Raw genomic sequence first — 57,671 nt, forward strand, 5'->3', positions numbered from 1 at the left:
TGCCAGATTGCTCCGATTAACGATAATTTCAATACAGGCAGTGTTACCGGCTTTCAGCCTGAGTATGAGCTGCTGAAGCAGCTTCATTCGCTCTTTCCCGACTGGGAAGCCGCCCGCGCAAGATACAGGGTCAGCCTGGGATATTTCATGGAGAAGAAGCTGAGGATACTCCGCAAAGCTATTTTTGATACAGACGATGAGCACTACTATTTCGATTTATCCGGCTGCAGTGCTTCGAGGCTTCATAATCTCGTATTCGGTGCAGACGGGCTGCTGTATCCATGCGTCGAAACCGTGGGATTCCCGGATTATTCGATCGGGAGCTATCTTCAAGGGCTGCAGTTAAATGAAGAAAAGTGGCAGAGATGGCACCGGGATATCGCAGTGAATGACAAATGCAGCCAGTGTAATCTTGCTCCTCTGTGCGGGGGCGGTTGTGTTCTCAAAGGAAGCAGTGAGGGTGAATTGAGAGAATTTGAAGCGAGCTGCAGCTTCACAAGGCAGTACTTGAAGACCTATCTGGACCTTCACCGGGACCGTCTGCTTGAGAGCTACTACAAGTGAAGAGTGAGCATCATTCCCTTGATGTCAAGGCATTTGCCTTGTCATATATATTCTCTTAGGAGAGGAGGTAATGTACATGAAATCACTGACGAAGAGCAAGGATCTCTGGACGAATCTCTCAGCCAAAGACCTTGAAGAAGTTACGGTTCCAATGGCCTGCTGCCAAAAAGCATCCATTCAAATCAACAACCCGACCAAAAAAGCCATCTAACAGCATCCTTATTATTGGACAATAGCGGGAAGCGCATGATTATGCCTTCCCGCTGTTCTTACCAGGGGGATAAATTATGTATATTTCCGATTATATTTTAACCTGCCGCTTAAGCAATGGCCGGCATCTGATCTTCAATTCGCTCTCAGGTGCGATGGATCTTGTGGAAGAGCATATCAGCCAATTCCTTCAAAAACAACCGTATACTACCTGCACGCTCTCTGCTCAAGAAGAGCAGTTTCTGATGGACAGAGGCTATCTTTATGAAGACCGGGCCGGGGAGCAAACCCTGATCAGCCGATACAAAGAATACCTGGATCATCATCACTCCGCTGAAATCTCATTTGTTTTCTGCCCGTCGATGACCTGTAATTTGAAATGTGTCTACTGCTTTGAACCCCAAGAGATCCGCTCCAGCAATGAACGAATGACCGAAGATCAGGTCCGCGCTGCCTTCCTGGCTATGGATCAAATGATGGACAAGCACCATTCGACTAAGCATCATTTTATTATTTTTGGCGGAGAACCGCTCCTTCCTCTGAATGATTCTGTTGTCGGGCTTATTCTCAGCCTGGCCCAGGAACGGGGGATTACAGGAACGATCATTTCAAATGGGGTCTTCCTGTCTCACTACCAGAACCTCCTGGAGCCTTATAAGGACATGATCAAGATCCAGCTTACGATTGACGGCCCCGAGGCCATTCATGACAAACGGCGGATCACTCACGCCAACCAGGGAACCTTCCGGAAAATAACAGAACAGATTGACGCCTTTCTGGAGCATCAATTCGACATTACGATTCGCGTCAATCTGGATGGTGAGAATATAGAGCATCTGAATGAGCTGCTGGATTTTTTCGGAGACAGGCATTGGAACACTCACTCTAACTTCTCGGTTACACTGTCTCCTGTGGAGAATTATGCCGGGAATTCCGCCCCAGGTCTGCTGCCCAATTACCAGCTTACTGAATCTATCAAAACGCATGTGCCAAACGACAAGCTCAAAAGGCTGAATACGACATTAAACAGTGACCTAACCAGACTCGCCTTGCCGTTTGAGAAGGTCCTGGATACCGGCATCGTTACGGATAACTATTTCCCTAATGTTTACTTTTGTGAGGCAGCCGGAGGGAAAACCTTCACCTTCTCACCGGATGATCAGGTCTACCCGTGCACCAGCATCATCGGCGACAGGAAATGGAGTCTCGGAACCTATTATCCGAAGCTTGAGCTGGATGAACAGAAGCTGGCGTTATGGCAAGGCCGTCATGTCTTGAATCAGCCAGCGTGCACAGCATGCAATATCGCTTTTCTCTGCTCCGGGAATTGCCCTGTGCAAGCTGAACGGACCACCGGTTCGATCATGGGTTCCTACTGCGGAAATGTGAAGCGTGATCTTAAGGATCATCTGGAACTGCTGAATTCTTCGTTCGTGAGCTTAAGCTAATTCTTCTCTTACGGGAGGTGATTTGAACATGATCCAACTGATATGTCCGCCCTACAATGCAACCGTGGATACCGTTGACCCTCCGCTCAACCTGCTGGTGCTGGGTGCTGCTCTTATTGACGCGGGCTATGCGGTCTGCCTCACAGACCTGGCTCTGCGTTATTCAGGCACCAGCCATTTTGATGAAGCCGCTCTTCACGATATTGCACAACTCATCATCCATAAGCCATCCAGAGTTCTCGGGTTCACGGCGATGTGCGGCAATTATTCTATCGCACTGAGGATTGCAGAGGAATGCAAGCGGCTGGACCCGGACAGAATCATCATTTTTGGCGGCCCCCATGCAAGCTTTGTAGCCGAAGAGACATTAACCTGGTTCCCGTCTATAGACTATATCGTGATTGGAGAAGGTGAACTGACGTTGCCGGAGCTAATTACCGCCCTGGAGTCCGGCCAGCCTCTTCATGGAGTAGATGGCTTGTGTTATCGCGCAGAGGGAACCGTCCACACCAATCCGCCGCGGGCGATCCTGAGGAATCTGGATGATACGCCTTTTCCTGCTTTCCACTTAATAGAGGATCTTACCGCCTATTTCACTACCGCTGAGACCCGGTTTTTCCCGATTGAGGCAGGACGCGGCTGTCCCTTTCATTGCAGCTTTTGCAGCACTTCAACCTTTTTCTCGCGAAAATACAGAACTAAAAGTCCGGCGCGGATCATTGCAGAAATGCGGTACATCCGGGAGCAGTGGGGAATTACCCATTTCAGCTTAACGCATGATAATTTCACGGTGAATCAGAAGTTTGTCAGACAATTCTGCCAGGAGCTGCTGGATTGCAGCGAGTCCTTCACCTGGAGCTGTTCCTCCCGTACCGACCATGTCAATCAAGAACTCTTCGAGGTTATGATGCAGGCCGGATGTAACGGTGTATTCTTCGGAATTGAGAGCGGCAGCCAATCCATCCAGCAGACAATCGGCAAAAAACTTAATTTGAATCAGGCCTATGAGCTGCTCCGGGAGCTGCACCAGTCGGGTCTGTCATGTACCGTCTCCTTTATTACGGGATTTCCGGAAGAAACGGAAGAGGATCTCAATCAGACTCTGGATATGATCATCCGGCTGCTCTCTATTGGAATAGCGGATGTGCAGCTGCATCAATTATCTCTTTTTCCCGGAACCCAATTGTATGAGGCGGAGAAGGACAGGCTAATTCTGGATGACCAGCTCTGGGGCGGCAATGATATGAACAGTGACTTCCAGATATCCGCCATTGAGAAAAAATGGATTGCCAGCTACCCGCAAATTTTCAGCAACTACTACACCTTACATGCTGTGGATACACCCGCCCTGCACAGAATTAGAAAACTCTATTATCCGCTGGCCCATTCTTTCTTCCGCACCTTGTACTACCTGAACCATCTGGCTGGAGTCTCCTACACCCGTACGATCGAGTTCATCTCTGCCAGGCTGGTTATGCCTGATGCCATGCCGCAAGAAGCAGAACTCGCGGTCATGCTCGATGAGCTGATCCAAGGACTTGCACCGGAAGCCGGGCTGATTCTCAAGGACTTCCTGTCTTATGAGCAGGCGGTAATGGAGCTTATGCGGCAGAATACAGCTACTGCGGACAAGGCTGATATGAAGCCTGTGAGAATGATGCAGCCGCATTACTCCATCCCTGAGCTGAAGCTGCACAGCCCTCTGCCTGCTGATCTTCAGCTGGTGGAAGGACAGGAGGACTGGATTGTACTGGTGCTGGAGCATGCATCCGCTCTGGAAGGCCACGGGCGCTATGTCCGGATTATGAGCATGGATCATTTAAGTATTGCGATTCTTCAGCAAATGGAGAGTGGATACAACTTCGAGACGGTTGTCCATCACCTGTCCTTGGAGAACCCCTTTGCCGCAAGCGAGAAAGAACGGGAAGAATGGATCGGCCGGGTGTACGACCATTTCTATAGGCATCAATTGCTGATTTCCTAGGGTGAAAATACCGGAAGAGAGGGGGCCTTTCCTTGTGGAGCATGCTGAAGAACGGCGTATTTCGCCGCTTATGGTGCACGCAGACTTTATCCTCTGTAGGCGATGAGATCCGCAATTGGGCCATCCTGTTTTGGGTATTTGCAGAGGCGGATCAAGCCGTCTTTTACCGGACGGCTCTTCTGTTTGCCCAGATGCTTCCTGTCTTCATCATGGCCCCTCTGGCCGGAACATGGGTAGACCGGCGGGATCCTAAGAAAGTGCTGCACGCGACGCTCGTCATCCGGGCCTTAATGTCGTTTGTGCTAGCCGGATTAATATGGTTCGAGCAGGTTCCTCTGTTACTGGTAATGCTGGCCTTTACCTGCACGGTCCAACAATTTTTCCAGCCCGCCATCAGTAAATTGACGGTCACAGCCGTGGATCATGAAGATTACGGAACAGCCAGTTCTTCGGTGAAGACGATAGATACGTTAATCAGCCTTGCCGGGCCTGCTATTGGAGCGTTTGTCTACCAATGGTGGGGAGCCTCCACTTCGTTGGTTGCGGACGGCTTTTGCTTTATCCTGGGCAGCCTGTGCATTCTGAATTTAAAGACTAGACGTACCCCCTTGGCGGATCTCTCAGATCCCGCTCCTGCAACCTCTTTTTGGATGGATGTAATGGAGGGCTTCCGGTATATTCTCTCTTCTCCGCTCACCAAACGGTTATTTATTATGCTGTCAGTTATGGGGGTGTGCACCGGGGCTATCAATCTGTTGAACATTTATTTTGTGGTGAACGAGCTGCATTTAGACCAGAATTACTTGGCCTGGGCCAGCACCGCCGGCGGCATTGGCATGTTCGGGGGAGCGCTCGGCCTGAACCTGCTCGGGGCAAGATTCAAGAATTACATTCACATCAACATTTGGGGAGCAGGGGTCATGACCGTTGGACTACTGCTGCTTACGCTGTCCTTCGGCTCTTGGTCTATGCTGCTCAGCCGCGTCGTTATCGGGATCGGAATATCCCTGCTGAGCATCACGCTGTCAACCTTGTTAATGACCTATGTTCCAGAGCACCTGCTAGGCCGTGTCGGTTCCGTATTTGAAGGGGGGCCGCTGGCGACCAATATGGTGTCTTATGTTTTTTTCGGATGGCTGTATCTGTATACCGGCGCCAGACTGATCTTTGGCATCTCCTTTATGCTGTTCTGTATGGCGTTCCTGCTGGCCCTCAGCCTACAGTCTCTAATCTCTCCGTCCCGCAGAGTCCATGCCGAGCAGCAAGAGTTCATCGGCCATTCTCAGTAACAGCCTAACCCGGGATGTACCGGCGGGATGAGCGAATGAGGGGCATTAGTGCACCTGATTTCGTGGAAAGTGGGCGGGATGAGCGAATGAGGGGCATAAGTGCACCTGATTTCGGGAGAAATGGGCAAGATGAGCGAATGAGGGGTATAAGTGCACCTGATTTCGGGAGAAATGGGCAAGATGAGCGAATGAGGGGCATTAGTGCACTTGATTTCGTGGAAAGTGGGCGGGATGAGTGAATGAGGGGTATAAGTACACCTGATTTCGTACTAATAGTAACTGGATTTATATGTTGAGCGCCGCTCTTTACTACTCACGTTAGCCTACATAATAATTTAGCTTCTGTAAACGTTCCCCGTAATCCATTTCACCACAAAAGCCTCCCATGTTGCCGCTTCCAGGCAGTCCGGGAGGCACTATAATTCTAACCGTCAGTCACCACCACCGCCGCCACCAGAATCTCCACCGCCGGAATCCCCGCCGCCTCCGAAATCGCCGCCTCCATGGCTGCCGTGGCCTCCGCTGTCCCAGCCCCCGTGGCTGCCGTGATGATGATCATGTGAATGATTCCCGTGGTGATGACCCTGATGATGGCTGGCGCCGCTGTGCCCGTCCGTGCCTGGATGGATTTTGTGCGGGCTGTTTTCGTTGTAGCTGCCCGCATCGGCTCCGGTACCTGTGATGAAATAATGATCCCCCGAGTGAGAGCGGGTTCTATTGCCATAATTTTTATACCGGGCATTACGATTGCTGCGATTAATACCCATCACCGCAACGAATATAACTGCTCCTGCGAATAGTAAGCTTCCCATCATGCAGAACCTCTCCTTTAACCAAATGTAGGATTGCCCTCATAGCAGAATCATACCATAATTATGGAAACTATTTGGAATGCTGCTTGAATTGTCTCGGGGTGAGACCGGTATACTTCTTGAATACCTTGGTAAAATAGCTCTGGTCGTTAAAATGCAGACGGGTAGCGATGTCCGACAGCGTAATGCCGGGCAGCTCGATTAGACGCTTGGCTTCTTCAATCCGCTGCTGCTGAATGTAGTCGCTGATGGCGGTGCCGGTTTCTTTTTTGAACAGCTGGGACAGATAACTGGCATTCAGTCCGGCGTATTGAGCCAGCCTGCTGAGCGGAAGTTCTTCATACAGATGATTGTATATATAATTCCGGCACCGGTCGGAGATTCGGGAATGTCTTGCGCTGCGGCTGCCCGCTACCTGATCGGCGAAGTCGCAGAGCGCGGCCAGCATGGCCCGGTCCACCGCCGGAATATCGCGAAGCTCTTCAATATGCTGGATATGGAAGTCGCTGAGCGTATAGGCGATCTCCCAGAACAGCCCGCCTTCAATTGCTGCGCGGGTAGCCAGGGTGATGGAGGAGACGGCCAGGTTTTTTTTGCTGCGCAGCTCGCTTTTCCGGGACAACCTTCCGTAGCTCTCCTCGGCAAAAGAAGCATGGGTCCGCAGCAGCCCCGCCTTGTCCCCGTTCGTAATATGGCGGAACATTTCGCGTTCCTGCATGGGGTCGTGGTGCAGCCACGTATGCTCGCGGCGGTAGGACAAATCCAGATCCGGGCTGTCGTCTGCCGGATGCAGCGGTTCCGTCAGCGTATCCGCCGCCAGCAGCAGCTTCGTTACGGACAACGCCTGCCCGGTGACTAGCGTGTAGAGCAGCAGCGCCGCATGATACCAGCGCTTCCGGCTGATCACAGGCAGGCTGCCGTAGTACTCCAGCCAGCTTGCCTGCTGCCCGGGCGGGATGTTGTGGTCGCGCAGCAGGCTAGCTGCGTTATCACCGGTAACAGGTGCGTTCAGCGCCGGGCCGGTGACGATGGCCCCGCCTGTACCGGGAAGCCGGAGAATAATGAAACTCTCCAGGAAGCCGGTTGTGTGCAGATGCGGTAACGATGGCGCGGCCGGAGCAGCCGTTCCGTCCGCCGCCTCTCTAAGCGGCCCGTCCGAATCCAAGCTGATAGAACCGCCCTGCGCTCCTCGACGCACATGGACAAGCTCCATCACCTCAACCGGCAGGCCGCCCGTTCCCTGAATGGAAGGGCGTTCCAAGGCAGCCTGTGCCAGGGCTAGACGGGGCACAGCCCCTTCATTCAGCCACAAGACCGGGACCCGGTAAGCTTCGTAGATCAGCTTGCAGATGTACTGTATATTATCGTCATTCCCAGTTAGCTTCGCCATGGGCCGCCCCCTTAATTAGTATACTTAGAATACCAAAGATCGAAAGAGAGTACCATAATTAGCCGGAACAGTCGTATAGAATGGAGTCAAGAAACCGTATTCATAGGAGGCTATATAATGGCAAAGGACATAACCGGGATTCGGAAGCTCATCTCACAAATGACACTGGAAGAGAAGGCCGGACTCTGCTCCGGGCTGGATTTCTGGAACACCAAAGGCATTGAGCGTCTGGGCATTCCCTCAGTCATGGTAACGGACGGACCCCACGGGCTCCGCAAGCAGCAGGGTGACGCAGATCATCTGGGATTGAATAACAGTGTGCCGGCAACCTGTTTTCCGTCAGCGGCCGGACTGGCCTCCTCGTGGGACCGCGATCTGATCTTCCGTGTAGGCGAGGCGCTGGGAACGGAATGCCAGGTGGAGAATGTCGCCGTTTTGCTCGGACCGGGCAATAATATCAAGCGCTCTCCGCTGAATGGCCGGAATTTTGAATATTTCTCGGAGGACCCGTTCCTGGCCTCAGAGATGGCTGCGAATCATGTGAAGGGGGTGCAGAGCCAGGGCGTCGGCACTTCTCTGAAGCATTATGCTGCCAATAATCAGGAGCACCGCCGCATGTCTGTAGATGCTGTTATTGACGAACGGACGCTGCGTGAGATTTATCTTGCCAGCTTCGAAGGCACGGTGAAGCAGAGCCAGCCGTGGAGTGTGATGTGCTCATATAATCAGGTGAACGGGGAGTATGCTTCCGAGAGCTACGAGCTGCTGACCAAGGTGCTGCGGGAGGACTGGGGCTTCGAAGGCTTCGTCGTGTCGGACTGGGGAGCGGTCAATGAGCGGGTGAAGGCGCTGGCGGCAGGGCTGGAGCTGGAAATGCCGTCAAGCGCTGGAATCGGAGATGCCAAGATTGTAGCGGCTGTGAACAGCGGCGAATTGGCTATGGAGACGCTGGATCTCGCGGTAGAACGGATGCTGGCCTTTATTTTCAAAAGTGTAGAAAACCGCAACCCGCAAGCAGTCTTCGATGCAGATAAGCATCATCAGCTTGCACGCGAAGTAGCCCGGGAGAGCATGGTGCTGCTGAAGAACGAAGGCGGGATTCTGCCCCTTGCTAAGAGCGGCCGGATTGCCGTGATCGGCGAATTCGCCAAGCAGCCGCGCTATCAGGGCGGGGGCAGCTCGCATGTGAATCCATCCCGGATGGATGATGCCTTCGCCGAATTGCAGGCCGTTGCCGGGGATGCAGCCAGCTTCCTGTACGCACAGGGCTATGAGCTGGAGAGCGATGACATCAATGCTGATCTGCTGCGCGAAGCCTGCGATACAGCAGCCAAGGCGGATGCAGCGGTGCTGTTCCTCGGCCTGCCGGACCGCTACGAATCGGAGGGCTATGACCGTAGCCATTTGCTGCTGCCTGCGAGCCATAAGGCGCTGATTGAAGCGGTGGCCGAGGTGCAGAGCGAGATTATTGTAGTGCTGAGCAACGGCGCACCGGTCGAGATGCCTTGGCTGCATAGGGCGAAGGCGGTGCTTGAAGGCTACCTGGGCGGTCAAGCTTTTGGCGGTGCGGTTGCGGACCTGCTCTTCGGCGAAGTGAGCCCGAGCGGCAAGCTGGCGGAGACCTTCCCGATGAAGCTGAGCGACAATCCGTCATTCCTGAACTTCCCCGGTGAAGGCGATACGGTGGAGTACAAGGAAGGCTTGTTCGTAGGCTACCGTTATTATGATAAAAAAGAAATAGAGCCGCTGTTCCCCTTCGGCTTCGGCCTTAGCTACACGCAGTTCGAATACAGCGGTCTGCTGCTGGATCAGACCCGCATTCAGGACACAGATACCGTTCAGGTGTCGGTCACGGTCAAGAACACCGGCAGCAGAGCAGGCAAGGAAGTCGTGCAGCTCTATGTCAGCGATGTGGAGAGCAGCGTGATCCGTCCGCTGCAGGAGCTGAAGGGCTTCGCTAAGATTGAGCTGCAGCCCGGGGAAGAAGGCATCGTAACCTTCACTTTGGATAAGCGTTCCTTTGCCTACTACAATGTGAAGCTGGCTGACTGGCATGTAGAGAGCGGGCTGTTCACAATCTCTGCCGGATCTTCCTCACGCGACATCCGTCTGAGCACACAGCTTGAGGTAGAATCCACCGTGAAGCTGTCCGGCCGCTTCCACCGCAACACCACAGTCGGTGATCTGCTCGCCAATCCGCTGACCGAGGAGAAGGCGAAGAGCTTCAGCAGCGTGTTCGGGCTGGAGGATGTGCTTGGCGACAATCCGGAGATGCTGCTGGCCATGATGAAGTATATGCCGCTGCGCGCCATGATCGGCTTCGGCCAGGGCAAGTATACCGAGGCGGATCTGGAGGCGGATCTGCAGGAGCTGAACAGACTGGCGGGGCAGGCGTAGAACTTATCAGCCAAGCGGGGAGGCAGGAGTATCAGGCTTCTGCCTCGGGTGTTTCGGCGGAGCAAGGGTTGCTTTTAGCGGCGTGATTTGCTAACATACGATGTAAATTCATAAGTAGTTAATAGTTCTCTAGGGTTCCGCAGCAGGTTCACCGCTGGCCTGGTCCGAGAGAGAACACACGGATGAAGCTACTCCGTGTAACACGGAGGGACAAAAGCCCGGGAGGTATCGTCAGGTAATGACGATAACCTTCCGGGCTTATTTTATGAAACAGGAGGACGGAGAAATGAAGAAGAACACTAAGAGCTGGATCATGATTGCAGGCGCTGCCTGCTTTGAAGTGATATGGGTCATCGGGCTGAAGCACGCCTCCGCACCATGGGAATGGGCCGTTACGGTAGTTGCAATTCTCATCAGTTTCTACGCGCTCATCTGGGCTAGCGGCAGGCTGCCGGTTGGGACAGTCTATGCTGTATTTGTCGGACTTGGAACAGCAGGCACCGTGCTGGCGGGCGGAATTCTGTTCGGTGAACCGCTGCGGCCGCTGAAGCTGCTGCTGATTGGCCTGCTGCTGGCGGGTGTTGTCGGCTTGAAGCTGGTTACCCCGGCTCAGGCTGAACCGGAACAGGCAAAGGGGATGAACTGAGATGGCATGGGTGATGCTGATTGCTGCCGGAATATGTGAAATGTTCGGGGTCGCCATGATTGGCAAGCTGTACAAGAACCGCAACTGGCAGTCCTTCTGCCTTTTGATACTAGGCTTCGGGGCAAGCTTCCTGCTGCTGTCTCTGGCGATGGAGAGTCTGCCTATGGGGATTGCTTATGCGATCTGGACAGGGATTGGAGCATCTGGGGCGGCGATTATGGGCATGTTGTTCTACGGCGAAGCGCGTGATCTGCGGCGGATACTTTGCATTGTACTGATTCTGGGAGCCGTAACGGGCCTTAAGCTTATCGGCTGAGGCTGCTGAAACGTTCCCGGTATGGACACTTAACGGATGTTTCGTTGCCCCGGATATGGTAAGTATAGTAACTAAGAACATTATTCTTATAAGGAGACTTATCACTTATGAGCAAACCTGTATCTGAGAGTATCCGTCTGAATGACGGAGCAGTGCTGCCCAGACTGGGGCAGGGAACCTGGCAGATTGGCGACCAGCCTGCGAAGAGGGCAGAAGAGATTGCTGCACTTCGCCTGGGCGTGGAGCTGGGCATGAATCTGATTGACACGGCTGAGATGTATGGGGACGGCCGCTCTGAGGAGTTAGTTGGTGAAGCGCTGCGGGGTATCCGCGACCGCGTATTTCTGGTCTCCAAGGTGTACCCGCATAATGCAGGCGGTACTAAGTTGATCGGCAGCTGCGAAGCCAGCCTGAAGCGGCTCGGCACGGACCATCTGGACCTGTATCTGCTGCATTGGCGCGGCAATATTCCGCTGGAAGAGACCGTGGAGGGGATGGAGGCACTGGTTGCATCCGGTAAAATTGCCCGCTGGGGCGTATCCAATCTGGATACGGCAGATATGCAGGAGCTGCTGCACATCCCCGGCGGCAATCACTGCGCAGTGAATCAAGTGCTATATCATCTGGGTTCAAGAGGGATTGAGCATGAGCTGCTGCCTTGGCTGAGAGGGCATAAGATTCCTGTCATGGCCTATTCTCCGCTGGCACAGGCGGGAACGCTGAGAAAAGGGCTGACCGAGAATGAAGCCGTGCAGCGGATTGCCCGGAATCATGAGGTCACTCCGCTGCAGGTTCTGCTGGCCTGGACCCTCCGTGACGGGGATGTCATCGCTATTCCCAAGGCTGCCACCCGTGAGCATGTGAAGGAGAATGCGGCTGCTGCCAAGCTTGTATTCACAGATGATGAGCTGTGGCAGCTCGACGATGCTTTTCCCCAGCCGTCGTGGAAGGTTCCGCTGGACATGATTTGATCATAGCTTAACTGCTGCTGCATGGCATAGCTGTCTCCGCTTAGGGGGCGGCTTTTTTGTTTTGGGGTCCCCGCAAAGAACCTGAGTCATCACCTACGCTAAAGCCCCACTATTCTGGAAATGCACCCTGAATTCGCAGAAAGTGGGCCGAAGGAGTAAATGAGGAGCACTAATGCCCTTGAATTCGCCGCATGCCCCCGACAGAGGGCAGATATGCCCATATAAACTACATCATCCGTACATAGCTAGATTCCGTTCGTTCTTGTACGCTTCTAAGCCTTAAATGATATTATACGTGAATTTGTGCATCCTATGAGAAAGCTTGTAGGCCGATTGGAGCAAGGTGGATACCGGACTTAAGCCACTTGGCAGAAGCTCTTAAATGTTGTCAACAACGTTCATGCCGAAACCGTGTTTTCAATTTGGTGACAAAGAAAGCGCTTTGATTTACGATGTGTTCAAAGGGAAAACACCTTTCAGCATGCAGTGCGGAAGGTTCCCGTTCATTACAATAAGGGGGCATCTTAAATGGCCACAACGGCAACGAAACAAGCTTCATCCGGCGGTGCAAGGGTGAAGGTTCAACAATTCGGACGTATGCTCAGCGGTATGGTAATGCCGAATATCGGCGCTTTTATCGCTTGGGGATTGATTACAGCATTATTCATTCCAACGGGCTGGTATCCCAATGAGAGCCTTGCAGCTCTGGTAGGCCCAATCATTAACTACCTGCTTCCTCTACTGATCGGTTACACCGGCGGACAGATGGTTCACGGTAAACGCGGTGCTGTCATCGGCGCACTGGTAACCATGGGGGTTATCGTCGGCTCAACCATTCCAATGTTCCTGGGTGCGATGATTGTCGGTCCGCTGGCTGCCTGGGTGCTGAAGCAGTTCGACAAAGCAGTGGACGGCAAAATCAGAGCCGGGTTCGAAATGCTGGTCAACAACTTCTCGCTGGGGATCATCGGCGGCGCGTTGACTCTCGGAGCCTTGAAAGGTGTCGGTCCGCTGGTTCAAGGCCTGACCAACATCCTCTCAAATGGCGTGGAGTTCCTGGTTAACCACAATCTGCTGCCGCTCATCAATATCATCATTGAGCCAGCCAAGGTACTGTTCCTGAACAATGCGATCAACCACGGGGTACTGGGACCGATTGCGCTTGAAGAGTCCCAGAGAATCGGCAAATCCATCCTGTTCATGCTTGAATCGAATCCGGGTCCTGGTCTGGGTATCCTGCTGGCATACTGGCTGGCGGGCAAAGGCTCAGCCAAATCCTCCGCACCAGGCGCCATTATCATTCACTTCCTGGGCGGGATTCATGAGATCTACTTCCCTTACATCCTGATGAATCCGCGTCTGATTCTGGCAGTTATCGGCGGCGGAATGTCCGGTACATTCACCTTCCAGATGCTGGGCGCCGGTCTGGTAGCTTCTCCTTCACCAGGCAGTATCTTTGCTTACTTCGCAATGACGCCTAAGGGCGGATATCTTCCAATGATTGCCGGGGTTGTCGTTGCTACCATCGTATCGTTCCTGATTGCAGCTGTGCTTCTGAGATCTTCCAAGAATAATGATCAAGAAGAGATGGATTTGGAAGCGGCAGAAGCCAGAATGAGAGACATGAAATCCGCCGGTACGGCAGCTCAGACTGCGGCTACAGCAACCGTGGCTTCCAATATCCGCAACAAAGCAAGTGTCCACAAAATCGTCTTCGCTTGTGACGCAGGAATGGGCTCCAGTGCAATGGGTGCCTCGGTCCTGAGAAAGAAGCTGCAAAATGCAGGGGTGAACATCACCGTTACGAACTCTGCAGTCAGTGAAATTCCGGCGGACGCGGACATCGTGGTCACCCAGAAGACCCTTACCGACCGGGCGATTGCCAGCAATCCGCAGGCAGAGCATATCTCGATCGATAACTTCTTGAAGAGTCCGAAATATGATGAGCTGGTAGAACGTTTGAAGTAAGAGGCACAAGTGTAAAATCTAAGCATATACTTCTCGCTGAAACGGATGCCGTCCCTTATAGGACGGCATATCCGTTTATGCTTGATGCAAGGCGGAGGGTTAGCTGAAATGACGAAAATTACCGCCAGACAGCGCCAGATCCTGTGGCTTCTGCTCGAAGCCAGTGGAGAGATTACCGCTGTGAAAATTGCCGAGGCTACCGGGGTAAGTGTAAGAACCGTACACCGGGAGATGGAGGACATAGAATCCGTGCTTGAGAACTTTGGTCTTGATCTGATCAAAAAATCAGGCAAAGGGATTGGATTGAGCGGCCCGGAGGCCGGTCTTGCGGAGCTGCGCCTGTTCCTGCAGGAAGAGAAGCCGGCGGATTATTCCGGCGAAGAACGCAAGGTATTCGAGCTCTGCATTCTGCTGGAGGCGGAGGAGCCGGTGAAGCTGTTCACTCTTGCGCATTCCCTTAAGGTTACAGTGGCCTCTATCAGCTATGACCTGGATGAACTGGAGCAATGGGTTCGCAAGTTCGGACTGGAACTGGTCCGAAGGAGAGGCTACGGCGTTGAAATTACCGGCAGTGAGATTGACAAGCGCCGGGCGATTGGCCGGTTAGCCGCAGAGCATCTGGATCTGTCTGATCTGGTCGGCCATGGTTCTCTGGCTGAGAGCAATCCGGCTTTTCGCATGCTGTTGACTACAGTCGGTCAGTCCAACCTCATGGAAGTAGAGAATACGCTGTGGGATATGGAATGGAAATGGACGGCGGAGCTTCCCGAAATTGTCTATATGGAAATGCTCCTGGCCCTTGCCGTCACTACCCGGCGGATTGAGCTTAGCCGGAGCATCGACAGCGGGGCGGAAGCAGGCTATTCCAGAGTTTCCGACCACCGGAACATTGCCGGAGCCGAGCGATTTGTGCAGCAGCTCGCAGAGGTGCTTGAGCTGAAGATTCCCCGGGTAGAGATTCTGTATATTGCCGGGTTGTTCGACCGGGTTCAGGATTCCTTCTCCTCTTCAGGCTATGCTTACGGCGATATTGAATTAATGGAGATTGTTTACAAGCTGACCGAGAGCGTGGTCAAGCGGACGGGGCTGCCCTTTCAGAGCGACCGTTCCCTGCGCGAGGGTCTGCTGGAGCATATTGATCCGGCACTGAAGCGGATCCGGGAGGGCACACGTATCCGTAACCCGCTGCTCGGCCCGATCCGCAGGGATTACGAATATCTGTTCAACATCATCCGCGCAGCCGTGGAGGATATGCAGCTGGAGCCCCAGATCCCGGATGAAGAAATCGGATTTCTGGTCATGCATTTCGGAGCTTCCGCAGAGCGGCTGAACCAGCTAAGGCGCAACGTAAGAGCCATTCTGGTCTGTGCCAGCGGCCTCAGCTCCTCCCGGCTGCTAGCTACCCGGCTGACCAAGGAAATGCCGCAGATCGAGATTCTCGGCAATATCTCCTGGTATGAAGCGGCGCGTCTGCCGGATGAAGATTACGATCTGATTATATCTACCATTGATCTGCCGATTGACAAGGAGCGTTACATCAAGATCAGCCCCCTGCTCACAGCGGAGGAGATCGAGAAGCTGCTGAATTACATTCAGAACACGACGCTGCGGGAACGGGAGAACGGGAGGAACGGTGAACCGGACCAGGCGGTCCGGGAGGAGGGCTCGCTTGAACGGCTCCGGAGCTACAAGGGCATTCTGGATGAGATCGTCAGCTTGCTGGAGCGGTTCCGGTTCCATCCCATTGATAACAAGGGGATGGATCTGTCAGCGACGATAGTGGAAATGCTGGAGACACTGAATGGTAACGGCGTGGTCGGAGATGCCGGTATTGTGCTGGAGCGTCTGCTGGAACGGGAGCGGATGACCAGCCAGGTCATTCCGGATACCGCGCTGGCGCTGTTCCATACCAGAAGCAGTCATATTCACCTGTCATCGCTGACCCTGTACCGGCTCGATCAGCCCGTAATTCTGGAGGGGAATACAGAGGTCCGAGTCATTCTGCTCATGCTGGCTCCGCGCAGACTCTCTAAGGAGAGCCTGGAGGTGCTCAGCGAGATCAGCGCACTTCTGCTGAACTCCGAGCTGGTTCAATTGCTGGAAGAACGTTCAGAGTCCGAGATCCGGGGGTATTTATCCTCGGAGCTGCTTCATTTTTTCCAAAATAAATGTTGAAAGAGGGAGAAACCATATGAGTATACTGTCAGAAAATAAAGTGATTATGCACGGAGCCGCAAACGATAAATATGAAGCCATCAAGATGGCGGGCAAGCTGCTGGTCGATGCAGGGCATGTCACGGAGGAATATGTTCCTAAGATGCTGGAGCGCGAGGAAGTAGTGTCCACGTATATGGGCGGCGGATTGGCTATTCCGCATGGTACTAAGGAGGCGCGGCCTTATATTAAGTCCACTGGTTTGTCGATCATCCGCTTCCCGGACGGGGTGGATTTCGGCGGCGATGAGCCGGCGTTTGTAGTCATCGGCATTGCAGCCGCAGGCGACGGACATATGGAGGTTCTGACGAACGTGGCGATGATTTTCACCGAGGATGATGCCATTGACCGCGTCATGAACGCTCCTACGGCTGCTGATGTTATTGCAATCTTTGAAGGAGGACTGGAGTAATGAAGGCGGTCCATTTCGGCGCGGGCAATATCGGCAGGGGCTTCATCGGGCTGCTCTTGTCGCAGGCGGGCTATGAAGTTACTTTTGTGGATGTGAATGAGGCCTTTGTGACCCAGCTCAAGGAACGCGGCGAGTACCCGGTCACGCTGGCCAGCGACGGTCAGGAAACAGTCATCGTGAAGAATGTTACGGCTCTTAGCAGTGTAACGCATGCAGATGAAGTGGCGGCCGCCATTGCTGAAGCGGATCTGGTTACTACGGCGGTCGGCGTATCGGTTCTGAAGCATATCGCGGGTGTACTGGCTGATGGCATCAGCCGAAGAGTAGCTGTCTCCTCCGCACCGCTGCATGTGATCGCCTGCGAGAATGCGATTGGCGGCAGTGCGCAGCTCAAGGAGCTGGTGTACGCGAAGCTGGATGAAGAGAGCCGTGCGAAGGCTGAATCTTCGGTTGCTTTTCCGAACGCGGCAGTGGACCGGATCGTTCCGCTCCAGCAGCATGAGGATATTCTGAAGGTGGTCGTTGAGCCGTTCTATGAATGGGTGGTGGACGCCTCGCAGATGATCCCGGGCTATACGCCGGTTGAAGGGGTGCATTACGTAGAGAATCTGGAGCCGTATATTGAACGCAAGCTCTTCACTGTGAATACAGGCCACTGTTCTGCGGCGTATCTTGGTTTCCTCGAAGGATACGAGACCATTCAGCAGGCCATGGCGGATGAAGCGTTAACGGCGAAGGTTCGTGAGGTGCTGGAGGAGACCGGCGCGGTGCTGGTCCAGAAGCATGGCTTCGATGCAGCGGATCACAGTAAGTATATCGATAAAATCCTGGAGCGCTTCCGCAATCCGGCGCTGACCGATGAGGTATCCCGTGTAGGGCGTTCGCCGGTGCGCAAGCTGTCGCCGAATGACCGTTTGGTATCCCCTGCAACACAGGCGTATGACAGAGGGCTGGGCTACACGGCGCTGACGCGATCTATGGCCGGTGCGCTGCTGTTCAAGGCAGGCGATGATCCGGAAGCTGTGGAGCTGCAAGCTGCAGTCGCGGAGCTTGGAGCAGAAGCGGCACTGACGAAGTACACGGGGCTTGCTGCGGATCACCCGATTCATCAGTCTGCGATGGAGCAATACGCGAAGTTGAGCTAAGAACCTATGTGTTAACAACATAAAAATACAGCCGCAGGGAAAGCCTATAAGCTTATCCCTGCGGCTGTTTGCGTTAGTCTGCGACTCTTAAAAGTGGAGAGATTGATTAGCTGTTCTCCAGAATCGTCTGCAGTGTCGTACGGTCCAGTCCTTGGACCAGCTTGATCAGCAGCTCTTTGGCTGCCGCATAATCGTCACTGTGGATGATCGAGGTTGCCGTGTGGATGTAACGGGAGCAGATCCCGATTACTGCTGAAGGAATGCCGATTCCGCTGAGATGTACCTGACCTGCATCCGTTCCTCCCTGGGAGACGAAATACTGGTATTTGATCTTATGAGTGTCGGCTGTATCCTGCACATATTCAATCAGCCCCCGGTGGGTAATCATCGTCGGGTCAAAAATACGCAGCAGCGCGCCCTGGCCCAGATGGCCGAAGGCCTGGCGGTCGCCGGTCATATCAGCAGCGGCGCTGGCGTCCAGCCCGAAGAAAATATCCGGGGCCAGCAGATTGGCAGCCGTCCGGGCACCGCGTAGCCCGACCTCTTCCTGAACGGTAGCCCCGCAATAGAGCGTATTCGGCAAGGCTTGTCCGTGCAGTTCCTTCATTAATTCAATAGCCAGTCCGACACCGTAGCGGTTGTCCCAGGCCTTGGCCATAATCTTCTTCGGATTGGCCAGCGGTGTGAACGGGCATACCGGTACGACCTGCTGTCCCGGAGCGACTCCGAAGCTCTGCGCTTCCTCGCGGCTGTCCGCACCGATATCAATGTACATCTTGCTGATCTCCCCGGCCTTGCCGCGTTCATCCCCGCTCAGCAGGTGGATGGGTGTACTGCCGACTACACCGTTCAGCGTACCCTTCGGCGTAATGATCTGCAGGCGTTGTGAGGCCACGGCCGAAGCCAGCCATCCGCCCAGCGGTGTGAAGCGGATCATCCCGTTGTCTGTAATGCCGGTAACCATGAAGCCTACCTCATCGAAATGGCCGGCTACCATAATCTTGGGACCGTTAGCTTCACCGCGCATTACGCCGAACAGGCTGCCCAGCCGGTCCTGCACGAATTCGTCCGTATAAGGCGTCATAGCCTCCTTGACATAAGCACGCAGCTCGCGCTCGAAGCCGGAGGCTGAGGGGAATTCTGTTAAGGTTTTGAACAATTCAAGGGTATCTGTATTCATACATATATCGCTCCTTTATGACATCTAGTATGAACATTCTTACGCCGCTTGTCCATGCCGGAAGAGCAAATGAACACAAGGGCTCCCTGTGCGAATACTATACGGTAAGGGCTCTGCAGGCAGGAGCCGGAGAAAGGAAGCGAGGAGAATGTGGCTCTCGGGGAGCGTAGCCCAGGCAGGCAGCCGGAGCGGATTCCGCAAAGTGCCGGTCCGCCGGCAAAGCTTGCCCAGGCGGTACCGCCGCCGGTACGGGCGGGAGAATGAGGCGGTACTGATCCTGGTTCTGTTTTTGCTGCTGATTGTTGTGCTGTTTTATTTTTCCTGAGCAGGAGGGACATAACGGGGCCGCCTGAAGTGAATAATAAGGAAAACTTAATTCTGCATAACACGAAGGGACGGGACTGCAGCTTACCCGCTGCCCGGTCCCTTTCGTATCCAACAGTTCAGGGGGTGTCTGCATTGCCGGCAAAAACAAAAAAGTCAGGCGTCAAGCTTAACCTTGACGGTCTGACCCCGAAGGCCTATCAGGAATTGGCCAAGCCTTACGTGCCTTCTCGTCCTGTATTCAAAAATTGTGTGCGCGCCTTCCTCTCCGGGGGACTCATCTGTGTGCTGGGACAAGGCATCCAGGAAGCATTCATGGCGATATTCGATATGACCTCCAGAGAGGCGGCAAGCCCGACCGTGGCGATTCTGATTCTGCTCTCCGTCATACTGACCAGCTTCGGGGTGTATGACAAGCTCGCCCAGTGGTGCGGTGCAGGCACAGCGGTGCCGGTCACAGGATTCGCCAACAGCATGTGCTCTGCCGCATTGGAGCACCGGGCTGAAGGGCTGGTGCTGGGCGTGGGCGGGAACATGTTCAAGCTGGCCGGGTCGGTTATTGTGTTCGGCGTCGTTGCTGCTTTTATCGTGGGTGTAGTATATGCCGTTATGGGCTGGGGAGGTGCACATTAAACGATGAAGCAGCACGGCAGTCAGACCTGGGAATTTACGAACCGTCCGGTGATCCTCGGAACCGCCGCTGTAGTAGGGCCTGAAGAGGGGGAAGGGCCGCTGGCCTCAAGCTTCGACTTCATCTATGACACGCTGGAGATGGGCGAGAAGACATGGGAGAAGGCAGAGCGCGCCCTGTTTGAAAAAGCCTCCAAGCTCGCCCTGATGAATGCGAATCTGGATAAGGAGAAGCTGGAATTCTTCGTCGGCGGGGATCTGATGAATCAGATCATCAGCAGCTCTTTTGCCGCGCGCAAGCTCGGCGTGCCCTATCTTGGCGTATTCGGGGCGTGCTCCACCTCGATGGAGAGTCTTGCCATCGCCTCCATGATTATCGATTCCGGCGGCGGGAAGTATGCAATGGCAGGCACAGCCAGCCACAACTGTACGGTCGAGAAGCAGTTCCGCTATCCGACAGAGTATGGCTCGCAGAAGCCTCCAACCGCCCAGTATACTGTGACAGGCTCCGGCTGCGCGGTGGTAGGAGTGAACGATGGGACGGTTCAAGGGCCGCAAGTGGTGTACGCAACGCTTGGGCGCATCATGGATCTGGGGCTGAAAGATCCGTTCAATATGGGAACCGCTATGGCCCCGGCAGCCGCCGATACGATTACGGCTCATTTTCGCGATACGGGGCTTTCGCCCGGGCATTATGACCTGATTGTTACAGGGGATCTGGCTTCCATCGGCTTGCCCATTGCCAAGGATCTGCTGGCTAAGGAAGGTATCCCTATGGAGCAGACGGTCTTTAATGACTGCGGCCTGATGATGTATGACCTGGATAAGCAGAAATATGTCATTGCGGGAGGAAGCGGTGCGGGATGCTCAGCCACAGTAACCTACGGGCATATTATGGGCCGGATGAAGAAGGGCGAGCTGAAGCGGGTATTAATCGTGGCGACTGGAGCGCTGCTCTCCCCGCTGTCTTATCAGCAGGGGGAGAGTATTCCTTGCGTGGCCCACGCGGTTGCCATTGAGAGCGGAGGTGAAGGAGCATGATTTATTTATGGGCTTTTCTGGTCGGGGGTGCAATATGCGTGATCGGCCAGCTGATGTTCGATGTACTGAAGCTGACTCCGGCCCATACCATGAGTACGCTGGTGGTGCTTGGTGCGGCTGCCGACGCTTTTGGCGTCTACGATCCGCTGGTGAAATTCGCCGGAGCCGGGGCCAGCGTGCCCATTACCAGCTTCGGGAATTCACTGGTCCACGGCGCGCTGACTGAGCTGGAGCGCGATGGCTGGGTCGGTGTCGTCACCGGGATCTTCGATGTGACCAGCGCCGGGATTTCCTCGGCGATTGTCTTCTCTTTCCTGGCGGCGCTGGTCGTCCGGCCGAAGGGGTAACTGACGGCAGATGGAATGTATATAGATATGTTGATTCCGGGATCGCCTATGGCGGTCTCTTTTTATGTGGAGGCGGTGTACGCCGCCTGATACGGGTTTCTTTTGGACAAATCTAGCATGCCACTCTACAAATTCACTTGGCCTAACATGTACTTTCGGTACTCCTATCATGTAAAATGTATATATTACTGCTTATTCTGATATAGGAGGGTTTAACATACATGCCCGTACGTCAAGAATCTACGCAAATAATGAACGCTGTCCGCACTAATCTGGAATCCTGTATTCTTGGTAAAAGCTTTGAAATAGAACTGCTGCTGACTGCCCTGTTAGCAGGCGGACATGTCCTGATTGAGGATGTTCCGGGGACTGGCAAAACCCAGCTGATCCGCGCACTCTCCCGGTCGATGTCCGGCGAATACCGGCGTATCCAGTGTAACCCGGATATTCTGCCGAGTGATATTACCGGCGTATCTGTCTATCATCCGCGCGATGAGATGTTCCACTTCCGTCCGGGCCCGGTGATGACCAATATTCTGCTGGCCGATGAGATCAACCGGGCGACCACCAAGACCCAGTCCGCACTGCTTGAGGTCATGGAGGAACGCAATGTTACGGTCGATGGAGAGACTTATCCCCTTCCGCATCCGTTCATGCTCTGCGCGACCCAGAATCCGATAGATTTCGAGGGAACCTATACCCTTCCCGAAGCCCAGCTGGACCGCTTCATGCTGCGGATCAGCCTCGGCTACCCGGATGCCGATACCGAGAAAAACCTGCTGCGTACCCATCAGCAGGGCCAGCCGGTGGACAGGCTGGCTCCCGTAACCAGCATGGAGACGATCGCCGCCATTCAGGAGGAGATCCGCGATGTGTTCATCAGCGAGCCGGTGCTGAACTACCTGCTGGATGTGGTCCGCCAGACGCGGGTGCACCCGCTGGTGCTGCTGGGCGCAAGCCCCCGGGCATCGTTATCGTTCATGATGGCCTGTAAGGCCTACGCTTTTCTCCAGGAACGGGACTATGTGCTGCCTGATGATGTGAAGACCCTGACCCCGTATACGCTGGGACACCGTATCCTGCTGCGGCCGGAATCGCGCCTGGACAACGTCAGCATGGACTCCCTGCTCCAGAAGCTGCTTCAGAGCATTAACGTGCCTGTAACCATGAGGCAATAAGATGAGGGCCTTACTTACGCGGGCTGCCGCTGCGGTACAGCTGAGGAAGTTCACGGGCGTTCTGGCGATTTGGGTCATCACACTCTTCTACGTGCTGTTTCAGGGCGGCAAAACCTCGTTCATGCTGTTCATCATGGTCTCAGTTCTCATTCTGTATCTGTTCATTGGCGGTCTTGAAGGGGTCCGGCGGGCCAGAGGCACGCGCAGCTTCTATTCCGAACAGGATAAGCCGGATCTGCTCTATGCCGGGGGCTTTCTCAAGGTGAAGCTGGAAGTGACCATTCCGGGATTTCTGCCTTTGCCCTACGTGATCGTAAGGGAAATTCTGAAGCGCCATAACGGAGAGTCCTGGGTATTCGAGGAGAGCCTGATTCCGAACATGGGCGGACGGGGCGAGCTGCTGTTCCAGACGCCGCTGCTGGAGCGGGGCCGGTATTCTTTTGAGAATACGGATATTCTCAGCGAGGACATCTTCGGTCTGATGGAGCACAAGGGAACCTTCAAGGCAGAAGGCCAGTTCCGGGTGATGCCCCGGGCCGTCGTAGTGCCGCGCTGGCAGCTGTACGAGCGCAAGGCGCGCCTGTCGGGGCCGCAGGTATCGCTGCTGCAGTCCAGGCGTGAGACCACGCAGATCAACGGTGTGCGTGATTATGTCTACGGCGACCGGCTGACGCGCATTCACTGGAATGCTACGGCGAAGACCGGCGAGTGGAAGTCCAAGGAATTCGAGCATGAATCTGTTCCCAGAACCATTCTGGTGCTGGACGGCACCTCCAGCGGCTATTACAACTCCGCACAATTCGAGCTAGCGGTCTCAGTCACGGCATCTCTTCTCGGCTTCGGCATCCGGGAGCGGATCGGCATTGGAATGTGCTGTCTGGATAAGCATACGAAGGTGTTCAGTCCGGCGGAAGGCAATGCCGAGCGGCAAAAGATGATTCAGTATTTAATTGACATCAATGCGGAAGGCAAGGGGCCGCTGATTAACAGGCTGGAGAGTGTCCAGCGGCTGTTCCCCAAGGGATCGTATTTCGTACTGATCAGTCCGCAGAGCGGCAGAGCGGTACTGGATACGCTGCGCTGGGCGGAGAACCGGGGGATGACGCCTTCCCATATTCATGTTCTTCATCCTTCCGGGAAATACCGGGCCGGTGAGTGGCAGAATATCCTGCACTCGCATGGCGTTACCGGCCATAGCATCAGCACACTTCAGGAGCTTCCTGCGGTACTTGGAGGTGATTCTGTCCGATGAAGCACTGGTTCCAGGCGATACGATCCTCGTGGCATCACGGGCTGACGCTGCTATGGCTGAGCATTATCGCTATGCAGTGGGTGTCCTATACGGTGCCCTTTTGGCTGCAGGAGACCACCGTTTCTGTGGCGTTAACCCTGCTGGCCGTTACAGCTATTGAAATCATTTTTCCGTTCAAAAGAGTGTACCGCATTGTGCTGGAAGGCACGGCAGTGGTACTTATTGTATACAACGTGATTATCAGTTACGGGATTTACATTCCTGATCCGCTGCTGCCGGCATTTCTTGACCGGCTGCCCGGGATAGCGGTGTCGATGATTCCTTACATCTGGTTTGCGCTGGGGGCCTGGGCGCTGCTGCTTGTGTCCGCCTGGTGGGTCAACGGCAAGGGGCGGATTCTGATGTTCGTCGCAGCGAATATCACGGCCTTCGCCGCGCTGGATTCATTCACGACAGCGGTAATGTGGCAGGAGGTAGCCTGGACGGTCTTCGCCGGTATGGGCTGGCTGGTCACCCGGCATCTGAGGAATTTCCAGCTGCACTATCCGCGCGGCTGGACCTATATGCTGAGGTACCCGATGAAGGTTGCCTTGAATATAGCGATTATATTCTCACTGGTCATCCTTGCCGGCGTGAACATGCCTGGCGTGCGTCCAACCTTGACCGACCCCTACACTGCCTGGCAAAAGTGGAACGGTAACTCTGTCTCTTCTAGACCCTCCGGGGGCGGGGACAGTGCAAGCGGCGGGTCAGCGGCAAACGGGACGACCTCGGGCTACAGCCTGAATGATGACAACCTTGGCGGGGGCTTCAACTTCGATTACTCGCCGGTTATGCAAGTGACCTCCGATCTGCGCACCTATATGCGCGGAGAGATCCGCAGCGTGTATTCGGGCAAAGGCTGGACAGATGATGATACCTCCGGCCGGGGAGCGCATAACGAGGTACAGGTGGGCGAGCCGCTGGAACGCGCGGTTGCCCCCAAGACAGAGACGCGTACGCTCAAGCAGACCGTCAAGCTGCTTGGGGGGAACAGCTATCCGGTTCTGTTCGGCGGCTATTCGATCTCGGGGGTAGACTCGGTGGATGGTCAGGAGCAGAGCAGCGGCTTATCCTGGCGGAGTAATGACAGTGAGCTGCTGTGGAATCCCGGAGGCAAGACAAGGGCTTATCCGCAGACCTATGTGGTCACCTCGGAGGTGCCGATCGTTCCCCTTCAGGAGTTAAGCAAGCAGACCTTCGGGCAGCTCTACGGGAACAGGGATATTGACCCGCAGTATCTACAGCTCCCGGATAACTATCCTGAGCGGGTGAGTGCGCTTGCCAAGGAGATTACGGCGAGAGCGCAGACGCCTTACGAGAAGACGATCCTGCTGCAGCAATATCTGCAAGCTTCTTTCCCTTACACGAATCAGCCGGATACCTCCCGGGCCAAAAGCAAGGACATGGTCGAGAGCTTCCTGTTTGAGATCAAGGAAGGATACTGTGACTACTATTCCACGGCGCTTGTCACCATGGCGAGGTCACTGGATATACCGGCCCGCTGGGTGAAGGGATATGCTCCAGGAGAGCAGGCCGAGATTCCGGATAGTGTAATGCTTCAGCAGGGCGCTGCCGGTTATGTAAATAATAACTACACGATTACTAATGCAGACGCCCACTCCTGGGCCGAGATCTATTTCGGCGATTACGGATGGGTGCCTGTAGAGGCCACGCCCGGTTTCGATGTTCCGGTGCTCACGCAGAGTGAGCAGGATATTCCGGACCAGCCTGAAGTGCAGGAAGAGGAGCCGGAAGAGCTTGAGCCGGCGGCATCGGGCCAGACGGACAAGTCTGCCGGATTCCATCCCGGCACCTGGGCTGTGGCTGGAGCAGCCGCTGTACTCCTGCTCTGGACCCTATTCCTGATCTGGCAGCGCCGGTTAAGCCTGCGCTTCCTGATTACACGTATGCGTCTAGGTGGTCAGCCGACTCCGGCGCAAAAAGTTATCGCAGAAACGGAGCGCTGGGTAAGGTATATGCGCAGGAAGGGTATGCTGAAGAAAGAGCATGAGACCCTGCGCGAATCCGTGGCACGGTGGAGCGTGGAACGCCCGCAAGCTGAGGGCAGTCTAGCTGCACTGCTGAAGATGTTCGAGCGGGCGAATTACAGCCCTGAGGTTATTGAAGACAAAGACTGGCACAGCGTGTATACTGAAGCTTTGCGGCTGCGAAAAAGCATGAAGTCCGGCAAGTAACGCCCCATGGTGATGAGATGCTGCCGGACCCTGGGATTTTTGCAGTCCTATAGCGCCGGGTTACAAGTTTCCTGTATGAAAATGAGGTGAAGGTATTGTTCGAAAGATTAGTCCCCAAGCTCCGGGTAAACACGGTGTTTGATATCGCTCTGGAGGAGCTATACCGCCAAGGATACCGGGGAATTATTACGGATCTGGATAATACGCTGGTCGGCGCCAAAGCGCCGCTGGCTACTCCTGAGCTGCTGCTCTGGTTCGCTAAGGTGAAGGAGCTGGGCTTCAAGCTTGTGATTGTATCCAACAACAATATGGACCGGGTGTCGCGTTTTGCTACCCCGCTGAATATTGAATTTGTACATCAGGCCAAGAAGCCCAGCAATTCCCCGTTCCTGCGGGCCATGAAGCTGATGGAGCTGGGACCGGAGCAGACGATTGTGGTCGGCGACCAGATGCTTACCGATGTATACGGCGGTAACCGGCTGGGCCTGTTCACGGTACTCGTGCTGCCCATCTCCGTCAAGGATGAAGGAATAGGAACAAGAATTAACCGCAGAGTGGAGCAGATTGCCTTGACCCGTCTGCGGAAGCAAGGATTGTGGCAAGAGGAGGATAAATCTTAATGGATGCAATGAACGATGAAAAGACGCGGCCAGAGAAATGCAGCGGCTGCGGCATTAAGCTCCAGAGCGTGGACAAGGAGCTTCCCGGCTATATCCCGGAGGTCGCCTTCGGGCGGGAGCCGGTAATTTGCCAGCGCTGCTTCCGGATCAAGAATTACAATGAAGCCTCTTCCGTATCGGTGAATCAGGATGAATTCCTGAAGCTGTTAAGCGGAGTAGGGGAGAAGAATGCACTGGTGATCCACATCGTGGATCTGTTCGATTTCGAGGGCAGTCTGATTTCCGGGCTGCAGCGGTTCGTCGGTAACAATCAGGTCATCCTGGCGGTGAACAAGATCGATCTGCTGCCGAAGGTAACCAACTGGAACCGGCTGCGCAACTGGATGCAGCAGCGCTGCAAGGAAGAGGGACTGCGCACGGCGGAGATTGTCCTGGTCAGCGCGAAGCGCAATCAGGGCTTCGACCGTCTGCTGGAGGCCGTTACCGAGCTGCGCGGCCAGCGTGATGTATATGTCGTCGGGGCTACCAATGTAGGCAAGTCCACCTTGATCAACCGGCTGATCTCCGATTACAGTGACCTGGAAGAGGAGCTGACGACCTCCCGTTATCCGGGCACCACCCTCGATATGGTCAAAATCCCGCTGGATGACGGCCATTCCATCATTGATACGCCTGGGATCGTATATCCTTGGCGCTACAGTGAGCTGGTCGAGCGCAAGGATCTGGGCGCAGTGATGCCTGAGAATCCGCTCAAGCCTGCGGTCTATCAGCTGAATGAAGGCCAGTCGCTGTTCTTCGGCGGATTGGGACGCTTCGACTTCATTCAGGGGGAACGCCAGTCCTTCACCTGCTTCATCAGCGGCACCTTGAAGATTCACCGCACGAAGCTGGAGCGTGCTGATTCCCTGTACCAAGACCACCGGGGCGAGCTGCTGTCTCCGCCGGGAACTGCCGACATGGACAAGCTGCCGCAGTGGCAGCGGCATGAATTCCGTATCGCGAGAAACAGTGAGACCGACCTGTTCATCTCGGGCCTGGGCTGGATCAAGGTGAACGGTACAGCCGGAGCGGTAGTAGCTGTCCATGTGCCGCGCGGGGTCAAGGTGCTAACCCGTCCGTCGCTGATCTAATTGTACAGGAGGAAGGCGGCATGACTGAGACAGGCAGGAATACGCAGAGTCACGGGGAGCTCCTGCTGGGCGTGATGGGCGACCCGATTGCCCAGTCCAAATCCCCGCTGATGCAAGGGGCGGCGCTCCAGGCGCTCGGTCTCTCCGGGGCTTACGTGCCGCTGCACATCACGCCGGACAAGCTGGGCGATGCGGTGCAGGCGATACGGACGCTTGGCTTCCGGGGCGTGAATGTAACAATTCCGCATAAGGTTGCCGTGATGGAGTATCTGGACCGGCTGGATTCAAGTGCGGTGGATGTCGGCGCAGTCAATACCATCGTTAATGACAATGGGATATTGACCGGCTTCAATACAGATGGGATCGGATATGTCCGCTCGCTTAAGACAGAGGCTGCGCCGGATCTCACCGGCACCCGTATTCTAGTGATTGGAGCCGGCGGTGCGGCCAGAGGGATTGTCTCGGCGCTGCTGAAGGAGCGGCCGGCTTCGGTCCTAATTGTGAACCGTAATGAGGAACGGGCCCGTCAGCTGGCAGATAGCTTCAGCAGCCGGGGCAGCATAGCCGGAGCAGGGATGGATGCCGTTCCCGGCGTGCTTGGCAGCATGGATATCGTAATCAATACGACATCGGTAGGCATGTATCCGCATATGGAGGACATGCCGATCGACCCGGCCGGGCTGCATGAAGGGATGATCGTCAGCGATCTGATCTATAATCCGCTGCATACCCGGCTGCTTACAGAGAGCCTGAAGCGCGGCTGCACCGTTCACGGCGGGCTGGGCATGTTCGTCTACCAGGGAGCTTACGCCCTGGAATATTGGACAGGTCTTGCGGCACCCGCAGCGATTATGCGGCAGACTATTGCGGATTGCCTCGGCCAGGTGCCGGGCAAATGATTTTCACTGAACAGGGTAATAATATATGTTAATTAAGGAGTTTTCACATTTATGTTAACAGGCAAACAAAAACGTTATTTGCGCTCTTTGGCTCATCATCTGGATGCTGTATTTCAGGTCGGCAAAGGCGGCGTAAACGATCATCTGATCCGTCACATTGAAGAAGCTATTGAGAAACGCGAGCTGATGAAGATCAGTGTACTGAATAACAACGCTGATGATCCCAAGGAAATTGGTGCCGCGCTTGCCGAGCAGTCCGGTTCGGAGCTTGTTCAGGTGATCGGCAAGACTATCGTTCTGTACAAAGAATCACGCGACAACAAAACGATTGAGCTTCCAAGATAGGAGGTTGACCTCTTGAGAGTAGGCATAATGGGAGGGACCTTCGATCCTCTGCATATCGGCCATATGATGGCCGCTGAGACGGCGCGTGAGAGCTACGCTCTGCAGGAGGTCTGGTTCATGCCTTCGCATATCCCGCCTCATAAGCATGAGGCCGGGGCCACCGGTGAACAGCGGCTGGCGATGGTGGAGGGAGCGGTGAAGAATCACCCTTCCTTTGGCATTCTTGACTGGGAAATTGTGCGGGGCGGAGTATCCTATACGCTGGAGACGGTAATCAGTCTGCAGGAGGAATATCCGCAGCATGAGTTCTTTTTCATCGTGGGTGCGGATATGGTTCAGTATCTGCCCAAGTGGCAGGGGATCGAAGAGCTGGTGAAGCGGCTGACCTTCATCGGTGTCGGACGCCCGGGCACTCCGCTGGATCTGGGACTGCTGCCGGAGTTCATTGCGGGTAGAGTACTGCTGGCGGATATGCCGCTGGTCGATCTCTCCTCCACCATGCTCAGAGCCCGGGCCGCCGAAGGAAAGTCGATCCGCTATATGGTTCCGGATGCTGTGTATGAATATGTTCAAAGGAGTGGATTGTATGGAGTACAGCCGTGAAGCGCTGATTGAAGCGGTATCCGGCCAGATGCCGGACAAACGCTGGAAGCATACACTCGGGGTGATGGAGTCCGCTGTGAAGCTGGCGCAGCGTTATGGCGCTGACCCGCAGCGGGCCGAGACCGCCGCCATCCTGCATGATGTGGCCAAGTATTGGCCGGTAGAACGGATGCGGGAGATCATTGAACAGAATGGATTATCCGCCGAGCTTTTGAAATATGACAAGCAGCTATGGCATGCTGAGGTGGGTGCTTATACCGCCGAACATGATTATGGTATTCAGGATTCGGAGGTGCTGGACGCGATCCGTTACCACACCTCGGGACGGGAGAACATGGGCCTGCTGGAGCGGATCGTCTGTCTGGCTGATTATATTGAGCCGGGTCGGGACTTCCCTGGTGTGGAGGAGATCCGCAGGCTGGCGAAGGTCAGTCTGGAGCAAGGGCTGATTGCCGGACTGGATTCCACTATACGCGTGCTGCTGGAGAAGCGCAGGGTCGTATTTCCGCTTACGGTGCTGGCGCGCAACGATTTAGTTAGAACATTGGAGGATAAAATATGAGTGTACAATCAAACAAGCTGTTTGAGCTGGCGTTACACGCCGTTCAGGATAAAAAAGCAATGAACGTGGTGGCTCTTGATCTGCGCAGTGTGTCGCCGATCAGCGATTATTTCATCATCTGCCACGGTAATTCCGATACCCAGGTTCAGGCGATTGCCACTGAGGTGCGCAAGGTAGTTCATGAAGCTGGCGGAATGATCAAAGGCATTGAGGGGATGGATGCAGCACGCTGGGTACTGATGGACCTTGGCGACGTGATCGTCCATGTCTTCCACCGCGATGAACGTGAATATTACAATATTGAGCGTCTGTGGTCGGATGCCAAGGTCGTGGAGACGGTATGAGTCTGATTGCAGGCACTACGGTTACCCTTGAAGTGATGCGGGAGGTATCCCCTTACGGGTACTTCCTGAGCGCAGGCGACCAGGATATCATGCTTCATTACACCGAGCTTGTGGGCAGTAAGCCGAAGATCGGCGACAAGGTTGAGGTGTTCCTCTTCTTTGATACCGAGGACCGTCCTGCGGCTACGATGAAGAAGCCTTATCTGACGCTTGGCGAGATGGCGCTGCTGGAGGTGGCGGATATCCATCCGCGGCTGGGCTGCTTCCTGGAGATGGGGCTTGGACGGCAGCTGCTGCTGCCGCTCAGCGAGCTTCCCGAGCTGGTGGAGCTGCGTCCGCAGATTGGCGACAAGGTCTTCGCAATTATGGAGCATGACAAGCAGGGACGTCTCCGTGCCAAGCTGGCCGGCGAGCAGGAGCTTGCGCCGCTGGCCTTGCCTGCACCGGAATCCTGGCAGGGGCAGAGTGTCACCGCCCGGGTGTACAAGCCGCTGCAGATGGGCACCTTCGTGCTTATAGACGCCGGTGTACTTGGCTTCGGTATCATCGGTATGGTCCACTCCTCTGAACGCACCCGTTTGCTGCGTCTGGGCGAAGTGATTGAAGCGCGCGTGGCGCATATCCGCGAGGATGGCCGCGTCAACCTCAGCATGGGCCACCGCAAGGAAGTGGGCCGTGATGTGGATTCCGCGGCTCTGCTTGATTTTCTGGCTTCCCGTCCGGGCGGCGGAATGCCGTATTCGGATGCTACGCCTCCTGATATTATCAAGCAGCGCTTCGGCATCAGCAAATCAGCGTTCAAGCGTGCGCTTGGCAAGCTGATGAAGGAAGGGCTGGTTGTCCAGAAGGAGAACTGGACCTATCTGGCTGCCCGCGAAGAGGAGCAGGCCGGACCGGACAGCGATTCTGACAACCAATAGTATAGAGAAAGCGGTGTACGCAGTGTCTTCCTATGGCAAATTTGCTTATGTATACGATGCGCTTATGGCGGATATGCCGTATCCGGATTGGCTGGCCTTTGCTGAGACGGCATGGGGCAAATACGGCAAGCCGCGCACGGTAGCCGAGCTCGGCTGCGGTACCGGCAGCCTGACGATTCCGCTGGCTGCTGCTGGTTACCACATGACGGGGATTGACCTTTCTTCGGACATGCTGTCCGTTGCCCAGCGGAAGCTGGAGCAGCAGCCGCAGGGACGGCGCTTTTTGCGGGAGGGCAGCGTGCAGTGGGTTCAGCAGAACATGAAGGAATGGGAGCTGCCGGAGCCGGTGGATGCCGTCATCTCCTTCTGTGACTGTCTGAATTATGTGCTGGAGGAGCAGGACATCCGGTCTGTGTTCTCCAGTACGTATGACGGACTGAAGCCGGGCGGGACCTTCTTGTTCGATGTACATCATCCGAACACCCTGATCCGCTATGAGGAAGAGCAGCCTTTTGTGCTGGATGAGCCGGACATCTCCTACATCTGGACCTGTGAGCTGGATGAGCAGCGCCGGGAGATTGAACATCACCTATCCATCTTCGCCCGCGAGGAGGGCCGCACAGGCACGTACCGCCGCTTCGAAGAGACCCACACCCAGCGTGCCTATGACCCGGAGTGGATGAAGCAGGAGCTGCTTGCCGCCGGATTCAGCGAGGTGTCGGTGTATGCGGACTTCGAGTGGGTGGCGGCGGATGATTCGGCGCAGCGGCTGTTCTATGTGGCTGTGAAATGAAGCTGCTAAGGAATTGAACTTGTTCAGCACACATAAGAACTTGAAGCGTAATCGTCACTGCGGGGAACATTTGGACTTCTAGCGCACATAAGAACTTGAAGCATAATCGTCACTGCGGAGAACATTTGGACTTACGGCCGCTGTTGTCTCCAGGTTTCTTGATTTAATACCGCTGTTCGCGGTAGAAATCCGCAGACAAAGGCGGACGCTAACGCTCCTACAGTTCCAAATTTCCCCTCCGTTCCTTTTTGCTTCTTGTTAAATTCTTTAGAGCTTCATATATGGTTGAGGTTGTATGGGAGGTCCTTACCTGAAATTGGGTAAGGACCTTCTTTGATCTTGATGTGGACCAAAATCACACAATCGGCGCCACCTGAGGCACATGAACCAAATGTATGTGGAAAACAGCATATAATCGGCGCCACTGAGGGCACATGAACCAAATGTATGTTAAAAACAGCATACAATCGGCGCAACTGAGGTACACGGGCCAAGATGTATGTGGAAAACAGTATACAATCGGCGCTACTGAGGCACATAGGCCAAGATGTATGTTAAAAACAGCATATAATCGGCGCTACTGGGGCATGTGGGTTGTGTTGCTGCGGGGCGAGTGAGACAGAAGTACAAATACCATCTGTACAAAGGGGCGCATTAGCCGTTCCTGCTTAAATAACACAGCAAACCGGACCCTATCCGAAGGATAGGGTCCGGTCATCTTCCAAGTAGGCTTACCGGTGTTCGAACAAATCGATGGTGCCGAGTACAATATGTGCCAGACCAAATCCAAGAATGCCGGTTGCCGCGATCTTATATCTGCTCCCCAGAAAAGCTGCACTCGAAGCAGTAACTACGGTCCCCAGTACGGCTGGTATCAACCCTTCACGCATTCGAAACACTCCCTCACGGTAGTTTGAAAGACATTCGTTAGTGTGGGTTAAGGCCGGGACAATTATACTTCGAGTTTATGCCAGCGGCGGCGGGGAAGCGGCTGTCTGTTATAAACGGTCAATCGGCCACTCCCGCTGTGGTCACCCGGCCGGAAGGGTCTTCGACCTCATGCACATTGTAGAGCACACGCGCCAGCAGATCCTGGCTGTAATTGCCGAAATGCTTGCCGTAGATGGTCAAGCCGCGCTTGTTGACCGGCTTGTCGGTGACGGCAATACGGAAGGTCAGCTCGCTCTTGTAATCCAGCTTAATGTCGTCCAAGGTGATGTCTGAGATGCGGCAGCCGTCAATGAAGCTACCCTCCTGATTGATGCGGATCAGTTTCAGCATGCCATACTGGTTGAGATGGGGAGGCCACCAATCCGGGTTGAAGGTGCCGCGCATGTCGCCGAAGTCCCCGGGGCTGGTCCAGAAGCCGATCTCGATGCCGTTCACATAGAAGTACAGATCCGAGGGGTAATTGTCGTTGAACCCGGGAGCCTCGGAGCCAATCTCCATGGAGAACTGGATTTCCCGGAAGGTCTGGTTGGCTTTGAGATAGTTAGGGATGCGGTACTCCAGGAAGCCTTCGGCCATCCAGATGATCTCAGAATCGATCCGTTGGGGATCGGCGAAGTAACGCGGCTCGTCGAAGTCCCCAATGATGCTATCCTTGGTGGCCAGACCGCAGGTCGGAACGGCCTGATAATTACTGTAATGGCCCACCTGAATCTCGACCTCGTACAGATTATCCACATCCTTGCTCCGCAGATCCACCATCAGCTTATCCTTATTCAGATAGCAGACCTTCTGAATTCCGTGCTTGCCTACGGCAGTATTAATCTCAATTAAGCCGCTCTCCTCCAGCTTCTTGATATGCATTGTAATCGCCCCGTTGCTGAGATTCAGCTTCTTGGCAATTTCGTTGAGATTCAGGGCCTGATTGGTCGCCAGCAGCTCAAGAATCTGGATGCGGATTTCCGAGCTGAGCGCCTTGAAGATATCAATCCCGCTCATCAGATCTTTAATATAAATCATATTTAGAATACCTTCTTCCACTGAGGTCATGAGAATCGAAACTATTTTATAAAATTATAAACTAACCCGCCCAAAAAGGAAAGTATCCTGCCTTTATTTGTAGAAAACGATTAAATTTAAGCTAAAAGTAAAAGTTAAGCTCTGTTTGTTTTATATAAACATGAATACTTAATGCACCATTAAGTCAATATTAAATGATTTTTTTCAGTAAAAAAGCAATAATTAACGTTTGATTTGAATAACTATAAAAAGATTTATACTTTTATATTTACACTCCACTTTATATATGCTATTTTATACCTGTAAGCGAATACATTCAATTGTTTCTCAATTATTTAATTAAAGTGTGAAACATAGCACAACATGCGGTAGCTTGAACTAACAGAGCCGGTGAGGTTCCCTAGTTCTTCTATATAGATTGTATCAATCGAGTTGCTCAGCAAATCCTAGGAGGGGTTACAGTGTTAAAGAAAAAGGGCTGGTTCACACTGCTGTCGTTAGTTCTGATGGTATCGGTTGTACTTACAGGCTGCGGCGGGAAGAACAATGCATCGTCCGGGGGCAATAGCGGAAGCGAAGCTACGGCGAATGCAGGCAGCAAGGATTCCAAGGAAACCAAGAATCTTACGTTCATGTTCCGCGGGGGAACCGATGAGCAGAAGGCTTATGAAGGTGTTGTGAAAAAATATGAAGCCGATCATCCGAACGTCAAGGTTAAGATCGTTGTGACTGCGGCAGATCAATATGCGACTAAGCTGAAAGCCTCTATTACGGGGAACAGCGTGCCGGACGTATTTTATTTTGAATCCGGCGACCTGAAGGCTTATGTGAACAGCGGCGTGCTGCTGGACCTGACCAGCTATGTGGAGAAGAACCCTAATATTGATTTGAATAACATCTGGAAATATGGCGTGGATCTGTACCGTTACGACGGCACCATGGCCGGGCAAGGCAATTTGTACGGGATGCCTAAGGACGTAGGCCCGTTCGCACTCGGATATAACAAGACCATGTTCGAAGCTGCGGGTATCCCGCTGCCGGACAAAGACAAACCGTACACCTGGGATGAATTCATCAAAGTCGCTCAGCAGCTGACGATTGACAAGGACGGGGACGGTAAGCTGGATCAATTCGGCGCAGGCTTCAACGTGCAGTGGGCCTTGCCTTCCTTCGTCTGGAGTAACGGGGCGGACTGGCTGGATGCTACCAAGACCAAGGTTACCATTGATGATCCGAAGTTTATCGAAGCGTTGCAATTCTTCACTGACATGCAGCTTAAATACGGCATTACGCCGTCCACAGAACAAGCACAGACTCTGGATACCTACCAGCGCTGGATGAAAGGTGAAATGGCCTTCTTCCCTGTAGGGCCGTGGGATATGAGCACTTATGAGAAGCTGCCTTTCGATTATGATCTGATTCCTTATCCTGCCGGCTCCACAGGCAAATCCGCAACATGGACCGGCTCACTGGGTATCGGTGCCTCCGCCAAAACCAAGCATCCCGATGAAGCCGTGGATCTGATCAATTATCTGACAGCCTCTAAGGAGGGAATGGAAGCGCTGGTGAAGGCTAAGGTGCAAATCCCGAACCTGATGGATATGGCTAAGGAATGGGCCGCTGATACTACGACCAAACCGGCGAACAAGGAAGAATTCCTCCAGGTCGTGAATGAATACGGACGGGTGCTGCCCGGCCACTACACGTACAATGCTGAATGGTATAACCTGTTCTACACGGATATCCAGCCGGTACTTGACGGTAAGGTTACCCCGGAGGAATATGTGAAGGCGGAACAGCCGAAGATGCAGAAGCTGCTGGATAAAGCGGTCGAGCAAGAGGCGAAATCCAAGAAATAAGCGGTACACCGTTCTTATCTAGCATACAAAGTGATGCTCGGTCTCCTGTAACAGCGGGCCGGCATCACTTTATTCTGAGATGAACTTGTATATATTTTGGAGACCCCGCAAAGTATCTGAATACTCATCGGAGCTGATGCATCACTTTGTGGGGAAAGTTATAGACTATCCGAATTTGAGGTGATTCTAGTGAATGTTAAGTCCAATCTGTACCGCAAGGAGAAAATCTACGGATTTCTGTTTATCCTGCCTCCGCTGCTGGGACTGCTGATCTTTACGCTCTACCCGATGATTTATTCAATCTATGGCTCATTCACGGATTGGGATGGACTCGGCCAAATGAACTTCATCGGACTTAGCAACTTCAAGGATCTGTGGTCGGATGAGCTGTTCCATAAGGCCTTATTCAATACCTTGTTCATGATGCTTGGCATTCCGATCGGCATTACGCTGGCGCTGCTGCTGGCGCTTGGGCTTAACCGGGGAGTGCCCGGGACTACAGCATTCCGGGTCATCTATTATGTTCCGGTTATTTCTTCTTTGGCCGCAGTATCGATCATGTGGAACTGGGCCTATAACGGTGATTATGGTCTCGTCAACCAGTTCCTCGATCTCTTCGGGATCAGCGGGCCGAACTGGATGGCGAATAAATATACGGTTAAGCCGGCGCTGATCATTATGGCGGTATGGAAGGGCCTCGGTTATACAATGCTGCTCTATCTGGCGGCGCTGCAGAGTGTCTCCAGATCTTATTACGAAGCGGCGGAGCTGGATGGAGCGAACGGTTTCAAGTCCTTCTGGCATATCACCTGGCCGATGGTGCGCCCGGTAACGTTTTTCATCATCGTGACCAACATTATTGGAGGATCGCAAATTTTTACCGAGATGAACATTATGACCCCTACAGGCGGACCTGAATATGCTTCAGCCTCCGTGGTATTCTACATTTGGCAAAAAGCCTTCGGCAACTTCCAGATGGGCTATGCCTCTGCTATGGCGGTATTCCTCGGCGTGTTCATATTTGTTGTGACTCTTATCCAATTCCGAATGAACGAGAAGCAATCGTTCGATGTCGATTAACCGAAGAGGGAGGAGACCATAAATATGACGAGCAGAAGAAGAGTTACCCATAGCATTATCTTTGTTCTACTTTTAATCGGCGCGGTGTTCATGATCGGCCCGCTGCTCTGGATGCTGTCCACCTCATTCAAGGATAAGCAGGATGTGTTCGCTCTGCCTCCGGTGTGGATTCCGCGGCCGTTCCATTTCGATAAATACAGTGAGATCTGGGAGGCGGGGCCGCTGCTGAGCGGGATCAAGAATAGCTTGATTATCGCCGTCACGGTAACGATCGTTGGTACGTTCACCTCCAGTCTTGCGGCGTTTTCCTTTGCTAAATTGCGGTTTCCCGGTAAAAATAAAATATTCCTGCTGATGCTCTCATCCCTGATGATTCCCTATCCGGCAGTCATGATTCCGCAGTTCTTCATGTTCTCGAAGCTGGGCTGGATTGACACGCTGCTGCCGCTGATTGTGCCGGGCTTATTCGGTAATATCGTCATGATCTTCTTCCTGCGGCAGTATCTGAGCAGTGTGCCGAATGCGATTATCGAAGCGGCCAAAATCGACGGAAGCTCGTATTTCCGCCTGTACAGCTCCATCACCTTCCCGCTGATCAAGCCGGCGGTGGCTGCACAGCTGATTCTGTGGTTCATGGGTATCTGGAACGACTACCTGTCTCCGATTATCTATCTGAATTCACCGGAGAAGCAGACCCTCCAGCTGGTTATCGCCAACTTCAATGCGACCTATGCAATCCAGACGGACTACCCGCTGATTATGGCGGCTTCGATTATTGCCCTGCTGCCGATGCTGATTATCTTCCTTGTTTTCCAAAAGCAAATTATTGAATCTGTTGCCATCTCCGGAGTGAAGGGCTGACAGAGACAAGACCATCAAAGGAGAAACCATAATGAATACAAATAGAGAGTACACTAACCCGCTTGTCGAACAGCGTGCAGATCCCTGGGTATACAAGCATACCGACGGCTATTACTATTTCACTGCTTCTGTGCCTGAATATGACCGGATTGAAGTCCGCAGAGCGTTAACGATTGAGGGGCTTCGGGAAGCACGGCCGGTAGTGGTCTGGCGTAAATATGAGAGCGGTCCGCTCAGCGCCAATATCTGGGCACCCGAAATCCATTACATGGACGGCAAATGGTATATTTACTTTGCGGCGGCCCGGACCACGGAGACGAAGGAAGGTCTGTTCGACCACCGGATGTACGCCTTGGAGAATACTTCAGCGAACCCGCTGGAAGGGGAGTGGACCGAGAAGGGGCAGGTGAGAACCGCCTGGGAATCCTTCGCCCTGGATGCTACAACGTTCGAGCATAGGGGCGTGCATTACTATGTATGGGCGCAAAAGGACCCGGAGATTGACGGGAACTCCAATCTGTATATCTCAGCCATGGAGAACGGCTGGACGCTTAAGGGTCCGCAGACGATGATCTCTTCGCCGCAGTATCCTTGGGAGGTCATCGGCTTCAAGGTAAACGAAGGGGCTGCCGTGCTGAAGCGGGGCGGCCGGATCTTCATGAGCTTCTCGGCCAGCGCCACCGATCACAACTATTGCATGGGGCTGCTTACCGCAGACGAGGACAGCGATCTGCTGGACGCTGCATCCTGGACCAAGCATCCTGAGCCCGTGTTCCAGACCAGTGAGGAGAACGGGCAGTACGGCCCGGGCCATAACAGCTTCACCGTGGATGAGCACGGCGGGGATGTGCTGATCTACCATGCCCGTAACTATAAGGAGATCACCGGTGACCCGCTCTACGACCCGAACCGTCACACCCGCGCCCAGCGCCTGCGCTGGAACGCCGACGGTACGCCGGACTTCGGCGTGCCGGTGAGGGACGGCGGGAAGTAGGGCAGATTTCAGTCGGGAATAGAGTGGGATAGCATGCTGAACTGCGAACTTCTGTTGAAGGCCGCTCCGAAGGTGAGCTACCCGCTGCATAGAGTGAAATGCAAAGAGTCCCGCAACCCTATGGAGGGGAGCGGGACTCTTTGTACTGAGTGGCGGCGTCAGGATAAGGAGACGGAGGTGCGCTGTAACAGTACTCTGCTGTTGCAGTTTGTGCAGGATTTCCGCGCTGGCAGCTTCTATGGAGCCGCATTGTTGCACTAATTGCAGGATTTTTCTAAATTTGTTACTGGCTGTGGCGCATTGTTGCAACTTTTGCAGGAATTCGGACGATAAGGTGCTAGTCGGGCGGACATTGTTGCATTTAGTGCAGGATTTCCACGATGACAGCTTCCACTGAGCCGCATTGTTGCACATTGTGCAGGATTTCCGCGCTGGCAGGCGCTGGCTGCTCACTAGTGCTTTGCTCTGTGTATACGCCCCTATTTTTCCCCTACAGGGACCGGAATAGTATGTCTATAGTACTTAATATAGTGGAAGCCGTCCATCTGCAGGAATTCCGGCTTCTCTGTGGTCTGGAAGGAATACGTACGCTCCCATAGGATATTACCGTTCTTAAGATCCCACTCGCGGGAATCGGATATGGAAGTGACGGGAACGGTGGCCCCTCCGGCTTGAACAGTCAAAGTATCCTTATCCAGCATAGTGAATTGTCTCCCGGCAATCACGATATCATAGCCGTCAGCAGTCCTGGTGACACTTCGAATCCAGAGTTTCTCCTGGCCGACCGTAACGGAGTGGTCTGAGGGTGAGGCCAGCGGGATCGGCTGCCCGACCTTTTGGTATCCGCTGAAGTTATCCAATACAAGATCAACACTCTGCGGCTTGTCTGTCGGCAGCACATCGTATTCAATCTGAAACTCCGCTACTCCCGTTTTCTCATTGACACCCGACCGCATGGACAAGAAATCCACTTCAGTCCCATTGACATATAGTTTGGTTGCAGCAGAGAATCGCGGATGTTCCCCGTTATCCATCTTATAATGTCCCTTTACAATGGTTGACGTGGGGGAAGCGGTAACCATGTCATAGTAGACGGTTCCCTGATCCACCGGAACGGCTTGATGAATATCGGCGACCAGGATACTCTTCATGGCTTTACTGGCGTCAAAATTAAAGGAGAGCTTGGCTTGCGCAGGCTTGGCTTCACCCTGATAGCTGTATACATTAAGGGTCAGATTTCTGGCGAACGGACTGACCGGCTCGAATTTGTACATTCCATCAAACCGGGTTTTGTTCTTGTTGTAACCGCCGCCACTTGTCGGTGAAGAGTTTGTCAAAAACCCTGTAATATGGCCTAATGCATACAGCGACGACGGCTCCTCATCGAACACCTCTCCCGGCGGCGGGGTAATGCTGTAATACATCAGCAGAGCATTATCATCCGCAATTACTCCGTTAACCGTGAGTACAATCCCATTCTCCAGTGTCATACTTTTGTTAACGGTCTGTCCGTAGCCATGTTCAGCGACTCCAGAGAATCCAAGCGTATACAGCTCAGTCTGGTTAAACAGCTTCCCGCCATAATAAGCCAACGCCGGATACTGATAGACGCCCACCGTCAGCAGCAGGGCTGCGGCTGCTGTAGCCACCCAGGTCCGCGCTTGTCCCGCCCGTGATTTCCGTCTAACCGGAGCCTGCTCCAGCGCCTTCCGCAATCTGCCTTCAAGTTCTGACGGCGTCATGGTCTGCTGATGCTCCTGTAATCTCTCCTCGATCGTTCTCATAACGGTCACCTCCAATCATAGCTTTTAGTTTCTGTATTCCCTGCGAGATTCTGGACTTGATCGTGCCGACCGGCGCTTGCGTAATATCGGCAATGGTCTGATACGGCAGATCGTGGACATAACGCAGCTCAATCGCTTCCCGCTGCCGGGGATTCAGATGCGCGAGCAGAACGGACAGATCCATTTCGGACTCGGTATAGCGGTACGGGTTATCTGCGGTCCATGCCTCAAGGGAAGGCTCCGGGGACTCGTCCTCCTCCAGAGGAACGTACCGGTTCTGGTTGCGGAGGACGGTTTTGCAGCGGTTGACCAGAATGGTTTTGCTCCAGCTATAGAAGGACTCGCGCTTCTGGAGTTGCCCAACCTTCTCATAGAGCGTGACGATCATATCCTCCATGACATCCATCGCGTCATGCTCATTTCTCATGTAGCTATAGGCAAGACGATAATAAGCGTCCTGTTCGGCTAGGATCAGTTCTAATAATGCTTCTTTGTTACCGCGCTGTGCGGCTCTGACAAGACGGCTTATATTCATGTGCTCACCCCTTTCACAGATAAGAGTGCGTAGCAGCCCGGAAAGTTCATTATGCTCTCAAAAAAATATCCACAGCCTATACCAGAGAAATCGTTAGTCTCTGGAAGGGCTGTGGAGGGAGCGAAGAAGAGGCAGGAGCTGACGGATGCTCTCACGCTCATTCGTAGAACAGCAGGCGCTTGGCATAAGCGTTGCGGAACTCGGTGGGAGTGAGGCCGACGATTTTTTTGAACGATTTCATGAAGTTATGGCAATCCTTATAGCCTAGCTGCAATGAGACTTCGCTGACGTTCTGGTTGGTGTCGGTCAGCAGGAATTTCGCCAGCTCCATCTTCTGCTGCAGAATATATTGCTTCAGGGAGATCCCGGAGATGACAGTGAATAGATGGGAGAGATACTTCTCGTTATAGCCGAAATAAGCGGCGATCTGCGATACCTTAATATGCTCGCTGCGGCTCCATTTGATGTAGTCTACAATATCGTTGTAGAGCTGCTCCTGCTTGGTTCTTTTAAACGGATCAGCATCGGTTGGCAGGGTCTGACTGTACAGCTCGCATAGAATAACGGTAGACATATAGTTACCCAGCACGGTCTGATTGTAGCTTCGCACCGAATCCTGAAGCTGCTTCATCATGACGATGATTTTCTCCACATTCCGCAGGGTTCCGTATTGGGGCAGGTGAATTACATATTCTTCCTTGTCTCCGGTTAACGGAGCGGGGTCCGCAGTCTGACTACCGTTCGTAGCATGAAAATGCAGCCAATAAAAGCTACAGTCCGAAGACTTGTACCCGTATTGTCTGGTAAGCGGAGGCAGGAGCAGGAACTCGCCTTTGGAGACGACGAACTGCTGGTTGTCACCCGCCAGGTAGAGCACGCCCTCGGTCATCACAATCAGCTCATAATCCTGCAAAATCCGGCTTAAGTGAATCCACTCCGCTGAGGGGGCCACGAATTTGCCGGTCATCTCCAGATGTACAGGCTTATCTACCAGCAGTGTGAACGCAGTCATGTCATCATCTCCCCGGTGCAGAAATAGTCTTATCCTACTACCATATCAAATAAGGGCTATCTTGAATACAGCAGAAGCTGCATCCGAGATAACCCCGGGTGGTACAGTATTGGCTATACTGCTAGAAGCTATTCTTTCACAATCTGAAGCTTATATTCCTGCACCGTAACATGATCCTCCGCCTTAACCGTGAGATTCACCTCAGTACGGCTGTGCGGCAGCTTGATCTCGCGCGGCAGTGAATCCTCAATCAGAATTCCGTCTGCATAGACCAGGGCATTGTGGTGGTGTGGTGTAACGTTCAGTTGTACCTGGCCCGCTGCTTGCGGAACGCTCAGGCTATACGTGGTTATACCGCCGCTGAAGGAGGTAGACAGCGTTCCTTCACTGAAGGCGAGCTGGCGCAGTCCGGCATTGTGATCATAACCGGTCATCATGCGCAGCAGGTCGAAGATGCCGTTTTCCTTCTCTGGAACCGTGAACTTGACTTCCATCTCAGTCTTGCTGCCAACCGCTTCAGCAGGAATCAAATAACTCCGCTCGTAGAAGCTGCGGGCTTCATCCGTATGCAGCACCTCGCTCGCAATCAGCTCCCCGTCTACATAAATCGCTATTTTCTTACCATTATTTCCTGAGAAATAAGTGACCGAGAGATAGTTGTCCGTACGCGGCGCCACCTTCATCCGGTAGCTGAACCAGCCGCCATTCTCCGCTTTGCGGACGTTATATCCGTCCCATGTGGCTACGGAGGTGTTCTCCCCCTCAATGCCATGCTCCAGCTCATACTGGTCATTGCCGACCGGGAGACTGTCCAGTGTAGCGTCCTGTACACGCTGCCGGATTTTGCCTTGTAAAATATGCTTCTGCAGCTCAGCCGAATCGGCCTCGACCAGCCGCCAGTAGATGCCATAACGCTCACTATGCTGCTTATAATGCGGAGTGAAGACCAGCCGCTGATCCTCATCCGTTCCCCGCAGCGCAAAGGCCAGTTCATCCTGCTCCAGCCGGACTGCGCGGTCCGCAAGCTGCGCCAGCCACTCCTGCGGGCTCTCGTTCACCGTCGTGATGAAGTCCTTCACCAGCATGTTGCGGGTTGGGACACTTACAGCAACGCCTGTAGCGGATACAGACAGATCACTCTGGCCCAGAGCGGCGCTGAGCACCACCGGTCCATACTTGAACGCGACCACCTGGCGGGCATCCGGCAGGCTGAAGTGCGCCAGCTTCATCGGCAGCTTGAGCTGCAGCGTGTCGCCATCCTCCCATACTCTGTCCGTCAAGAGGTAACCTCCGCTGATCTCTAAGTTGACAGGCTGCCCGTTCAATAGAAGCCCAGGTTCTCCCGCCAGCCAATCCGGCAGACGAAGCTTCAGCGTGGTGGACTGAGCCTGAGGCTGCATCACTGAGATTTTGAACTCTACAGTATCGCTATAAGGCAAGTTGGCCGACTGGATCAGCATCAGGCCATGCGCGGCAGAGTCCAGAGTAGAGCTGAAATACTGGTTGACCACAATGCTGGCCGCATCATAGAAGTACAGGCTGTCATTCAGCTTGGTGAAGCTCTCCATGCCGGTGCCCGTACAGCACCAGAAATGCTCGAACGGCGAGCTGTAGACCTTGAAATACCCGGTCGCCATGGGCTGGAAATACATCGTCATCCCGGTATGCGGGTGCTGGGACGACACAATGGCATTCAGATAGGTGTTCTCGTAGAAGTCGGCGTAACGGGGATCTCCCGTGATTTTGAACAGCTCGCGGGTCAGCTTGAGCATATTGTAGGTGTTGCAGGTCTCCGCTGTGAAGTTGGAGCGTTCCCGGTCCAGCATATCCGGATCACCGAAGTGCTCCCATTCGCTATTCCCTCCGGTAATGTAGCTGTGATGATGAACCACCATCTCCCAGAACTGCACCGCCGCTTCCAGATAAAAGACTTCGCTCTCCCCGAGCGTCCGGTAACGGTTCAGCGCACCGAGGAATTTCGGAATCGTAGTATTGGCGTGCTTGCCCTTGAGAATATCCTTGCCCTCATGGACTGGTGTGAACAACGTCAGCTCGTCGAAGCTATGCGCGGCGCTTAAATGCCCTGCTTTTCCGGTAATTCTGTACAGGTCGTACAGGCAGTCATTCATCCCGCCGTATTCCACCGATAATACACGCTGATGGACCTCTTCTGACCAGGAGGCTGTGCGGATATATACCCAGTCACCGAGTTTATCCGCCAGGTCATAGGCCGTTTTGTTGCCGGTGGCAGAGTAGGAAGCGGTGAGTCCGGCAATGATTTTGTGCATGGTATACCAAGGGACCCAGGCTGGCTGCTTGTTCTCCACATTATCGAAAAGGCGTTCCTCGAATGCGGACAGGTAACCGCTCTCATGCTGGCACAGGGCGAGCTCTTCCAGAAGATAGTTCAGCCGGAGCGCCAGCCCGTCATCCCGCGTACAGGCATAGGCCTGGGACAGCGCCGACAGATAGTGGCCCAGCGTGTGTCCGCGGATCTCTGTGTTCTCCCAGCCGGGATATTTGTCGGCACGCTTCGGCAGTCCCCGGTTCTCGCGGAAGCCCGCCAGCAGGCGGTCAGGATCATAGCTGGTCAGATAATCGATCTCCTTGGCAAAGGCGTTTGCGATATACGGATCGGACACACGGACCTGGTCCATGCGGTATTCCTCATACAAGGGCTTACCCTGAATCGGGGCCGCCAGAGGCTGATGGGGTGTAATTGTCATTTTGTATCCTCATTCCTATGGATTCTGTAGGGTTACTGCTGGATGAATATCCTATATTTAAGCTTATAGATAAAGGGCTTGGGGGTAAATAGTGATTGGATTGAATATGTGTGAAAAGGTTAGATTGGGGAGGGGAGGCAGACGCAAAAAAGCCATAACCGCTGCTGGGCAACAGGCTATGGCTTGAGGTTTTTTATGGAAGTGATTAAGATAGCAGCTCCTTATGGAGTATACTGCTGCACGATCGATACAATCTGGCCATCCTTGATCGTGAGGTGATAAGGGGAACCGCTTAGATCGAATACATCTGTCTTGGCGAATTCATGAATGAACTTCTCCAAGGTGAGCGACTCGTTCCAGTTCGTATCCAGGTCTTCGAGCTTCCCGGTGTGATCATAGATCTGCATGGTGACCTTGGCATCCGGGGCTACCGTATAAGCAGTCAGCGTGTCGCTGTCATTCACGATATAGTAACCGTCCGGGGCACCGCCGATTTCGGCTGCGGATTCCGGCTCCCGCTCTGCGAAGACAGCATCGGCTGCTGCGCCTTCATACCATTCGATCTCATCCCCGGTAAGGGTCGTCTGACCGTTATGATTCTCTAAGGAATGTATATATACCGTCAGATGCTGGGTTGACCCCTCGCTTTTGGCATCAGCGGTTTTTATGGTTGTGCTTGCCGTAGTCACGAGGGAAAGGAACAACAGAACCAGAACAGGAAGCAGGTAGACGTTTTTGTTTTTTAACATTATGAATTTCCCCCTTGGCGTAATCTTACACGGCATGAGTCTACACTTCTTATTTACCCTGCCGGAATATTCTCAAACTTGTTTATACCCTAATAAACGTTGGTTCAGCAGAAATGTTGCAAAAGATTTTTTAACTGGGTATATATAACAAATATTCCGTCTTTGTCAACCACTTTTGAACCGTTCAAACCAGATTGACCTGCCTAATTAAGGGATTTATGATATAGGAATATCTGGATTTTTACTAGAATATCTGGTTTTTGAGGGGCGGTATTGGTTTGCAACAGCACACTACAATTCAAACAGAACTGGCTGCTTTTCTTAGAAAAGAAGGCCAGACAATCAATCAGTTCGCAGGAATCTCCGGTGTCAATTCGGGTACACTCAGCAGCATTATTAATGGTAACCGTCCTATTGCCATGCAGCAGCTGGACCGGATTACCGCCGGAATGGGGCTTCCTGAAGGAGCATTTTATGAGTTATATATAGATGAATGTGTGGTACACTCCGCACCCGACTGGCGGCGGCTGGGACCCTTCCTGCACCGCTGTGCGGAGCTGGACAAGCTGGAGTGTATCCGGCAGGTGGTTCAAATCATCATGGACAATATTACATATGCCCCGCTCCTGTTCGATACGGCGGAGGAATTCTACGGGCAAGGCAAGCTTCAGGCAGCCGCTCTGCTGTATGAAGGAGTAGCCGACAGTGAGAAATATCAGCATTCGGAGCGGCTGGCCCTGTGCCAGTACCGGCTGTTCACGATCCGGATCGGCCAGAGCCCGGAGGCAGACTTCCGCGCGGCGACCCGGTTTGAATATTTCGTAGAGCGTCTGGAGGAAATAGACCAGTTGGATGCGCTTCGGCAGCTGGCGGATATTTATATTGCTCTACAGCACTGGGAGAAGGCCAGACTATTGGCAGAGGAGCTGCGTCACAAGACATCTATCCAGTATGAAATCAGATTTTACAAAACCAGAAAAAAGAAGGAGCTGAGGCAAGCGCCCCAACCTCTTTGCTTCTATATACTGTATGCTTACTGGCTGCAATCCAAGGTATGCGAGGAATCCGGTGAATATGAGCGGGCGCTGGAATATGTCGGCCTCTACTCTGAAATGAGCTGGATTGTCGAAGAATCGGCAGAGGTTGAGCAGATCAGAGACCAGTTCAGCAGGCTTGGTACAGTCTATGCATGTCTATACCGTATGATGTGCGGTGAACTTGAGGTTCTTCCTGAGGTTGTGGAATATATCGGGACCCCTGGGCTCGGACTGCTGGACGGGCTGCTTAAGACAGTTCAAGCAGCTAACCGGTATGGCTGGGAGGTAGATGAGCTTATCAGCCACTTCCAGCCGCTGCTTATGCCGGGGGGAGCGGCCTTTGGGCAAGCCGAAGGAACTCCGGGCAGAGAGACGCCGGATCAATATCCGGTACTGCTCTATGAGCTGGCGGTGTACTCTCTTAAGGCAGAGAAGATGGAGCAGGGGATGCGTTATATCTTCGGGAGTCTGGAGGCTTCCGCCGCACTTGGCAGCATAGACTGTGTGATCCGCAGTGTAAGATTATTCGAGCAATTCCGGCCGCATGCTTCAGCAGAGGATCAAGAGCGGTATAAGCAACTAATTAATAGGGTGCAGGCTGCTCACACCGAGCAGACGGTTAAGACACAGGACCGGTTGTAGGAGGCTCATTGATAGTATGCAAAGGAAGCCCCTTCCGGGATGGAGGGGGCTTCCTTGTATGGCTGAATGTATGCGATAAATCGAACACAATGGGTGATGGCGCAGGCATATGGCTGAATGTAATCGAAAAACCGACTACAATGCGCCGCATGGTGGTGTGCGGGCCTAATGTAATCGAAAAACCGATTACAATGCGCCGGATGGTGCTGTGCGGTCCAAATGTAATCGAAAAACCGACTACAATGCGCCGGATGGTGCTGTGCGGACTCAATGTAATCGAAAAACCGACTACAATGCGCCGGATGGCGCTGTGCGGACCCAATGTAATCGAAAAACCGATTACAATGCGCCGGATGGTGCTGTGCGAACCCAATGTAATCGAAAAACCGACTACAATGCGCCGCATGGTGCTGTGCGGACCCAATGTAATCGAAAAACCGACTACAATGCGCCGCATGGTGCTGTGCGGACCCAATGTAATCGAAAAACCGATCACATTGCGCAGCCGCCAAGCTGTTTACACTCCGCCTCGCCCACACCCGCCCCAACCACGCCACGTTCTTACCACGCTTCTGCCCAACCACCCGGTCCTACCACGCACCATACCTCCCACTCGCCCCGGCCCTATCTCGCTGGTGCGAAACCTGCTACTTCACTAAGAATATCATCGATCGCCTTCAGCGTATCCGGCTGAAGCACCGCATCCACAGCCTGCGCATTCTCAAGCACCTGCTCCGGTCTGCTGGCACCGATCAGTGCCGAGCTAACGCCGGGCTGGCGCAGCACCCAAGCGAGCGCAAGCTGGGAGAGCTTCAGGTCCAGCTCAGCGGCAAGCGTATCCAGCCTGCCGACAACCTCCAGCACATCATCCCGCAGGTAGCTGCGGATGACACCGTTCACGGAATCATCCGCACCGCGTGTACCGGCCGGTGGCTGCTGACCGGCCTTGTATTTGCCGGTCAGAATACCCTGAGCCAGCGGAGAAAAGACCACCTGTCCCAGGCCTTCATGGGCGGATACTTCAATTACCTCGTCCTCGATATACCGCTCGAACATGTTATAGATCGGCTGATTGGCGGCGAGCGGCCGCAGGTTCAGTCTGCGGCTGATGCCAGCCGCCTGCGAGATCTGGGCCGCGCTCCATTCGCTCACGGCGGAGTAGAGGATTTTACCTTGGGCGGTAAGATCATCAAGGGCGCGGAGCGTCTCCTCCACAGGAGTGTCCTGATCGAAGCGGTGGCAGAAGTACACATCGATATAATCCGTGCCCAATCGGCGCAGGCTGGCTTCGCATTGCTCCATAATATGCTTGCGAGAGAGCCCGCGGTCATTCACCCCGTCGCCCATCGGGAAATATACCTTGGTGCTGAGGACGTAATCAGAACGCTTATAAGGGCGGAGTGCGGCACCGATGGCCTTCTCGCCTTCGCCCCGGTTGTAGGCATTGGCCGTATCGAAGAAATTGATACCGCATTCAAAAGCAGCGGCAATACACTCATCCGCAGCCTTCTGCTCGGCCGCTGTTCCATATGTAAGCCAACTGCCCAGTCCGATCTCACTAACCTTAAGTCCGGTGTTGCCCAGTCTTCTGTATTTCATTTTGTATTCATTCCTTCCATTGATAAATAGGATGAAGCGTGATCCTGTCTATCGTATCATATCCGCCCGGCCAAGCGAATGCTAACGGGTTATTGTTTAGGACACGCCTGTACATACGGCAGATCCATCGTCCACATACGGTGAATCCACTTTTTCATCTGCTGTGTATTGTCGGGCTGAACGTTCAGGTACATAATCGAAGAGCAGGGTATCTGCACACAGGAAGGCGTGAAGGACTTGAACTATTTCCGGAAGCAATCATTCCGCAGCAAATTAAAAACCGCATTCTTGGCTGTGATCCTCCTCTCCGTGCTGATGACCGGAGGACTATCGTATTCTATCTCGGCAGCGACTTTGGAGAAGAATGCGCTGAAGCTTACCCAGGATAACGTTGTCAAATCGGCGCAGATCATCGATGAGAAGCTGAACAAGCTGATGCTGATTATGATGACCTTCATGATCAGCCAGCCCTTTCACGATATGATGAGGGATGTCGTCACCGGGGACACGGGCCGGTATTATACTCACCTGAATGATCTTGATAACGTTTTCTCGCAGGCACGGATTGCCGAGCCGCTGATCCATTCGATCTATGTGTCCACGCCGATCGGGGAGTTCTACCCTTCCTCAATGAACCGAAACCGTCTGACGGAGTTCAAGGATACCTTACTATACGAGCGGATCGAACAGGAGAAGAAGAATACATGGGTTGAAGGCCATGAGGACATGCTCTTCTCCGGGAAGGAACGGGTTATTTCATTGATTCTGGAACCTATCTTTGATACAGCGGTCCGCGGAGTCTATATTATCGTCAACATCCGTGAAGACGGCTTCCGCAAGCTGGTGAGCGGGGATACCGGCGGCGGGGCACGCAGCTTCCTGCTGAACACGGCAGGCAGTCCCGTCTATTCTGTAAAGGACCCGCTCGTTCTGCAGGCGGTGGAGAGCAGTGATCTGACCGGAATGATCAGCAGCAGCCGGGATCTCAGCAATACCTTCAAGCTGGGGGGCGAATCGTATCTGCTGAACTATGCCCATCTAAGCATTGCCGATTGGACGATGACCACGATCCAGTCCAAGGCCGGCGTACTGAAGGATATGATCTATGTGAAATGGCTGCTCGCGGTGGTCGCCCTCTTCGCCTTCACTGTTACAATGATGGTATCAGGAGCCTTTACCCGTTATCTGCTGCGTCCGCTACAAGGTCTGATGAAGGTGATGAGACGGGTGGAGAGCAATGATCTGACTGCAAGATTCGAGAGCGGAGGCGGGGACGAGCTGGCCCAGGTCGGGATGCGGTTCAACCAGATGCTTGAGCAGATCGTGGTGCTGATCGGAGAGGTCACACAGGCGGAGACCAATAAGCGCTCGGCAGAAATCAAGGCCTTGTCAGCCCAGATGGACCCCCATTTCCTGTACAACACGCTGAATACGATCTACTGGAAGCTCAATTTGCAGCAGGTGAAGCAGTCGCAGAGCATGGTCATGTCCCTGTCCCGGCTGTTCCAGCTCGGGCTGAACAAGGGGCAGGAGATCACTACGCTGTCCAAGGAACTGGAGCATGTCCGCATGTATCTGGAGCTCCAATGCAGCTGTTATGAAGGGCTGTTCCATTATGAGATCTATGTGGAGGATGAAGCGCTGGTTACCCTCCCGATTCCGCGCATTCTGCTTCAGCCGCTGGTGGAGAACAGCATTCTGCATGGCTTCCGCAACCGGGAGAGCGGGGGGCAGATCGATATCGAAGTCTTCGATGAGGGAGAACGCTGGTGTCTTAAGGTCCGCGACAACGGAGCGGGCATGGACGAGGAGGCGGTCCGTGCACTGTTCCGGCGGGAGTCGGAGAAGGGCTATGCCGTATCCAATCTGATCCGCAGGTTGCAGCTCTACTACGGAGACAGTGCAGCAATCCGGGTGGACAGCGAACCGGGCCGGGGGACGGCGGTTAGTATATCTTTACCCAAACGGGAGGAGCATCAGGATGGACGATCATAAGGTAACCCTATGTATCATTGATGATATTAAAAGCGTCGTGGAAGGCCTGAGCTGCATGAACTGGGCGGAGCACGGCATCCGGGTGGCAGGGACGGCCGCCAACGGTGAGGATGGGCTGGACCTGATCGCGAAGCTGCATCCGGATCTGGTCATTACAGATATCCGTATGCCGAGGATGGACGGCCTGTCCATGCTGCGTGCCGTACTGGAACACCACCGGGATTGTAAAATCATTCTGGTCAGCGGGTATGCCGACTTTGAATATGCGCAGCAGGCGGTACAGCTTGGCGCGTTCGACTTCGTGGTCAAGCCGTTCACGGAAGAGGATATCATGAAGGCGGTGCTGCGGGCGAAGTCGGAGATTATGGAGGAGCGTTCCAGACAGCATACCCTCCGGGAGATGGAGAACAAGCTGCGGGAGAGTCTGCCGGTGCTGCGGCAGGAATATTTCGCCCTGCTGGTCAGCCACAGAACGCCGTGGGAGCAGGCGATGCCGCGATGGGAATTCCTGAGCATTGATCTAAACCCTAAGGGGTTCGTAGTGATGCTGCTTGAAATCGATCATTTTCAGGAACGGGCGGCTGAGCTGTCCATCCGCGAAGTGGAGCTGATCCGCTTCTCCCTGCTGAATATCACACAGGAGACCATTGCCGAGCATACGCGCTGCGTGGTGTTACGGGCCAAACATAACCGCTATCTTGCGGTGATGAATGACTCTGGTCCGGCCAGTGCAGTAGAGATTGCCGAACGCTGCTGCAAGAACATTGAACGGTATACCAAGTTCACAGTGTCGGCTGGGGTTGGAGGCCGGGTGGAGGAGATCAGCGAGCTGCCGGATTCCTACCGCCAGGCGCACCGGGCGCTGGCCCACCATCTGTTCACCGGAGGCAATGCCGCCATTATGTATGACGATATTCACCAGAATGGAAGCCAGGAGCCGCTGGCGCTGGAGTACAAGGACGAGCTGTTGCTTGCGCTGCGCTCCGGCAATGTCAGCCGGACAGGCGCGATCCTCTCAGCAATCTCAGAATCGCTGAAGAGCCTGAGCTCCAGGCATAATCCCGATTATCTGCTTATTCTGTATGAGGAGCTGGCCGCATCAGCGATCCGCACCTTCTATGAGCTGGTTCCGTACGGGGAGATTCAGCCGCTGATCCAGCGGTTCAGGGCGGTGCAGGGAACAGCGGGACTGCCGCTTGCCACCCTCCAGCGGCTGCTGCTGGACCTGTGTACAGAGGGGGCCGCCCTGGTAAGCCGCAACAGCCTGTCCGAAGGGCAAAAGGTGATTTATGAGGCGGTCGAGTATATCAAGGGCCGCTTATCCGAAGATATCACTGTCGGTGAATGTGCGGCCCATGTACATCTCAGCGCCAGCTATTTCTCCAGCCTGTTCAAGAAGGTGAACGGAGTGACCGTTACCCAGTATATCACCGCAGAGCGTATTCACCGGGCCAAGCTGCTGCTGGTGGAAGGGGCGCAGGTGCAGGAGGTGGCTTCCGCTGTGGGGTATGAGGAGCGCAGATACTTCAGCGAGATGTTTAAGAAGATCACCGGGCAGACACCGTCAGAGTTCAGGGCGGGGTACCACCCGGACCGCCAGGAGGAGTCATACCCGTGATAGCGTCCGATCCGCAACGGTGCAGCGTCCTGTATGCCAATTACTTCACACACACGCAGTCTCACTCGGTTAAGTATCAAGAGGGGCTATCCTTCTATCTCTTCAGACTGCAGATGGAAGGGACCTGCCGTGCTCTGGTAGAAGGAAAATACGAGACCATCATCCCCGGCGATCTGCTGATCTATGCTCCGGATCAGCCGTACGAGCTGTTCGTACAGCCCCGCAGCGCTCCAGGCTCTGGCGAAGTTCAGCCCGTCTCTGATTATTTCCTGATCGCAAGCGGGGAGTGGCTGGATTCCTGGTGGCAGGACCGCAGGCTGCCGGCCCGGACGAATATCGGCTTCGACGATACGGTCATCACCTTATGGAAGCATATTGCCGGCGAGAAGAGGAAAGTGATGCAGCATCAGGAGGAAATGCTGGATTACCTGCTTAGAACGTTCTGCCTGACGCTGGAGCAGGTGATTCAGGCCAGAAGGCGCACCAAAGGGGTGGAGACCGCCTACAAGCTGAAGCAGTTCATTGACAATCATGCCCATGAACCGCTTAGCCTGGAGCAGATCTCCGCCTCCGCAGGGTTAAGCATCTCCCGTGCCTCCAGCCTGTTCAAAGCCGCTTTTGCCCAATCGCCGTTCGCCTACTGTATTGATGTCAGGCTGAAGTCTGCCGAGCAGCAGGTGCTCTACAGCAGACTGTCACTGGAGCAGGTTGCCGACAATGCGGGCTTCCAGAGCTACGCCCACTTCTGCCGGATGTTCCGGGAACGGTATGGCATTCCACCGGGAGAGTACCGGCGCAGCTTCGGCTTCCGGTTCAATCCCGGGTGAGTCCGGTGGTGTACAGCACCTGATTGGACGCAAGAAGTATAGCTTGCAGTTGCCCATACTCAACATTCTGAACGATGCCATCCGCCTCAAGCGCAATTACAGCAGCTGCCGCCGCCGATTGGCCCAGAATCATGAAGACGGGCTCCATCCGGATGGAGCCGTAGGCCGCATGAGTGGCCGACAGGCAGACCGGTACGATCAGGTTGGTGCATTCGCTGCGCTTCGGCAACATCGCCCGGCAGCTGATCGGGTAAGGTTCAGCCAACCGGATATAGAATCCGCCCTCTGTGCTCACATGCCCGTCTTCGTTCACATAATACTGCGTATGATGCGAGTCCATGGCGAAGGAGCCCATTCCGGCGGAATCCGGCACCAGGTGCTCACGCCTTACATCATGCTCCGTCACCACATAATCTCCGGTCATTCTGCGGGATTCCCTGATATAGAGCTGGGATGGCCAGTGGCCGCTGCCCTCGAATTCATCAAGCGGCAGTCCCCACGGCTTATAGAATTCCCGGATCTCCTCCGGTATCCGCGGATGGTTCTGGATCGTCCAGACATATCCCTGCTGGTAGATGCGGTGTTCCTCCCATATCTGTTCCCGTGCAGCATAATCCGCCTCCGGATAGCTGTGGTTCATTCCGTTGTAATCCGTAGAAATGCCGCTGTTATTATTGGAATCGGTCTTGTCCGCAGTGACCCGGTTCAGCTTGAAGAAGCGTGAGCGCTGCCCTTGCTCAATGGCCCGGAACAGAATCTCATAATCGGCTTCGCTATAGCCCTCAGGCTTGCTGATCATCATCCGGTTGCCCGGATTGTCTGTCAGACACATGCGGAAGTTATAGGCTTGCAGCTTATGGTCCCCCTCGCCGGCACCGCCGCCGCGGTGCGCATTGACACGCGGGAGTAATCCGCTCGAAGGCACTCCTTTAATGACATAGGGGTCAATTCCCGGCGGGAGCTCATTTGCTTCAGGGCCGGGCTGAATACCGTTTAACGTCTCCCCGTACTGTGCGTTCGGCTCCCGGCCGACCACATAGGACACACCGGAATGGCCCATCAGGTCTCCCTCGTAAGAGGCGTCGATGAATATTCTCCCTTGATAGACCTTCCCGGATTCCATGGTAATGGAGGTGATTCTTGAGCCTTGCCGGGTCACTCCCTTCTTAAGCTCCAGCCTTTCCCCGCAGACGACTTCAAGGTTATGCTCCGCCACCCAGTCCTGCAGCACCTCAAGCGCAACCTTGGGCTCGAACAGCCAGCAAGCCCCGTCCTGCGCATATTTCTGCGCGATCCGCTGGTAGAATTCCAGAGACAGGCCGCCGACCGCCGCCGATATCCCCACATCCGTATCGCCCAGTCCTCCGGTGGTCATGCCGCCAATCCTCCGGCTCTGCTCGATGACTACCGCACTTTTGCCCATGATGGATGCCTGGACAGCCGCTGCTATACCTGCTGCCGTTCCGCCGTATATGACAAGATCATACTGTTTCATCCAGCTCATCTTCCTCCTTGGTAACGATTTTGCCTGCAGAAATGATTATAAGCCGCTGCCCGGACCTGCGTGAATGATGGATCTTCCTGATTCATTTGACGGATCTTACTGTTTTGCCCGGAAGGGCGGTTTCAAGGGAAAAGTCTTTTGAATTCGCGGATGGCCTATGATAAGTTGTTTGCTGAAAAACGGAATAAACCCCTGACCTCAGGAGGTAAACCAGGAGGAATTATGAAACCACAATTTCGCTATTTGGACAAACCGGCGCTTGAACCTGTACCAGGCTGTGACTGGGCGGACAAAATGGTTCTGAATCCGGCGATCATTCAGGACCCTGACTCGGATGACATTCATATGCTGTTTCGGGCAACGGGCCCGTGGCCGCAGGCAAGAAGAGAGGGCTGTCATGATCCCTATCCGATTTTTTTGGGCTATGCGCGGAGCACGGATGGGGGAGAGACCTGGGAGGCAGACTTTTCAAGACCTGCCCTGGCTCCGGCCCTCGGGTATGAAGAGGATGAATTGTACATCACGGACATTTACGGAACAAGGGTGCGGAATTATGCCAATGGTTGCTTGGAGGACCCCCGTATCTTCTATATCGGGGACGAGCTGTATGTCACGGTGGCCTGCCGGGCTTTTCCCCCTGGCCCTTATTGGCTTAGCAGCCAGCAGCCTCCGGTGCAGACACGTTTTGAGTATGTGCCCGATTGGATCTTTGCGGGAGAGAGTACAGACCCGTTCATTCAATCGGCCCGGGCGAATGATACGGTCAGCGTTCTGTACAAGCTGGATTTGGCCAAGTTGAAAAAGGGTGAATATGAAGACGCTTTCGGGTACGTAGGCCCGCTTACCGAGGGGCATGTCAGCGATAACCGTGATGTGTTCCTGTTTCCTGAGCAGATGAGGATTTCCGGTAAATGGCAATATGTGATGCTGCACCGGCCGATGAATGTGCTTCCTTTTGCCGGAGGAGAGCAGGCGGGCAAGCCTTCCATCTATCTGGCGGCGGCAGAATCGATTGCGGATTTCGCTTCACCTGCAGCAGTCCACCGGCTGCTGGCCAGCCCGCTGTTCGATTGGGAGGAGAACCGTGTGGGGGCAAGCTGGCCGCCGGTCGCCCTTGGGAATCGGGAGTGGCTGGTGGCTTACCACGCGAAGAAGAATGTGCAATTTGGCTATACGCAGTCCTTCATGATCCTCAGGGAGCAGGAGAATGATTTCCCGGTCATTATCCACCGTTGCTCTGACCGCCTGATGTATGCGGAGCAGGATTGGGAGATGCCGGAGGATTATCCTACGCCCTGCCTGTTTACCACGGGAGGCATTGTCATGGGGGAGGATTTAATCATGTCTTATGGTGCTGCGGATCAGAAGGTAGGCATTGCCTGGGTCCATTTTGCGGAATTAGTGGGGTACATCCGAAAGTTTGATGAGAACGGCATCCTGCGGTAACGGGGGAGCCCGAATGTTGACGCTGCAGCCTGCCGCAAAGAATAGAATTCTGTCCCTCAAGAGTGAGTCTGCCGCACTCCTTTTGCCGGAAGGGTAGCCTATAATAGAGAACGAGCTCACAATACAAATGTTAATCAAAGGGGTAGAACGTATGCAGAAAAAATGGTTGGGCCTCAGCCTGAGCCTCATGCTGGCCGCCGGAATCGCCGGCTGCGGCGGGAATAATAACGGTAACGGTGCTGCGGCGGATGGAACGCCCGGAGCGGCAACAGCGAGTCCGGCAGCTTCGGCCGCAGCTGAAACGGGCGAGCCGGTACAGCTTAAATACTGGACCGATGACCGTCATGACCAGGAATATATCAAGGAACTGATCAATAAGTTCAATGAGACGAACGGCGAGAATATCCAGGTGGAACTGACAGTCATGTCCGAGAATTACGCACAGAGCGTTGACATTGCCTTCACCAGCAACCAGGCACCGGATATCCTCCGTCTGAAGAGCGGCAACACCCCCGAATTTGTCAAAAAAGGCTATCTGGCTCCGATTGACAGCTACCTGACCGATGAGATCAAAACGAAATTCGGCAGTCTGCTGATCAATAATGTCAACCGTTTTGACGGCAAAGTATATTCTTTGGCCAATACCGGCCTCACCCTGCGTCTGATTTACAACAAGGATCTCTTTGACAAAGCAGGCATCGCGAATCCTCCGGTATCGCTGCAGGAAATGGTCGATGACGCCAAGAAAATAACCGAAGCCGGCAAATCGGAGGGCGTCTACGGCTTCGCGCTGAACTTCAAAAGCCCGAAGGCGGCCTTTGACCGTTCGGTCCGCGAGATTCTCTCCCTGAGCGGCTATCAGGGTCTTGGCTTTGACCTGAAGACAGGCCAGTTTGACTTCGCGCCTTACTCCCAGGTGATCGAGTATTTCAAGCAGATGTACGAAGACAGAAGTATTCTGCCGGGTGCGGAGACGCTGGATATCGACCCGCTGCGCGCCCAATTTGCCGCAGGCAAAATCGGTATGTACCTCAGCTTCTCGACGGAGCCGGGCGTATACCAGGACCAGTTCCCGACAGAGATCAATTGGGCAGGTGCCCTGGCCCCTACGCTGGACGGGCAGATTAAGGGAACCTCGGAGATCGTATCCGCCGGTACCTGGCTCGGGATCAGCGCGAAATCGGCGCATCAGGAGGCCGCCTGGAAATTCATGCAGTACATGTACGGCGACGATATTCTGAAGACGTATCATGAGAAGGGCTTC

53 protein-coding genes and 1 riboswitch (2 of these 54 only partly in view) are annotated in these 57,671 nt (G+C 54.1%); of the genes, 40 read left to right on the forward strand and 13 right to left on the reverse strand.

Annotation, left to right across the window (positions count from 1 at the left end; all coding sequences use genetic code 11):
* The 5 genes from NST04_RS30780 to NST04_RS30800 form a co-directional block, all read left to right on the forward strand.
* Window positions 1-564 carry the end of a radical SAM/SPASM domain-containing protein gene (locus NST04_RS30780; RefSeq protein WP_341187631.1) on the forward strand. It extends 819 nt beyond the left edge of the window, so only the last 564 of its 1,383 coding nucleotides appear in the window; its start codon lies beyond the left edge, outside the window; the stop codon is at window positions 562-564.
* A 76-nt stretch (window positions 565-640) separates the two neighbouring features.
* Complete coding sequence (locus NST04_RS30785; protein WP_341187632.1) at window positions 641-775, forward strand: hypothetical protein; 135 nt, start codon at window positions 641-643, stop codon at window positions 773-775.
* 76 nt (window positions 776-851) lie between these two features.
* Window positions 852-2,222: a radical SAM/SPASM domain-containing protein gene (locus NST04_RS30790; RefSeq protein WP_341187633.1), complete on the forward strand. Its 1,371-nt coding sequence runs from the start codon at window positions 852-854 to the stop codon at window positions 2,220-2,222.
* Between the two features lie 28 nt (window positions 2,223-2,250).
* Window positions 2,251-4,206 (forward strand): B12-binding domain-containing radical SAM protein, encoded by a 1,956-nt coding sequence (locus NST04_RS30795; protein ID WP_341187634.1) that lies wholly within the window; start codon window positions 2,251-2,253, stop codon window positions 4,204-4,206.
* Between the two features lie 41 nt (window positions 4,207-4,247).
* The gene (locus tag NST04_RS30800) at window positions 4,248-5,495 is read left to right on the forward strand and encodes an MFS transporter (RefSeq protein ID WP_341188102.1); all 1,248 of its coding nucleotides are present in this window, start codon (window positions 4,248-4,250) and stop codon (window positions 5,493-5,495) included.
* A gap of 424 nt (window positions 5,496-5,919) precedes the next feature.
* Here NST04_RS30800 and NST04_RS30805 read toward each other — a convergent pair whose 3' ends face one another.
* Window positions 5,920-6,237: a hypothetical protein gene (locus NST04_RS30805; RefSeq protein WP_341187635.1), complete on the reverse strand. Its 318-nt coding sequence runs from the start codon at window positions 6,235-6,237 to the stop codon at window positions 5,920-5,922.
* A gap of 140 nt (window positions 6,238-6,377) precedes the next feature.
* Window positions 6,378-7,697 (reverse strand): helix-turn-helix domain-containing protein, encoded by a 1,320-nt coding sequence (locus tag NST04_RS30810; RefSeq protein WP_341187636.1) that lies wholly within the window; start codon window positions 7,695-7,697, stop codon window positions 6,378-6,380.
* Window positions 7,698-7,814: 117 nt separating this feature from the next.
* On the opposite strand from NST04_RS30810, the gene NST04_RS30815 reads away from it, so the two are divergent.
* From NST04_RS30815 to NST04_RS30850, 8 genes are all read left to right on the forward strand, one after another.
* On the forward strand, window positions 7,815-10,094 hold the full coding sequence (locus NST04_RS30815; RefSeq protein ID WP_341187637.1) for a glycoside hydrolase family 3 C-terminal domain-containing protein: 2,280 nt from the start codon (window positions 7,815-7,817) through the stop codon (window positions 10,092-10,094).
* Window positions 10,095-10,212: 118 nt separating this feature from the next.
* A riboswitch (guanidine-I (ykkC/yxkD leader) is annotated at window positions 10,213-10,321 on the forward strand.
* Between the two features lie 59 nt (window positions 10,322-10,380).
* A complete protein-coding gene (locus tag NST04_RS30820; protein WP_341187638.1) occupies window positions 10,381-10,740 on the forward strand; it encodes a DMT family transporter in 360 nt (119 codons plus the stop codon).
* A 1-nt stretch (window position 10,741) separates the two neighbouring features.
* Window positions 10,742-11,056: a DMT family transporter gene (locus tag NST04_RS30825; protein WP_341187639.1), complete on the forward strand. Its 315-nt coding sequence runs from the start codon at window positions 10,742-10,744 to the stop codon at window positions 11,054-11,056.
* 107 nt (window positions 11,057-11,163) lie between these two features.
* The gene (locus NST04_RS30830; RefSeq protein ID WP_341187640.1) at window positions 11,164-12,027 is read left to right on the forward strand and encodes an aldo/keto reductase; all 864 of its coding nucleotides are present in this window, start codon (window positions 11,164-11,166) and stop codon (window positions 12,025-12,027) included.
* Between the two features lie 528 nt (window positions 12,028-12,555).
* Window positions 12,556-13,995 carry a PTS mannitol transporter subunit IICB gene (locus NST04_RS30835; RefSeq protein ID WP_341187641.1) on the forward strand — a complete coding sequence of 480 codons (1,440 nt, stop codon included), beginning with the start codon at window positions 12,556-12,558 and terminating at the stop codon, window positions 13,993-13,995.
* A gap of 108 nt (window positions 13,996-14,103) precedes the next feature.
* Window positions 14,104-16,170, forward strand: coding sequence for a BglG family transcription antiterminator (locus NST04_RS30840; RefSeq protein WP_341187642.1), 2,067 nt, complete (start codon window positions 14,104-14,106; stop codon window positions 16,168-16,170).
* A gap of 16 nt (window positions 16,171-16,186) precedes the next feature.
* Window positions 16,187-16,621 carry a PTS sugar transporter subunit IIA gene (locus tag NST04_RS30845; RefSeq protein WP_341019648.1) on the forward strand — a complete coding sequence of 145 codons (435 nt, stop codon included), beginning with the start codon at window positions 16,187-16,189 and terminating at the stop codon, window positions 16,619-16,621.
* The gene (locus NST04_RS30850; RefSeq protein WP_341187643.1) at window positions 16,621-17,766 is read left to right on the forward strand and encodes a mannitol-1-phosphate 5-dehydrogenase; all 1,146 of its coding nucleotides are present in this window, start codon (window positions 16,621-16,623) and stop codon (window positions 17,764-17,766) included. Before NST04_RS30845 ends, NST04_RS30850 begins: the two co-directional genes overlap by 1 nt.
* Before the next feature lie 106 nt (window positions 17,767-17,872).
* On the opposite strand, the gene NST04_RS30855 is transcribed toward NST04_RS30850, so the two are convergent.
* A complete protein-coding gene (locus NST04_RS30855; RefSeq protein ID WP_341187644.1) occupies window positions 17,873-18,946 on the reverse strand; it encodes a M42 family metallopeptidase in 1,074 nt (357 codons plus the stop codon).
* Between the two features lie 148 nt (window positions 18,947-19,094).
* On the opposite strand from NST04_RS30855, the gene NST04_RS30860 reads away from it, so the two are divergent.
* The 16 genes from NST04_RS30860 (at window position 19,095) to NST04_RS30935 (ending at window position 32,171) form a co-directional block, all read left to right on the forward strand.
* The gene (locus tag NST04_RS30860; protein WP_341149070.1) at window positions 19,095-19,271 is read left to right on the forward strand and encodes a hypothetical protein; all 177 of its coding nucleotides are present in this window, start codon (window positions 19,095-19,097) and stop codon (window positions 19,269-19,271) included.
* Window positions 19,272-19,405: 134 nt separating this feature from the next.
* Complete coding sequence (spoVAC, locus tag NST04_RS30865; protein ID WP_341187645.1) at window positions 19,406-19,903, forward strand: stage V sporulation protein AC; 498 nt, start codon at window positions 19,406-19,408, stop codon at window positions 19,901-19,903.
* 3 nt (window positions 19,904-19,906) lie between these two features.
* Complete coding sequence (gene spoVAD / locus NST04_RS30870) at window positions 19,907-20,941, forward strand: stage V sporulation protein AD (protein WP_341187646.1); 1,035 nt, start codon at window positions 19,907-19,909, stop codon at window positions 20,939-20,941.
* Window positions 20,938-21,288, forward strand: a complete 351-nt coding sequence (gene spoVAE / locus NST04_RS30875) for a stage V sporulation protein AE (protein WP_341187647.1) — start codon at window positions 20,938-20,940, stop codon at window positions 21,286-21,288. Before spoVAD ends, spoVAE begins: the two co-directional genes overlap by 4 nt.
* 221 nt (window positions 21,289-21,509) lie before the next feature.
* Window positions 21,510-22,466: an AAA family ATPase gene (locus tag NST04_RS30880; protein ID WP_340755715.1), complete on the forward strand. Its 957-nt coding sequence runs from the start codon at window positions 21,510-21,512 to the stop codon at window positions 22,464-22,466.
* 1 nt (window position 22,467) lies between these two features.
* Entirely contained in the window at window positions 22,468-23,718 is a 1,251-nt protein-coding gene (locus NST04_RS30885; protein ID WP_341187648.1) for a DUF58 domain-containing protein, read from the forward strand.
* The gene (locus NST04_RS30890) at window positions 23,715-25,955 is read left to right on the forward strand and encodes a DUF4129 domain-containing transglutaminase family protein (protein ID WP_341187649.1); all 2,241 of its coding nucleotides are present in this window, start codon (window positions 23,715-23,717) and stop codon (window positions 25,953-25,955) included. The genes NST04_RS30885 and NST04_RS30890 overlap by 4 nt, the downstream gene beginning before the upstream one ends.
* A gap of 95 nt (window positions 25,956-26,050) precedes the next feature.
* A complete protein-coding gene (locus tag NST04_RS30895) occupies window positions 26,051-26,575 on the forward strand; it encodes a YqeG family HAD IIIA-type phosphatase (protein ID WP_036697929.1) in 525 nt (174 codons plus the stop codon).
* Window positions 26,576-26,583: 8 nt separating this feature from the next.
* On the forward strand, window positions 26,584-27,705 hold the full coding sequence (gene yqeH / locus NST04_RS30900; RefSeq protein WP_341188103.1) for a ribosome biogenesis GTPase YqeH: 1,122 nt from the start codon (window positions 26,584-26,586) through the stop codon (window positions 27,703-27,705).
* A 20-nt stretch (window positions 27,706-27,725) separates the two neighbouring features.
* The gene (gene aroE, locus NST04_RS30905; protein ID WP_341187650.1) at window positions 27,726-28,604 is read left to right on the forward strand and encodes a shikimate dehydrogenase; all 879 of its coding nucleotides are present in this window, start codon (window positions 27,726-27,728) and stop codon (window positions 28,602-28,604) included.
* A gap of 51 nt (window positions 28,605-28,655) precedes the next feature.
* Window positions 28,656-28,949: a ribosome assembly RNA-binding protein YhbY gene (gene yhbY, locus NST04_RS30910; protein ID WP_036697934.1), complete on the forward strand. Its 294-nt coding sequence runs from the start codon at window positions 28,656-28,658 to the stop codon at window positions 28,947-28,949.
* A gap of 12 nt (window positions 28,950-28,961) precedes the next feature.
* Window positions 28,962-29,552 (forward strand): nicotinate-nucleotide adenylyltransferase, encoded by a 591-nt coding sequence (locus NST04_RS30915; RefSeq protein ID WP_341187651.1) that lies wholly within the window; start codon window positions 28,962-28,964, stop codon window positions 29,550-29,552.
* Window positions 29,536-30,114: a bis(5'-nucleosyl)-tetraphosphatase (symmetrical) YqeK gene (gene yqeK, locus NST04_RS30920; RefSeq protein ID WP_341187652.1), complete on the forward strand. Its 579-nt coding sequence runs from the start codon at window positions 29,536-29,538 to the stop codon at window positions 30,112-30,114. The genes NST04_RS30915 and yqeK overlap by 17 nt, the downstream gene beginning before the upstream one ends.
* Window positions 30,111-30,458: a ribosome silencing factor gene (rsfS, locus tag NST04_RS30925; RefSeq protein WP_036725699.1), complete on the forward strand. Its 348-nt coding sequence runs from the start codon at window positions 30,111-30,113 to the stop codon at window positions 30,456-30,458. The genes yqeK and rsfS overlap by 4 nt, the downstream gene beginning before the upstream one ends.
* The gene (locus NST04_RS30930) at window positions 30,455-31,378 is read left to right on the forward strand and encodes a CvfB family protein (RefSeq protein WP_341019671.1); all 924 of its coding nucleotides are present in this window, start codon (window positions 30,455-30,457) and stop codon (window positions 31,376-31,378) included. The genes rsfS and NST04_RS30930 overlap by 4 nt, the downstream gene beginning before the upstream one ends.
* A 22-nt stretch (window positions 31,379-31,400) precedes the next feature.
* A complete protein-coding gene (locus NST04_RS30935) occupies window positions 31,401-32,171 on the forward strand; it encodes a class I SAM-dependent DNA methyltransferase (protein WP_341188104.1) in 771 nt (256 codons plus the stop codon).
* 731 nt (window positions 32,172-32,902) lie between these two features.
* Here NST04_RS30935 and NST04_RS30940 read toward each other — a convergent pair.
* A complete protein-coding gene (locus NST04_RS30940; protein ID WP_036697952.1) occupies window positions 32,903-33,061 on the reverse strand; it encodes a hypothetical protein in 159 nt (52 codons plus the stop codon).
* A 118-nt stretch (window positions 33,062-33,179) separates the two neighbouring features.
* Window positions 33,180-34,139, reverse strand: coding sequence for an ArsR/SmtB family transcription factor (locus tag NST04_RS30945; RefSeq protein WP_341187653.1), 960 nt, complete (start codon window positions 34,137-34,139; stop codon window positions 33,180-33,182).
* Between the two features lie 461 nt (window positions 34,140-34,600).
* Between NST04_RS30945 and NST04_RS30950 the strand changes: the two genes are divergently transcribed.
* The 5 genes from NST04_RS30950 to NST04_RS30970 all read left to right on the forward strand — a co-directional run bounded on the left by NST04_RS30950 (window position 34,601) and on the right by NST04_RS30970 (window position 39,194).
* Window positions 34,601-35,998, forward strand: coding sequence for an ABC transporter substrate-binding protein (locus tag NST04_RS30950; RefSeq protein ID WP_341187654.1), 1,398 nt, complete (start codon window positions 34,601-34,603; stop codon window positions 35,996-35,998).
* A gap of 189 nt (window positions 35,999-36,187) precedes the next feature.
* The gene (locus NST04_RS30955; protein ID WP_076155493.1) at window positions 36,188-37,078 is read left to right on the forward strand and encodes a carbohydrate ABC transporter permease; all 891 of its coding nucleotides are present in this window, start codon (window positions 36,188-36,190) and stop codon (window positions 37,076-37,078) included.
* Between the two features lie 24 nt (window positions 37,079-37,102).
* Window positions 37,103-37,939: a carbohydrate ABC transporter permease gene (locus NST04_RS30960; RefSeq protein ID WP_076155496.1), complete on the forward strand. Its 837-nt coding sequence runs from the start codon at window positions 37,103-37,105 to the stop codon at window positions 37,937-37,939.
* Window positions 37,940-37,970: 31 nt separating this feature from the next.
* Window positions 37,971-38,933: a glycoside hydrolase family 43 protein gene (locus NST04_RS30965; protein ID WP_341187655.1), complete on the forward strand. Its 963-nt coding sequence runs from the start codon at window positions 37,971-37,973 to the stop codon at window positions 38,931-38,933.
* 33 nt (window positions 38,934-38,966) lie between these two features.
* On the forward strand, window positions 38,967-39,194 hold the full coding sequence (locus tag NST04_RS30970) for a hypothetical protein (protein ID WP_341187656.1): 228 nt from the start codon (window positions 38,967-38,969) through the stop codon (window positions 39,192-39,194).
* A 218-nt stretch (window positions 39,195-39,412) separates the two neighbouring features.
* On the opposite strand, the gene NST04_RS30975 is transcribed toward NST04_RS30970, so the two are convergent.
* From NST04_RS30975 to NST04_RS30995, 5 genes are all read right to left on the reverse strand, one after another.
* A complete protein-coding gene (locus NST04_RS30975; RefSeq protein ID WP_341187657.1) occupies window positions 39,413-40,717 on the reverse strand; it encodes a DUF4179 domain-containing protein in 1,305 nt (434 codons plus the stop codon).
* Window positions 40,656-41,252, reverse strand: a complete 597-nt coding sequence (locus tag NST04_RS30980; RefSeq protein ID WP_341187658.1) for a sigma-70 family RNA polymerase sigma factor — start codon at window positions 41,250-41,252, stop codon at window positions 40,656-40,658. Before NST04_RS30980 ends, NST04_RS30975 begins: the two co-directional genes overlap by 62 nt.
* Before the next feature lie 157 nt (window positions 41,253-41,409).
* Window positions 41,410-42,264 carry an AraC family transcriptional regulator gene (locus tag NST04_RS30985; RefSeq protein WP_341187659.1) on the reverse strand — a complete coding sequence of 285 codons (855 nt, stop codon included), beginning with the start codon at window positions 42,262-42,264 and terminating at the stop codon, window positions 41,410-41,412.
* A gap of 128 nt (window positions 42,265-42,392) precedes the next feature.
* The gene (locus NST04_RS30990) at window positions 42,393-44,990 is read right to left on the reverse strand and encodes a beta-L-arabinofuranosidase domain-containing protein (protein ID WP_341187660.1); all 2,598 of its coding nucleotides are present in this window, start codon (window positions 44,988-44,990) and stop codon (window positions 42,393-42,395) included.
* 221 nt (window positions 44,991-45,211) lie between these two features.
* Window positions 45,212-45,739 carry a hypothetical protein gene (locus tag NST04_RS30995; protein WP_341187661.1) on the reverse strand — a complete coding sequence of 176 codons (528 nt, stop codon included), beginning with the start codon at window positions 45,737-45,739 and terminating at the stop codon, window positions 45,212-45,214.
* Between the two features lie 278 nt (window positions 45,740-46,017).
* Between NST04_RS30995 and NST04_RS31000 the strand changes: the two genes are divergently transcribed.
* On the forward strand, window positions 46,018-47,418 hold the full coding sequence (locus NST04_RS31000; protein ID WP_341187662.1) for a transcriptional regulator: 1,401 nt from the start codon (window positions 46,018-46,020) through the stop codon (window positions 47,416-47,418).
* On the opposite strand, the gene NST04_RS31005 is transcribed toward NST04_RS31000, so the two are convergent.
* Together NST04_RS31005 and NST04_RS31010 are read right to left on the reverse strand one after the other, a co-directional pair.
* Window positions 47,396-47,914 (reverse strand): hypothetical protein, encoded by a 519-nt coding sequence (locus NST04_RS31005; RefSeq protein ID WP_341187663.1) that lies wholly within the window; start codon window positions 47,912-47,914, stop codon window positions 47,396-47,398. The genes NST04_RS31000 and NST04_RS31005 overlap by 23 nt on opposite strands.
* A gap of 128 nt (window positions 47,915-48,042) precedes the next feature.
* On the reverse strand, window positions 48,043-49,017 hold the full coding sequence (locus NST04_RS31010) for an aldo/keto reductase family protein (protein ID WP_341187664.1): 975 nt from the start codon (window positions 49,015-49,017) through the stop codon (window positions 48,043-48,045).
* Between the two features lie 228 nt (window positions 49,018-49,245).
* Between NST04_RS31010 and NST04_RS31015 the strand changes: the two genes are divergently transcribed.
* Genes NST04_RS31015 through NST04_RS31025 form a run of 3 tightly spaced genes read left to right on the forward strand, consistent with a single transcriptional unit; the run spans window position 49,246 to window position 53,457 of the window.
* Complete coding sequence (locus NST04_RS31015) at window positions 49,246-51,012, forward strand: cache domain-containing sensor histidine kinase (protein ID WP_341187665.1); 1,767 nt, start codon at window positions 49,246-49,248, stop codon at window positions 51,010-51,012.
* Window positions 50,999-52,630, forward strand: coding sequence for a response regulator (locus NST04_RS31020; protein WP_341187666.1), 1,632 nt, complete (start codon window positions 50,999-51,001; stop codon window positions 52,628-52,630). The genes NST04_RS31015 and NST04_RS31020 overlap by 14 nt, the downstream gene beginning before the upstream one ends.
* Window positions 52,627-53,457: an AraC family transcriptional regulator gene (locus tag NST04_RS31025; RefSeq protein WP_341187667.1), complete on the forward strand. Its 831-nt coding sequence runs from the start codon at window positions 52,627-52,629 to the stop codon at window positions 53,455-53,457. Before NST04_RS31020 ends, NST04_RS31025 begins: the two co-directional genes overlap by 4 nt.
* Here NST04_RS31025 and NST04_RS31030 read toward each other — a convergent pair.
* Entirely contained in the window at window positions 53,444-54,952 is a 1,509-nt protein-coding gene (locus tag NST04_RS31030; protein WP_341187668.1) for an FAD-dependent oxidoreductase, read from the reverse strand. The two genes, NST04_RS31025 and NST04_RS31030, sit on opposite strands and share 14 nt — an antisense overlap.
* A gap of 231 nt (window positions 54,953-55,183) precedes the next feature.
* On the opposite strand from NST04_RS31030, the gene NST04_RS31035 reads away from it, so the two are divergent.
* Both NST04_RS31035 and NST04_RS31040 read left to right on the forward strand, forming a co-directional pair.
* Window positions 55,184-56,407, forward strand: coding sequence for a glycoside hydrolase family 130 protein (locus tag NST04_RS31035; RefSeq protein WP_341187669.1), 1,224 nt, complete (start codon window positions 55,184-55,186; stop codon window positions 56,405-56,407).
* 151 nt (window positions 56,408-56,558) lie between these two features.
* Window positions 56,559-57,671, forward strand: partial view of an ABC transporter substrate-binding protein gene (locus NST04_RS31040; RefSeq protein ID WP_341187670.1) — the 5' portion only. It continues 300 nt past the right edge of the window; only the first 1,113 of its 1,413 coding nucleotides appear in the window; it begins with the start codon at window positions 56,559-56,561; the stop codon falls past the right edge of the window.

The organism is Paenibacillus sp. FSL H7-0756 (genome assembly GCF_038006765.1).
In the GTDB taxonomy this organism is placed as follows: Bacteria; Bacillota; Bacilli; order Paenibacillales; family Paenibacillaceae; genus Paenibacillus_AQ.

Bases quoted from the DNA above. Each gene is read 5' to 3' on its own strand.
- NST04_RS30835 (WP_341187641.1), top strand. From the start codon at position 12,556: ATGGCCACAACGGCAACGAAACAAGCTTCATCCGGCGGTGCAAGGGTG.
- NST04_RS30805 (WP_341187635.1), bottom strand. From the start codon at position 6,237: ATGCCCGGTATAAAAATTATGGCAATAGAACCCGCTCTCACTCGGGGG.
- NST04_RS30825 (WP_341187639.1), top strand. From the start codon at position 10,742: ATGGCATGGGTGATGCTGATTGCTGCCGGAATATGTGAAATGTTCGGG.
- NST04_RS30820 (WP_341187638.1), top strand. From the start codon at position 10,381: ATGAAGAAGAACACTAAGAGCTGGATCATGATTGCAGGCGCTGCCTGC.
- NST04_RS30830 (WP_341187640.1), top strand. From the start codon at position 11,164: ATGAGCAAACCTGTATCTGAGAGTATCCGTCTGAATGACGGAGCAGTG.
- NST04_RS30930 (WP_341019671.1), top strand. From the start codon at position 30,455: ATGAGTCTGATTGCAGGCACTACGGTTACCCTTGAAGTGATGCGGGAG.
- NST04_RS31010 (WP_341187664.1), bottom strand. From the start codon at position 49,017: ATGAAATACAGAAGACTGGGCAACACCGGACTTAAGGTTAGTGAGATC.
- aroE (WP_341187650.1), top strand. From the start codon at position 27,726: ATGACTGAGACAGGCAGGAATACGCAGAGTCACGGGGAGCTCCTGCTG.
- NST04_RS30860 (WP_341149070.1), top strand. From the start codon at position 19,095: ATGTGGCTCTCGGGGAGCGTAGCCCAGGCAGGCAGCCGGAGCGGATTC.
- yhbY (WP_036697934.1), top strand. From the start codon at position 28,656: ATGTTAACAGGCAAACAAAAACGTTATTTGCGCTCTTTGGCTCATCAT.
- NST04_RS30945 (WP_341187653.1), bottom strand. From the start codon at position 34,139: ATGATTTATATTAAAGATCTGATGAGCGGGATTGATATCTTCAAGGCG.
- NST04_RS30880 (WP_340755715.1), top strand. From the start codon at position 21,510: ATGCCCGTACGTCAAGAATCTACGCAAATAATGAACGCTGTCCGCACT.
- NST04_RS30980 (WP_341187658.1), bottom strand. From the start codon at position 41,252: ATGAATATAAGCCGTCTTGTCAGAGCCGCACAGCGCGGTAACAAAGAA.
- NST04_RS30970 (WP_341187656.1), top strand. From the start codon at position 38,967: ATGCTGAACTGCGAACTTCTGTTGAAGGCCGCTCCGAAGGTGAGCTAC.
- NST04_RS30815 (WP_341187637.1), top strand. From the start codon at position 7,815: ATGGCAAAGGACATAACCGGGATTCGGAAGCTCATCTCACAAATGACA.
- NST04_RS30785 (WP_341187632.1), top strand. From the start codon at position 641: ATGAAATCACTGACGAAGAGCAAGGATCTCTGGACGAATCTCTCAGCC.
- NST04_RS30790 (WP_341187633.1), top strand. From the start codon at position 852: ATGTATATTTCCGATTATATTTTAACCTGCCGCTTAAGCAATGGCCGG.
- yqeK (WP_341187652.1), top strand. From the start codon at position 29,536: ATGGAGTACAGCCGTGAAGCGCTGATTGAAGCGGTATCCGGCCAGATG.
- NST04_RS31035 (WP_341187669.1), top strand. From the start codon at position 55,184: ATGAAACCACAATTTCGCTATTTGGACAAACCGGCGCTTGAACCTGTA.
- NST04_RS30890 (WP_341187649.1), top strand. From the start codon at position 23,715: ATGAAGCACTGGTTCCAGGCGATACGATCCTCGTGGCATCACGGGCTG.
- NST04_RS30795 (WP_341187634.1), top strand. From the start codon at position 2,251: ATGATCCAACTGATATGTCCGCCCTACAATGCAACCGTGGATACCGTT.
- NST04_RS30850 (WP_341187643.1), top strand. From the start codon at position 16,621: ATGAAGGCGGTCCATTTCGGCGCGGGCAATATCGGCAGGGGCTTCATC.
- NST04_RS30855 (WP_341187644.1), bottom strand. From the start codon at position 18,946: ATGAATACAGATACCCTTGAATTGTTCAAAACCTTAACAGAATTCCCC.
- NST04_RS31020 (WP_341187666.1), top strand. From the start codon at position 50,999: ATGGACGATCATAAGGTAACCCTATGTATCATTGATGATATTAAAAGC.
- spoVAD (WP_341187646.1), top strand. From the start codon at position 19,907: ATGAAGCAGCACGGCAGTCAGACCTGGGAATTTACGAACCGTCCGGTG.
- rsfS (WP_036725699.1), top strand. From the start codon at position 30,111: ATGAGTGTACAATCAAACAAGCTGTTTGAGCTGGCGTTACACGCCGTT.
- NST04_RS30960 (WP_076155496.1), top strand. From the start codon at position 37,103: ATGACGAGCAGAAGAAGAGTTACCCATAGCATTATCTTTGTTCTACTT.
- NST04_RS31030 (WP_341187668.1), bottom strand. From the start codon at position 54,952: ATGAAACAGTATGATCTTGTCATATACGGCGGAACGGCAGCAGGTATA.
- NST04_RS30990 (WP_341187660.1), bottom strand. From the start codon at position 44,990: ATGACAATTACACCCCATCAGCCTCTGGCGGCCCCGATTCAGGGTAAG.
- NST04_RS30885 (WP_341187648.1), top strand. From the start codon at position 22,468: ATGAGGGCCTTACTTACGCGGGCTGCCGCTGCGGTACAGCTGAGGAAG.
- NST04_RS30965 (WP_341187655.1), top strand. From the start codon at position 37,971: ATGAATACAAATAGAGAGTACACTAACCCGCTTGTCGAACAGCGTGCA.
- yqeH (WP_341188103.1), top strand. From the start codon at position 26,584: ATGAACGATGAAAAGACGCGGCCAGAGAAATGCAGCGGCTGCGGCATT.
- NST04_RS30975 (WP_341187657.1), bottom strand. From the start codon at position 40,717: ATGAGAACGATCGAGGAGAGATTACAGGAGCATCAGCAGACCATGACG.
- NST04_RS30985 (WP_341187659.1), bottom strand. From the start codon at position 42,264: ATGACTGCGTTCACACTGCTGGTAGATAAGCCTGTACATCTGGAGATG.
- NST04_RS30845 (WP_341019648.1), top strand. From the start codon at position 16,187: ATGAGTATACTGTCAGAAAATAAAGTGATTATGCACGGAGCCGCAAAC.
- spoVAE (WP_341187647.1), top strand. From the start codon at position 20,938: ATGATTTATTTATGGGCTTTTCTGGTCGGGGGTGCAATATGCGTGATC.
- NST04_RS30800 (WP_341188102.1), top strand. From the start codon at position 4,248: ATGCTGAAGAACGGCGTATTTCGCCGCTTATGGTGCACGCAGACTTTA.
- NST04_RS30840 (WP_341187642.1), top strand. From the start codon at position 14,104: ATGACGAAAATTACCGCCAGACAGCGCCAGATCCTGTGGCTTCTGCTC.
- NST04_RS30940 (WP_036697952.1), bottom strand. From the start codon at position 33,061: ATGCGTGAAGGGTTGATACCAGCCGTACTGGGGACCGTAGTTACTGCT.
- NST04_RS30995 (WP_341187661.1), bottom strand. From the start codon at position 45,739: ATGTTAAAAAACAAAAACGTCTACCTGCTTCCTGTTCTGGTTCTGTTG.
- NST04_RS30810 (WP_341187636.1), bottom strand. From the start codon at position 7,697: ATGGCGAAGCTAACTGGGAATGACGATAATATACAGTACATCTGCAAG.